A 55,300-nucleotide genomic window follows, 5' to 3' on the forward strand; every position below is an offset into this window, starting at 1 on the left:
GCTCGACGAGAAGGTCGTCGGCATCCTCGGCCTCGGCAAGATCGGCCAGCTCGTCGCGCAGCGCCTCGCGCCGTTCGGGGTGGAACTGATCGCGTACGACCCCTACCTCCCGGCGGCCCGCGCGGCGGCCATGGGCGTCCAGCTCGTCTCGCTCGACGAGGTGCTGGCCAAGGCCGACTTCATCACCGTCCACCTGCCGAAGTCCAAGGAGACCATCGGCCTGATCGGGGAGCGCGAGCTCCACATGGTCAAGCCGAACGTCCGCCTGATCAACGTCGCGCGCGGCGGCATCATCGACGAGAACGCCCTCTACTCCGCCATCAAGGAGGGCCGGGTCGCCGGCGCCGGCATCGACGTGTTCCCCAAGGAGCCCGTCACCGACAGCCCGCTGTTCGAGCTCGACCAGGTCGTCGTCACGCCCCACCTCGGCGCCTCCACCCATGAGGCCCAGGAGAAGGCCGGCACCCAGGTGGCCCGCAGCGTGAAGCTCGCCCTCGGCGGCGAGTTCGTGCCCGACGCGGTGAACGTCCAGGGCGGCGCGGTGGCCGAAGAGGTCAAGCCGGGCCTGCCGCTGACCGAGCGGCTCGGCCGGGTCTTCACCGCCCTCGCGGGCGAGGTCGCCACCCGCCTGGTCGTCGAGGTCCGGGGCGAGATCGCCTCGCAGGACGTGCGGGTGCTGGAGCTGGCCGCCCTCAAGGGCGTCTTCACCGACGTCGTGGAGAACGGCGTCACCTACGTGAACGCGCCGCTGCTGGCCCAGGACCGGGGCACCGTCGTCGAGCTGGTCACCAGCCCCGACAGCCCCGACTGGCGCAACGTGATCACCGTCCGCGGCGTGCTGGCCGACGGCCGCACCGTCTCGGTCTCGGGCACGCTCTCGGGCCCGCGCCAGATCACCAAGATCGTCGAGGTCAACGGCTTCACGATGGAGATCGAGCCGACCGACCACCTGGCGTTCTTCACCTACACCGACCGTCCCGGCATCGTCGGCATCGTCGGCCGCCTGCTCGGCGAGCAGAGCGTCAACATCGCCTCCATGCAGGTCGCCCGTGGCGCCAAGGGCGGCAAGGCCCTGATCGCGCTGACCCTCGACTCGGCGGCCCCGGCCGACGTGGTCGAGCAGATCGCCAGCGAGATCGGCGCCGACAGCGGCCGGGTCGTCGACCTGGAAGGCTGATCGTCCAACCCGGAGGCCGCGCCCGTTCCCAGAACGGGCGCGGCCTTTGCCGTCTCATGGGATGAGATGGTAGGTCGTCCTACGAGACGGCTGGGGTACTGTGACAGGGATGCGTCGGGTTCTCGTAATTACCTGCCGCGGCGGGGTCTGATCCAGCAGGCCGGCGACCCGCCGCGGAGTCGTGGCGTGCCGACCTCCCTTTCTCTTTCAGAGCTGGAGACCCTCATGTACGACATGTATCCGTGGAACCGTCCCGAAGACACCGACGACGAGGTCGCCGAGGCCCTGCAGACGGCCCTCGACCGGCGCGACAACGGCGGCTCGCCCGAGCGCTGACGCGACATTCCGTATGGTGAGATCGTTGTTCGATCTCCGAGACAGCCCGCTAAGGTACCCCCATGGATTCGAGCAACATCCGCCTGGCAGTGATCCCCGGCGACGGGATCGGCACCGAGGTCGTCGCGGAGGGCCTCAAAGTTCTCGACGCGGTCGGCGTCAAGGTGGAGTCCACCCACTACGACCTGGGTGCGGCGCGCTACCACGCCACGGGTGAGACCCTGCCCGACTCGGTGCTCGCCGAGCTGCGCGGCTTCGACGCGATCCTGCTTGGCGCGGTCGGCGACCCGAGCGTGCCGCCGGGGGTGCTGGAGCGCGACCTGCTGCTGCGCCTGCGCTTCGAGCTCGACCACTACGTCAACCTGCGCCCGGTGAAGCTCTTCCCGGGCGTGGAGACCCCGCTCGGCAAGGCCCGCCCCGAAGACATCGACATGATCGTCGTCCGCGAGGGCACCGAGGGCCCCTACGCGGGAGCGGGTGGCGTGCTCCGCAAGGGCACCCCCCACGAGATCGCCACGCAGGATTCGGTCAACACCGCCCACGGCGTCGAGCGGGTCGTGCGCTACGCCTTCGAGAAGGCCGCCGGCCGGGAGCGCCGTCACCTCACGCTGGTCCACAAGACCAACGTGCTGACCTTCGCCGGCGACCTGTGGTCGCGTACGGTCAAGCGGGTCGCCGAGGAATACCCGCAGGTCACCACCGACTACTGCCACGTCGACGCGGCCTCGATGTTCTTCGTCTCGCAGCCGCAGCGGTTCGACGTGATCGTCACCGACAACCTGTTCGGCGACATCATCACCGACATCGGCGCCGCCATCGCCGGTGGCATCGGCCTGTCGGCCAGCGGCAACGTCAACCCCGACCGCACCGCGCCGAGCATGTTCGAGCCGGTCCACGGCTCGGCCCCCGACATCGCCGGGCAGGGCAAGGCCGACCCGAGCGCCACCATCCTGTCGGTCGCCATGCTGCTCGACCACATCGGCCAGGCCGAGGCCGCCGCCCGCGTCGAGCAGGCGGTCGCCGACGACCTGGTCGAGCGCGCCGGCGCGTGGGCGGCCCGCACCACCCGGGAGATCGGCGACGACATCGCCGCCCGAGTAGCCGGCTGATCGCCGGCCACCTTCGTCGTTCAGTAGCGCACAGTGGCCCGTGTTGGGTCACTGTGCGCTTTTTTGTGCCCCGCGACATGCCCTAGGTTTTCATCAGTAGCGTAGAGAGGAACCCGCATGACCAGCCAGCTCAGCTTTGAGGTGCGCCCCAACCCCCAGGCGCGCAGCACGTCGGAAAGAGAGCGGGTGCTGGAGGCGCCCGGCTTCGGGCAGACGTTCACCGACCACATGGTGTCGATCGACTTCACCGAGGGCGAGGGCTGGCACGACGCCCGCCTTGAGCCCTACGGTCCGCTCGTCCTCGACCCGGCCACCTCGGTGTTCCACTACGCCCAGGAACTGTTCGAGGGTCTCAAGGCCTACCGGCAGGCCAACGGCTCGATCGTCGCGTTCCGCCCCTACGCGAACGCGGCCCGGTTCAACAGCTCGGCCGCCCGCATGGCGATGCCCGAGCTACCCGAGGACGTGTTCGTCGAGTCGCTCGAACTGCTCGTGCAGACCGACCGCGAGTGGGTGCCCACGACCGAGGGCCACAGCCTCTACCTGCGCCCCTTCATGATCGCCACGCAGGCCGGGCTGGGCGTCAACTACCCGTCGAAGACCTACCGCTACATGGTGATCGCCTCACCGGCGGCCTCCTACTTCGCGGGCGGCGTGAAGCCGGTCTCGGTGTGGCTCTCGACCGAATACACCCGCGCCGCCCCCGGCGGGACCGGCTTCGCCAAGTGCGGCGGCAACTACGCGGCCGCCTTCGTGGCCCAGCGCCAGGCCGTCGCCGAGGGCTGCGACCAGGTCGTCTGGCTCGACGCTGTGGAGCACCGCTACGTCGAGGAGATGGGCGGGATGAACCTGTTCTTCGTCTTCGGCGACCGCCTGCTCACCCCGGCGCTCACCGGCACCCTGCTGCCGGGCATCACCCGCGACTCGATCCTCACCTTCGCGGCCGACCTCGGCCTGACCGCCGAGGAGGGCCGCATCTCGATCGAGGAGTGGCAGGCCGGGTGTGAGTCGGGCGAGCTCACCGAGGTCTTCGCCTGCGGCACCGCCGCGGTCGTCACCCCGGTCGGCTCGGTGAAGGGCGCCGACCGCGCCTGGACGGTCGGCGACGGCACCCCCGGCCCGGTCACCCTGAAGATCAGGGATGAGCTCATGGGCATCCAGTACGGCACCCGTCCCGACCCCCACAACTGGGTGCACAAGATCGCCTAACGCTTGCGGACCAGCGTCAGACCGTCGGCCACCGGGAGCAGCACCGAATCGACCCGGGGGTCGGCGGTCACCATGTCGTTGAACTCGCGCAGCACCGGCACGTTGCCGCCCGCCTCCGGGTCGGTGATCCGGCCGCCCTGGATCGTGTTGTCGCACACGATCAGGCCGCCCGGGCGCATGCGGGGCAGCAGCGCCTCGTAGTAGGCCGGGTAGCCGCCCTTGTCGGCGTCGATGAACGCGAAGTCGATCTCCTCGTCGTCGGGCATCGCGCCCAGGGTCTCGACCGCGTCGCCGAGCCGCAGCTCGATGCGGTCGGTGAGCCCGGCGCGCTCCCAGTACTTGCGGGCCATCGACGTCCACTCCTCGCTGACGTCGCAGGCGATCAGCCGCCCGCCGGGAGCCAGGCCCCGGGCGATGCAGATCGAGGAGTAGCCGGTGAACGTGCCGACCTCGACCGCCAGCTTCGCGCCGGTGAGCTGCACCAGCATGGTCATGAACGTGCCCTGCTCGGGCGCGATCTGCATGCCGGCGAAGTCGGCGTGCAGAGCCGTCGTCTCGACCGCGAGATCACGAAGGACCTGGTCGGGCTGGGTGGCGTGGGCGGAGAGGTAGGCGGGCAGCGCTTCGCCCAAGTAGGAACCCTTCATGATCACTATCTTACTTGGTGAGATCGATGTGCCAGATGGTGGTTCCGGCGGGTAAGCTCGGCTTCACCATGTTCAACGGTCTGCTCATTATTGGCAGGCGCGCCGGCTGACGGATCATTCCAGCCAGGCGCGCAGACCTCTCACGCCCGTGAGGGGTCTTTTTGTTTGTCTCGCAATCACCCAAGGAACCGAGATGGCCGACGACCGCTTCCACGTGTACGACACCACGCTCCGCGACGGCGCCCAGCAGGAGGGGCTCAACCTCTCCGTTGCCGACAAGCTCGCCGTCGCCCGTCACCTGGACGCCCTGGGGGTCGGTTTCATCGAGGGCGGTTGGCCGGGCGCCAACCCCAAGGACACGGAGTTCTTCCGGCGCGCTCAAACAGAGCTCGACCTGAAGCACGCGCAACTCGCCGCGTTCGGCGCGACCCGCCGGGCCGGAGTGAAGGCCGCCGACGACCCATTGGTGGCCGCCCTGCGCGACTCCGGCGCGCCCGTCGTGACCCTTGTCGCCAAGAGCCACGACCGGCACGTCGAGCTGGCCCTCCGCACGACACTGGAGGAGAACCTCGCGATGATCCGCGACACGGTCTCCCACCTGCGTGCGGAGGGCCAGCGGGTGTTCCTCGACGCCGAACACTTCTTCGACGGCTACAAGTCCAACCCCGCCTACGCCCTGGAGGTGCTCCGCACGGCGGCCGAGGCCGGGGCGTCGGTGATCGCCCTGTGCGACACCAACGGCGGGATGTTGCCCGACGAACTGGCGGACGTCGTCCACAACGCGGTGCAGACCAGCGCCCGGATCGGCATCCACTGCCACGACGACACCGGCTGCGCGGTCGCCAACACCCTCGCCGCCGTGCGGGCCGGGGCGACCCATGTGCAGGGCTGCGCCAACGGCTACGGCGAGCGCTCCGGCAACGCCAACCTGTTCACCGTGGTGGCCAACCTCCAGCTCAAGCGGGGCTTCGACCTCGTGCCGCCGGAGGCGCTGCGCGACATGACCCGCATCGCCCATGCCATCACCGAGGTCACCAACGTGACCCCCAACTCCCACGCCCCCTACGTCGGCGCCTCGGCCTTCGCCCACAAGGCCGGCCTGCACGCCTCGGCGATCAAGGTCGACCCGAACCTCTACCAGCACATCGACCCCGCCGAGGTCGGCAACGACATGCGCATGCTGGTCTCCGACATGGCCGGCCGCGCCTCGGTCGAGCTGAAGGGCCGCGAGCTCGGCTACGACCTGAGCGGCGACCAGTCGCGTGAGCTGGTCGACCGGGTCAAGGACCTGGAGTCGCGCGGCCACACCTTCGAGGCCGCCGACGCGTCCTTCGAGCTTCTGCTCCGCGACACCCTCCACGGCGAGCGCCGCCGCCACTTCACGGTGGAGTCGTGGCGCGTGATCGTCGAACGCCGCCCGACGGGCGAGGTCGTCAGCGAGGCGACCGTGAAGGTCCACGCCAAGGGCGAACGCATCGTCGCGACCGGCGAGGGCAACGGCCCCGTGAACGCCCTCGACCGGGCGGTCCGGCTGGCGCTGGAGAAGCTCTACCCCGAGCTGGCGACCGTCGAGCTGATCGACTTCAAGGTCCGCATCCTGGAGGGCACCCACGGCACCGACGCGGTGACCCGCGTCCTGGTGACGTCAAGCGACCCGAAGGGCGACTGGAGCACGGTCGGCGTCGACGAGAACATCATCGAGGCGTCCTGGCAGGCCCTGGAGCAGGCCGTGACGTTCGGCCTGCTCCGCGCAGGTTATGAAATCTGACTGCCGCGCCTCCGGCACGGCTGCTCGGTCGCCTTGAGTCTGGGTCTTCCCTCGTCACTCCGGTTCGCTTCGCTCTCCTGCGTTCCTCAGTCCAGACCCAGACGCTCTCTCGCGATCTAGACGAGGTCCTTACCCGAGATCTTGAACGAGACGGGGCCGTTCGGGGTGTGCGCGATGACCGTGCGCCCCGAACAGGTCACCGAGCCCTCGGCGGTGCCCGGCACGACCACGGTGAGCAGGCCCTTGGCCGACGGCGACACGATCACCGGGGCGGCGGTCTTCTGCATGTAGGTCTGGGAGATCCAGCCCTGGAAGGGCTTCGGCTGTCCAGAGACGATCTTCTGGCCCTTCACCGGTTTGCAGCCCGGCAGCACGAACTGCACGACCGAGGCCCGCCAGTCGTTGTCCTTCACCACGACCCGGCCGCCGTCGTTCCCGACGACCGAGAACCGCGGGTCGAGGTGCCAGAGGTTGCGCACCTTCCCGGACGCGACCGTGTCGAGCACCGCCATGACGTCCTTCTTGTCGTGGTTGACCAGCACGGCCCGGGTCCGGCTGACGCCGTAGGCCCGGTCGGTCAGCGTGTACGACTGGCGGTCGTCCTTGACGGTCTTCTTGGTCAGCGACGACGGCGTGCCCGGCCGCAGCCTGCGGCCCTGCGGGATCGGGACGTTGTGGGCCTCGGGACTGAGGGTCCAGTTGCGGTAGGGGCTCGGCTCGTAGGAGTGGAACCCGGCCTCGGTCAGGATCGGCCGGCCCTGGGCGTAGTAGGTGACGCCGAGGTGGTCTTCGTGGCCGTGGAACTTCATGCCGGGGCCGTACCGGATCGAGTAGTAGGAGGCGTCCTTTGCATCCCAGGCGGACCGCCCGAAGACGTACCCGGCCTTGTAGATCTGGACCTTCGAGTCGGGCCGGGCGTAGGCCACCGGCTGCACGTCGGCCGCGCCGTCGCCGATCGGCACCAGGAAGCCGTTGGGCATCGTGGCGGCCGAGATGTGCTCGGGCATCAGGTCGAAACGCGAGGCCATCTCGGCGGGCACCTTCTGGCCGCACTCGCGGATCCGGTCCATGGCGACCTTGAGCCGCTCGTGGAAGTAGATCGCGTACCGGGGCGACTGCTCCAGGAGGGCGCCCTGGGAGTCGACGTCCATCTTGGTGGTCGTGGTCATCCGGCTCAGCGCCTTGGCCTTCCACGCCTTGTTGTCCATGCGGCACCCGACGCCCAGCAGGGCGATGTCGGCGTCGAGCCCGTGGTTGTGGCCCCACTTGTAGTGGGAGTTGTCGTTGAGGAACCGCGCGTGGCCGTGGAGGCTGTCGGTCAGCCACTTGGCCGAGACGTGCTTCGACAGGCACACCAGCACCGGCGTCCGCAACGAGACGGTGTGCTCGGCCCACGCCAGCTTCGGCGTGTTGCGCCCGTGGTAGGGGTTCTTCTCCACCCAGTCCTTGATCACGGCCGTGCCGCGGGCCAGGTAGGACGCCTTGCCGGTGGTCTCGTAGTCGGCCACCAGCCGCCCGGCCCAGCGCAGCGACTGGAACACCATGACCCAGGACCGGTTCTTGTACGGGTCGAGCTTCCAGTCGACCCTGTCACCGATCTTCACCGGGTCGAGATCGAGGAACCCCAGCTCGCCGTCCATGACCTCGGGGGAGGTCGGCGTCGAGGGCAACCACTCACCCTGACACTCGGGCGTCTTCGCCACGGCATGGGCGGGCCCGGCCTGGATCAGGCTCCCTAACACGACAAGAACGGCGAACACGCCGAATCGGATACGGCGCGTCACGCCTGTTCCTTCCATACGGGGGGCGCGGCTCATGCTGGCCGACGGTACGTCGCAGGTCAAGTCGGTCGGCAGAGCCTGGGAAACACCTGAGAAGCGGGGAACGTGCTAATCGACGATCTCGTCGAGAGCCGGCCGGAGTGCAAGATCACTGGACCACATATGTCTATGAGGCGGAACGCCTGGCCTCGATCGCCTCCCGCGCACGACGCATCTCGGCCTTGAGGGCGGGCGCCGCCTGTTCGGCCACCTCGCGAAGGACCGGAAAGCGCTCTTCCCAGGTCTCGACATATGCGGGCCCGAGCATCCGGTGCAGTCGAGGCCACGCCTCAAGCAGCCGGTCGAAGGCCAGGTAGTGCTCCACGTCGGCCCGCACGCCCTCCGTGATGACGATCTGGTACATCATCCGGCATTCGGTGGGGTCGCCCACGTCGAAGCTGCGCTGGCCCGACCAGCAGAGGTGCAACGGCAACTCGACCACGCCGTCGACCGGGCCGCGCAGCGCCGCCAGTGAGGTGGACGCGCGGTCCGGGACGTCCGCGTAGCGGCTCGGAAGGGCCATGTCCCCAGTATCCCCTCGCCCCTCCCGCCGCACAGCTCTTTGGTTCAGATCCCGTATAGGACTAGCTTGCCGCCGGTCCGGCGCTCTGGACCACGTCGAAGGTCCACACCTCCGCCTGGCCCTGCCCGTGCCCCTGCCCCGACCACCGCTGGAAGTCCTCCTCGCTGCGCCAGCGCGTGTAGACCAGGTATCTGTCCGTCCCCTCGACCGGGCGCAGGAGTTCGAACCACTCGAAGCCGTCGGCCGTCTCCACCGTTCCGGCGCGGCCGGCGAAGCGCCGTTCGAGGTCGTCGCGCATCTCCGCCGGGACGGTCAGGACGTTGATCTTCACTACCGATGCCATGGCGCCACCTTACGAGGCACTAGCCTGGGACGGTGCGTATCGCGAGGTTCTCCACTGGTGGCGGGGTCGCCTTCGGTGTGGTCGAAGAGGGCGAGCAGGTGCTCGCGAGGATCGACGGGCATCCCTTCGGCGGGGTGTCGCTGACGGGGGAGCGGTTCCCCGTCGCCGAGGTGCGCATGGTCGCGCCGATGTTGCCGTCCAAGGTCGTGGCGATCGGGCGCAACTACGCCGACCACGCCAGGGAGATGGGCAACGACGTGCCGGAAGAGCCGATGATCTTCCTGAAGCCGTCGACCTCGGTGATCGGGCACAACGAGCCGATCGCCTACCCCGAGCACCTCACCCAGCACGTCGACTACGAGGGCGAGCTCGCCGTCGTCATCGGGCGGCTCTGCCGCGACGTGCCGGTCGAGCGGGCCAATGACGTCATCCTCGGTTACACCTGCGCCAACGACGTGACCGCCCGCGACCTGCAGAAGAAGGACGTCCAGTTCACCCGGGCCAAGGGGTTCGACACGTTCTGCCCGCTCGGGCCGTGGATCGAGACCGACCTCGACGCGTCCGACCTCGCGCTCACCACGACGGTCAACGGCGAGTTGCGGCAGAGCGGGCGCACCTCCCAGCTGATCTTCGACATCCCGGCGCTCATCGCCCACGTGAGCGCCGTCATGACCCTCCTGCCGGGTGACGTCATCCTCACCGGCACCCCCGCCGGCGTCGGGCCGGTCAAGCCCGGTGACGAGGTCTCCGTGGGCATCGAAGGCATTGGAACTCTCACCAACAGGGTTGTCTCTCGTGACTGAGGTACGTGTTCGCTTCGCGCCGTCCCCGACCGGCATGTTCCACGTGGGCGGCGCCCGGTCGGCCCTCTTCAACTGGGCCGTCGCCGAGCAGACCGGCGGCAGGTTCGTGCTCCGGATCGAGGACACCGACGCCGCCCGCAACCGCCCCGAGTGGACCGAGGGCATCATCTCGGCGCTAGCGTGGATCGGCATCCACAGCGAGTCGCCGCTGTTCGAGGGGCCCTACTTCCAGTCGTCCTACGCCGACCAGCACCGCGAGACGGCCGCCCGCCTCTTCAAGGAGGGCCGCGCCTACCACTGCACGTGCACCCGCGACGACGTGAAGGCCCGCACGGGTTCGGAGCACAAGGGCTACGACGGTCACTGCCGCGACCGCGGCCTCACCGAGGGCGCGCTGCGCTTCCGCACCCCCGACACCGGCGTCACCGTGGTCGAAGACCTGGTCAGGGGCACGGTCGAGTTCCCCAACGACGCGATGGAAGACTTCGTGATCTCCCGCGCCGACGGCTCGCCGCTGTTCGTGCTGGCCAACGTGGTCGACGACGTCGAGATGCGCATCACCGAGGTCATCCGCGCCGAGGAGCACCTGTCGAACACGCCGAAGCAGCAGCTGCTGTGGGAGGCGCTCGGCCACACCCCGCCCGTGTGGGCGCACCTCCCGGTGATCGTCAACGAGAAGCGCCAGAAGTTGTCGAAGCGGCGCGACAAGGTGGCCCTGGAGTCCTACCGCGACGAGGGCTACCTGGCCGAGGCCATGGTCAACTACCTGATGCTGCTCGGCTGGGGCCCCGGCGACGACCGCGAGATCATGCCGTGGTCGGAGATGGCCCCCCTGTTCGACCTCCGCAACGTCAACCTGTCGTCGGCCTTCTTCGACGAGAAGAAGCTGCGCGCCTTCAACGGCGAGTACATCCGCAAGCTGACCCTCGACGAGTTCGTCGAGCGCTGCGACCCGTTCCTCGACCCGTCGTGGGACCGGGCGACCTTCCGTAAGGTCGCCGAACTGGCGCAAACCCGCGTGGCGGTCCTGTCGGAGATCGCCCCCAACGTCGACTTCCTGTTCCTCGACGAGCCCGTCCACGACCAGCAGTCGTGGGACAAGGCCATGAAGGCGGGCGCGACCGAGGTCCTGACCGGCTACGCCGCCCGCCTGGCCGGCGTCGACTGGACCCCCGACGCCCTGAAGACCGCCCTGGAGGAGGTCGGCGCCGAACACGGCCTCAAGCTGGGCAAGGCGCAGGCCCCGGTCCGCGTGGCGATCACCGGCCGCACGGTCGGCCTGCCGCTGTTCGAGTCGATCGAGGTCCTCGGCCGCGAGAAGTCGATCGAGCGCGTCAACGCGGCCCTGTCGAAGCTCTGACGTTCCATCGGCCGCCTGCCCCGGCAGGCGGCCGTTCTCAGAAGCCTTTCCCGTTACGGCTCCGCCCACCCCGGCCCCGCCCGCCGCCTCCGCCTCTCGCCGCGACCGGCGCCGACCACCGGTTCCCGGCTCGCGCCGCGACGCGTACACCCCAGGGTTGGGGCCGGAAAAGACCAGGGTCCACAGGGCGTCACACGGCCCCCACACTGAGCGCATGTCCCTAAGCGCGAAGATCTCCCGTGCGTTCATCGCCGTCACCGTCGCCGCCACGGTCGTGCTGGCCCCGGCCGGGCCGGCGTCCGCCGGGATCTGGCAACTCACCGACGGGTTCGAGCCCGGCACCAATCCGGAGTCCCGGTGGACGCCCACGGTCGTCAACCAGTGCTGGGGGCCCTACTACACCGGCGGTCTCGGGCCGCCCCGCTCCGGCACCGGCTTCGCCCACTGGCGGGTGCTCTACCGGCCCGACTGGTGCGCGATCGGGCGCACCATCAGCCTCACGCCGTTCATCACCCGCCCGGGGCCCATCAGGTGCACCGCGGGCGTCTGGGCGCGGCTGCGCGGCCAGGGTCCCCAACTGAACGTCGAAGTGATCGATCCCGACACCTGGACGTACATCGCCCTGAAGACGGTGCCGTATCCCGGCTGGAGGGCCGACTACACCCTCCACACGGTGAGCTGGACCGCGCAGCGCGCCGACGTCGTGCTGCGGTTCGCCATGGCGGCCACGGACAACGGGCCCTACGCCGCCGAGATCGAACTCGACGACGTCGTCGTGCAGTGCACCTACTGACGGTCAGAGGAGCCCGCGCCTTTCCAGCAGCGGTTCGATGCGCGGATCGCGGCCGCGGAAGGCGCGGAAGGCCTCCATCGGGTCGGCGCTGCCGCCCTTGGACAACAACCGCGACCGGAAGACGTCGCCGTTCTCCCGGGTCAGCCCGCCGTTCTCGGTGAACCAGTCGACCGTGTCGGCGTCGAGGACCTCGCTCCAGATGTAGGAGTAGTAGCCCGCCGCGTATCCGCTGGCCCAGATGTGCGCGAAGTAGGTGCTCCGGTAGCGCGGCGGCACCGCCGGCAGGTCGAGCCCCGCGCCGCGCAGGGCCGCCACCTCGAACGTCTCGGCGTCGCCGCCCTCGTAGTCGGTGTGCCAGGCCCAGTCGAGCAGGGTGGCGGCCAGGTATTCGACCGTCGCGAAGCCCTGGTTGAACTTCTGCGCCTCCAGCATCCGGTCGACCAGCTCGCCCGGCATCGGCTCGCCGGTCTCGTGGTGCCGGGCGTAGTTGGCCAGGATCTCCGGATGGGTCGCCCACATCTCGTTGACCTGGGACGGGTACTCGACGAAGTCGCGCGGCACCGACGTGCCGGAGAAGCGGGGGAAGCGCACGTCGGAGAACAGGCCGTGCAGGGCGTGACCGAACTCGTGGAACATCGTGTTGACCTCGTCGAAGGTCATCAGGGTCGGCTCGCCCTTGACGATGTTGAGGTTGTTGACCACGACCGGGCGGTGACCCGTCAGGCCCGACTGGTGGACGAGGCTGTTCATCCACGCCCCGCCGCGCTTGGACGCCCGCGCGTGGAAGTCGCCCAGGAACAGGCCCAGCGGGGAGCCGTCTTCGTTGGCGACCTCCCAGACCCGCACGTCGGGGTGGTAACCGATCAGGTCGGGGCGCTCGGTGAACGACAGGCCGTAGAGGCGGTGGGCGGCGTGGAAGACGCCGTCGACCAGGACGCGGTTGAGCTCGAAGTAGGGCCGCATGGCGGCGCTGTCGATGTCGTAGCGGGCCTGGCGCACCTTCTCGGCGTAGAACGCCCAGTCCCAGGCCTCGATCGGGAAGCCCGCCTGCTCCTCCAGGGCCTCCTGCTCGCGGCGGGCGTTGGCGACGGCGGGGGTGACGAGCTTGTCGAGCATCTCGGTCACCGCGCCGGTGGTGCCGGCGGTCTGGTCGGCCAGGACGAACTCGGCGTGGTTGCGGTAACCGAGCAGGTTGGCCCGTTCGCGGCGGAGCCGGGCGATGCGGGTGATCAGGTCGGCGTTGGCGGCGCCCCGGCCCGTGGAGGCGCGGTGGACGCGCTCGCGCAGCGACCGGTCGGTCAGCGACGACAACGCGGGCTGGCCGGTCGGCAGGACCAGGGTGATCAGGTACTTCCCGTCGAGCCCCCGCTGGCCGGCGGTCTCGCGCAGCCCGGCGATCTCGTCGGCGGAAAGGCCGTCGAGGGCCGACGCGTCGTCGACGGCGACCGCGCGCTCGTTGGTGTCGGCGAGCAGGTTCTGCTGGAAGGAGGTGGCCAGGCCGGACAGCTCCTCGTTGATCGCGCGGAGCCGGGCCTGCTGGCCCTCGTCGAGCTCGGCCCCGGCGCGTACGAAGTCGGTGAGGTAGCGCTGGAGCAGCCACTGCTCCTCCGGCACGTCGGTCCGCACGGCCTTGAGCCGCGCGTAGAGCGCCGCGTTGAGGTGGATGGAGTCGCCGTGGGCGGCCAGCTTGGGCGTGATCTCCTTCTGGATCTCCTGGATGCCGGGGGTGGTGTCGCTGCCCGCCTGGTTGAAGAAGACGATGGAGACCCGCTGGAGCGTCTCGCCGGCCCGTTCGAGCGCCTCGACCGTGTTCGCGAAGGTCGCGGGGGCCGGATCGGACGCGATGGCGTCGACTTCGGCGAGGTGCTCGGCCATGCCCCGTTCGAACGCCGGAACGTAGTGCTCCTCCCTGATCTCCGCGAACGGCGGCAGCCGATAGGGGAGGTTGCTGGGCGTGAGGAACGGGTTGGTCATCGGCCGGACTCCTTCGCGAATCGGGACTTTCAGCTTGTCACACCGGTCATCGGCGAGGCGATCGGCTTTCGTTTTGGCAGTGGGCCCGGAGCTGGGCTATTCTTTCGGAGTCGCGAGCGATAGCCCCCCGGGGAACAAGTTCGCTGATGGGGTATGGTGTAATTGGCAACACGACTGATTCTGGTTCAGTTATTCTAGGTTCGAGTCCTGGTACCCCAGCGCACGCAGTGCAGCTTTGCTCCCGTCGTCTAGTGGCCTAGGACGCCGCCCTCTCAAGGCGGTAACGGCGGTTCGAATCCGCTCGGGAGTACGAGAATTTCCCCTCTCACCAGCAGTTTGTATGGCTCCGTCGTCTAGTGGCCTAGGACGCCGCCCTCTCAAGGCGGTAGCGGCGGTTCGAATCCGCTCGGGGCTACCTTGAAGCGGGCTCCCTCCCCGGGAGTCCGCTTTTTTGTTGCCCTCAGATTGGATAGTGCTACTATCGATACATGAGCTATCTACTGGTTGACGGACGTGAAGAGATCATCGCCGGGGCCGTGGTGCCTCACGGCGTGCCACTGATGGGCTGGGAGCGCAAGCCCCATGGGTGGTGCCGGGGAGACGCCTGCATCCCGTCGTTCCGCGCCGCCGCGGCCGAATCGGCCGAGGGTGTCGACGTGGTCACGTTCGCCGAGCTGCTCGGACGTCCCGTGGTGACGGGCGAGGGGGTCATCGCGGTCGGCGAGCCCGTCGTGGCCGATCTGGGCGTCGCGCCCGACTTCACCCTCGACGGGTTCACCCTGTCGTCGCTGCGGGGGAGGAAGGTCGTCCTGGTCTTCTGGGCGTCGTGGTGCGGGTGCCGCTACGACCTGCCCGCCTGGCTGGCCCTCGGCGACGAGCTGCCCGTCGAGATCGTGCCGATCTCCCTCGACCGTGACCGCGCCGACGCCGCAGCCTGGCACGACGGGCCCGTCGACGCCGAGGGTGTCGTGGCCGAGCTCTACAACGTCGTCAACGTGCCCACCGTTGTCTGGATCGACGAGGAGGGCCGCGTCGCCCGCCCGCAGGACACCATGACCGCCACCGACACCTTCCGCTCCATGAACGGCCTCTCGTCGGAGGCCGCCGTCGCGGCGCTGCGCCACTGGGCGCTGACCGGCGAGTCGGGCGCCTCGGGCCAGAGCCTGCGCCGGGCCACCGACGAGGAGCGCGCCGCCCGCCTGCACGCCCGGATCGCCGCCTGGGCCTTCCGCGAGGGCCGCCCCGGCCAAGCCCGCCGCCATCTGGCGGTAGCGGCCGAGCTGGCCCCCCACGACGTGGCAATCAGGCGCGGTCTGATGCCGCTCGACGGGATCGACCCGTTCGGCGAGGCCTACTTCGCCCTCAAGGGTGAACTGGAGGGCGCGGGCATCGCGATCTACCGCCCGCTCCCCGACTGGTCGTGAGGATTTGCCTCCGGCCACGCCTGGGTTCCAAAATTAGACCCATGACGACCACGATGCAGAGCCGGACCCACTCCTGGGCGCCCCCGACCATCCCCGCCGACGTCGCTGAGATGTCCGGCCTGGAGTTCCTCCAGGCCATGCTCGACGGGAAGATCCCGGCGCCGCCCATCGCGGGGACCCTGGGCTTCACCATGCTCAAGGTGGAGAAGGGGCTGGCCCTGTTCGAGGGGGAGACGGGCGAGCATCAGTACAACCCGATGGGCACCGTCCACGGCGGCTACTTCGCCACCCTGCTCGACTCGGCGCTCGGGTGCGCGATCATGACCGCCCTGCCGGCGGGGCGGGCGTACACGACCGTGCAGCTCAACGTGAACATGATCAGGCCCGCGTTCGCGCACACCGGGCCGCTGCGGTGTGAGGCCAGGACCCTGCACGTCGGCCGGACCACCGCCACCGCCGAGGGGTCGCTCGTGGGCGTGAACGACGGCAAGCTCTACGCCCACGGCACCACGACCTGCGCGGTCTTCCCCCTGGGGTAGGTCAGCCGCCCGAGCGGGCCTTGAACAGGGCGCGCTTGGCGGCCTTGCCGACGTTGCGGTCGGGGTGGGCCTCGGCGATCGCCTCGAGGAGCTCGTCGAGGTGGGGGTGGCGGACCTTCCAGATCACGTCGAGCAGGCTGATCAGGTCGGTCGCCGGGCCGATGTCCTCAAGGCTGCTGACGAACTCGGCACGGCCCAGGCCCGCCGAGATGGTCCACATGTCGAGGATCAGCCAGTGGGTGTCGGCCTGGGTCGGCTCGGGGGCGCCCTCGACCTCGAGCTGGGTGAGGTGGGTGGCGGCGTAGGAGCGCAGCGACTCCTCGGCCAGGGCCTTCTTCCAGGCCGGGATCGCCACCTCGCCGAGCTGACCGACCAGGGAGGCGGCCTGGACGCGCACCAGCGCGTCGGACTCGTCTTCCACGGCGGCGCCGAGCAGTTCCTCGGCGGCCTGGGCGGGCTCGCGCAGGCGCATCCAGGCGGCGAACTCGGCGTCGGCCTCCTCTTCGGACATGTCGGCGCTGAGCGACAGCAGGTCGTGGGCCGTCATGGCGTCGATGGCCGGGCGGGCGTCGATGTCGAGGTCGGCCTCGTCGACCAGGTGGACGACGCCCTCGGTGCCCAGGGAGGTCAGCCTGACCGTCTGGCCGTCGACCTCGGCCATGCCGTAGCCGGTCAGCCAGTCGAGGACGGGGGCCAGCGGGTCGCCGGCCGCCTCCCACGCGGCGTCGCCCAGATCGTCGTAGTCGCGGACCGCCTCGGACAGCTCCTCGCGCAGCTCGTCGAGCGCCTTCTGGCCGCCGCTCAGCAGGACCCGGATCAGGGTCTCGCGGGTCAGGCCCGACAGGGCCAGGGTCAGGTCGTCGTCGTCGAGTTCGGGGTCGCCGTAGTCGATCGAGCCGAGGCCGAGCATCCAGGCGTCGAGGACGTCTTCGTCGTCGTCGAACGGCCAGGCGGCGGTGTCGGAGTCGATGCTCACGGTGTCCTCACCCGAGGGGGTGACGAACTCCAGGTCGATCGCGAGGTTCCACAGGTTCCACAACTTCTGCGGGCCGGACAGGCCCAGGGCCGTCACGGCCTCCTCGACCTCGGCGTCGGTCAGCAGCGTCGACTCGCCGACCTTGCGGTCGGTGCCGATCCAGACCGACAGGTCGCGGGCGGCGGCGATCAGCGGCACCCGGCGGGCGTCGGCGGCCAGCTCGGCGTCGGGGCGCAGCCGCAGGGTCGGCAGCTCGGCGAGCTCGTCGGCGAACGGCTCGAAGTCGCCGAGGCCCTCGTCCTCCTCGCCGTCGTCCTCCTCGTCCCACTCGGTCTCGCCGATGGCGTCCTCCATGCGGTCGACGAAGTCGTCCTCCAGCGCGTCGAGCTCGTTGAGCAGCAGCTCCAGGCGGTCGGAGGCGGGCGTCAGGCGGCCGGTCTCGTCGAGGAAGGTCAGGTAGGACCGCAACGACGGCACCATCGCGTCGGCGGCGGCGTCGGGGTCTTCGACCACCTGTGGAAGACGGTCGAGCATGAGGGGGCGCAGATCGTCGCGGCGCCAGTGGCCCACGTCGGAACGCTGGCTCAGGCGGTGCCACAGGGCGGCCGAGCCGACCAGGTCGGGGTCGCTTTCCGGGGCGTGGACGGGCACCCAGAGAAGGAATTCCTGGAGCAGGGGACGCAGTTCAGCCGCGGCTGCCTCAATGCGATCTGTCACCCCGCCAGCCTAGGGCCAACAAGCGAAGCCATCTAACCGGTTAGCCCCCTTCGGCCCACCGTTCAGGACCCGTTCGCGCCCGCCCTGCGCATGGCCTCGGTGATGCGGTCGGCGGCGCTCACGACGGGCGCGGCGTGGAGGCGGCCGGGGGTGCGGGTGAGGCGCTCTATGGGGCCCGAGACCGACACGGCGGCGATCACCTTGCCGCCCACGCCCCGGATGGGCGCCGACACCGAGGCGACGCCCTGTTCGCGCTCGCCGACGCTGTGGGCCCAGCCGCGCCGCCGGACGCTGGCCAGGGTCGCGGCGGTGAACTTGGCGCCGCGCAGGCCGCGGTGGAGCCGGTCGGGCTCCTCCCAGGCCAGCAGGATCTGGGCGGCCGACCCGGCGCTCATCGGCAGCGCCGACCCGACGGGAACGGTGTCGCGCAGGCCGCTGGCGCGTTCCGCCGCCGCGACGCACACCCGCTCGTCGCCCTGGCGGCGGTAGAGCTGGGCGCTCTCGCCGGTGAGGTCGCGCAACTGGGTCAGGACGGGACCCGCGACCGCGAGCAGGCGGTCTTCGCCCGCCGCAGTGGACAACTCGGACAACCGCGGCCCCAATATGAAACGGCCCTGCGTGTCGCGGGACACGATCCGGTGATGCTCCAGGGCCACCGCGAGGCGGTGGGCAGTGGGCCGGGCCAACCCGGTGGCCTGGACCAACTGCGCCAGCGACGCCGGTCCGGCCTCCAGGGCGTTGAGCACGAGGACGGCCTTGTCGAGTACGCCGACTCCGCTAGAGTTGTCCATACCCCGATACTGCCGTCTCGCTATCCGAGATGCAACCGCAGTAGTGGCGGTAAGAAGATACAGTGTCCATATCCCGATATATCAGTCTCATGATAAGAGACGGGACGATAACGCGAGGAGGCGTTGGAGACCATGGGACGCACACTGGCCGAGAAAGTATGGGAGCAGCACGTCGTCAGGCGCGCCGACGGTGAGCCCGACCTGCTCTTCATCGACCTCCACCTCATCCACGAGGTGACCAGCCCGCAGGCGTTCGACGGGCTCCGCATGGCCGGGCGGCCGGTGCGCCGCCCCGACCTGACCATCGCCACCGAGGACCACAACGTGCCGACGGTCCGCGGCCCGATCGCCGACCCGGTGTCCCGCACCCAGGTCGAGACGCTGCGCAAGAACGCCGCCGAGTTCGGCATCCGGCTCCACCCCATGGGCGACGCCGGCCAGGGCGTGGTGCACATCATCGGCCCGCAGTTCGGGCTCACCCAGCCGGGCATGACGATCGTCTGCGGCGACAGCCACACCTCGACCCACGGCGCCTTCGGCGGCATCGCGTTCGGCATCGGCACCTCCGAGGTGGAGCACGTGCTGGCCACGCAGACGCTGCCGGCCTACCGGCCGAAGACGATGGCGATCGAGGTCAAGGGCGCGCTGCCGTTCGGCGTCACGGCCAAGGACCTGATCCTGGCGATCATCGCCGAGATCGGCACCGGCGGCGGCCAGGGCTACATCGTCGAATACCGCGGCGAGGCGATCCGGAACCTCTCGATGGAGGGCCGGATGACCGTCTGCAACATGTCCATCGAGGCGGGCGCCCGCGCGGGCATGATCGCCCCCGACCAGACGACCTTCGACTACCTGAAGGGCCGTCCCCACGCCCCCGAGGGCGAGGCGTGGGACGCCGCGGTCGACTACTGGAAGACGCTGCGCACCGACGACGACGCCGTCTTCGACAAGGTCGTGGAGATCGACGCCGCGACGCTCACCCCGTTCGTCACGTGGGGCACCAACCCCGGCCAGGGCGCGCCGCTGAGCTCGGTCGTCCCGGCGCCGGAGCAGTTCGGCGACCCGATCGAGCGGTCGGCCGCCGAGCGGGCGCTGGAGTACATGGGGCTGACCGCCGGCACCCGGCTCACCGACGTCGAGGTCGACACGGTGTTCGTCGGCTCGTGCACCAACGGCCGGCTCGAAGACCTGCGGGCCGCCGCCGAGATCCTCCAGGGCCGTCAGGTCAAGACGCGCACGCTGATCGTGCCGGGCTCGATGATGGTCAAGCTCCAGGCCGAGGCCGAAGGGCTCCACGAGGTGTTCAAGGCCGCCGGGGCCGAGTGGCGGGAGGCCGGGTGCTCGATGTGCCTGGGCATGAACCCCGACACCCTCGCGCCGGGGGAGCGCAGCGCCTCCACGTCCAACCGCAACTTCGAGGGCCGGCAGGGCAAGGGTGGCCGCACCCACCTGGTGTCGCCGCAGGTCGCCGCGGCGACCGCCGTCACCGGCAAGCTGACCGCCCCCGCCGATCTCGTCTGACTCGGAGAGCTCTGATGGACGCCTTCGTCACCCACACCGGCACCGCCGTCCCGCTGCGGCGCAGCAACGTCGACACCGACCAGATCATCCCGGCCGTCTGGCTCAAGCAGGTCAGCCGCACCGGCTTCGAGAAGGGCCTGTTCGCCGCCTGGCGCGAGGACCCCTCGTTCGTGCTCAACGACCCGGCCTACACCGGCGCCTCGATCCTGGTCTCCGGTCCCGACTTCGGCACCGGCTCCTCCCGCGAGCACGCCGTCTGGGCCCTGCAGCAGTACGGCTTCCGCGTCGTCATCGCCGCCCGCTTCGGCGACATCTTCCGCAACAACTCCACCAAGATGGGCCTGCTCCCGGTGGTCCTGACGCCCGAGGCGGTGGAGACGCTCCAGAAGGCCGTCGAGGCCGACCCCGCGACCGAGATCACCGTCGACCTGGCCGAGCGCGAGGTGCGGGCGGCGGGTCAGACGTGGTCGTTCGAGATCGACGACTACACCCGCTGGCGGCTGATGGAGGGCCTCGACGACATCGGCCTGACCCTCCGGCACGCCGACGCCATCGCGGCGTACGAGAGCGAGCGGCAGCCGTGGCTGCCGAAGACCGCCTGACCGGGCCGGACGACGACCCCGAGGAATTTCTGGCGCGGCGGCTGCGCGACGCGCAACGCCGCGTTCGGGACCTACCCTTGACAGGGGAGGAGCGGGAACGTGTCGCTCGGAGGCTGCTCGCGATCTGCGATGCGGCAAAGCGCGACATTCCCCACGCAACCACCCGGCTGGAGGGCTTCATCGCCTTCCTGGACGGCGAATTCGACACGCCGAGTGGCGGTGAATTCACGTAAGGTGATTGAGTCGCGCGCGTTCCTCCCCTACTTTCAAAGCGCGTAAGGGGGAGGAACCACATGAACAAGAAGGAACTCGTCGACGCCATCGCCGACCGTGTCGGCGACAAGAAGACGGCGACCGAAGCGATCAACGCCGTCATCGACGCCATTCAGCACGCCGTGGCCAGCGGCGACAAGGTCTCGATCACCGGCTTCGGCGCTTTCGAAATGGCGCACAAGCCGGCCCGCACCGCGCGCAACCCTTCCACGGGTGAGCCGATCAAGGTCGCCGAGAGCTGGGCGCCGAAGTTCCGTCCGGGGGCCGATTTCAAGGAACTGGTCAACGCGGGCGGAAAGAAGGCGCAGAAGAAGAAGTAGCGAGAGACGCGGACGGCCGAAGGCCGGCCGTGGCTCGAGCCGGGAGAAAGCAATAAAACGCGGATAACGGCGCACCCGATGCAAACGATCGTTTCGGGGGCGCCGTTCCTGTTCACGGCACCGGAAATGTGCTGAGCGTAATGAACGAGATCACCCCGTCGGTCAGCACGATGTTGACCCGCTGGCCCGGCCGGAGCAGCCGCAGCGGGCCCGCGTCGAAGGCCGCGGCCGGGAACGGCACCTCGGTGCCGTCGTCGAGGTAGACCGACCCGGACCGGGTCTCGTCGTCGAAGGTCTTCACCGTCGCCTGCACGCCGTCAGGGTAGTCGATGTAGGACGCGAGGCCTCTGAGGATGACGTCGAGCCCGAGCTCGAACCGGTAGTCGTTGGTCTCGCCGGTCATGTAGGGCGCCATCGCCGTCAGGTTGGGGTATTCGTCGGCCGGCAGGTCGCGGAAGTAGCCCTCCAGCTGCTCCATGACCTCGGCCCACTCCTCGGGCGTGGAGGCCTGGAAACGCTGCTCCCAGGTGCTCTCCTCCAGGGTGAAGCCTTCGAGGAAGGTCGACAGCAGGTCGCCCGCGATGGCGGCGACCCGGTCGGGCAGGCCGCCGGAGCGCAGGATCGCCATCAGCTTCTCGACGTTGGGCATCAGCTCGGGCGTGAACGGCACGTGCTGCATCGAGATCCAGGCCAGGTCGCGATGGGCGCGCAGGCGTTCCCGGCCGGCCCGCGCGAAGTCCTTGATCTGCTCCATCCAGTTCGCCGGGTCGGGCTCGGGCAGGCCGCCGCCGACGAACATGCGTTCGTACATGAGCTTGAACAGCTCTTCTTTGTTCTGTACGTGGGCGTACAGGGCCGAGACCGCGACGCTCAGCTCGGCGGCGACCTGGCGCATGCTCATGCGGTGGTAGCCCTCGCGGTCGAGCACGACGTAGGCCGCGTCGACGATGCGGTCGCGGGTGAGCGGGACCTTCGCCGGACGCTTGGGCTCGTGCTCGTTCTTCTCCCATGGAGGCGTCGGCATGGTCATGGCGCCAAGCCTTTCAGATGAACAGTGTTCTTGCTTACTGAACACCGTTCATGCTAGAACAGTGTTCACTTCATTATGAACACTGTTCTCCTCCCGGGGGTAATCGCATGTCCCACACGACCGTCGCGGGGGTGACGGAGGGCTACCGGTGGCGCTGGCCCGCCCTCTTCGTCATCCTCGGCGCCGAGATCATGGACCTGATCGACGCCATGGTCACCAACATCGCCGGCCCGCACATCCAGGCCGAACTGGGCGGCTCCGAGACGCTGCTCCAGTGGCTCGGCGCCGCCTACACCCTGGCCATGGCCACCGGCCTGCTCACCGGCGGCCGGCTCGGCGACGTCTTCGGGCGGCGCCGCATGTTCCTCGTCGGCGCCGTCGGCTTCACCGTCAGCTCGCTGCTCTGCGGCCTGGCGATGTCGCCCGAGATGCTCGTCGCCTCACGCGCCCTCCAGGGCCTGTTCGCCGCCGTCATGCTGCCGCAGGGGCTCGGCATGCTGCGCGAGATGTTCCCGCCCGCGGAGATGGGCAAGGCGTTCGGCATGTTCGGGCCGGTCATGGGCCTGGCGTCGGTCGGGGGGCCGATCCTGGCCGGGTGGCTGGTCGACGCCGACTTCTTCGGCACCGGCTGGCGCATGATCTTCCTGATCAACCTGCCCGTCGGGCTGCTGGCCGTCGCGGGCGGCCTGCGCTACCTGCCCGAGTCGAAGTCGCCGACCCCGCCCTCGCTCGACCTGGTCGGTGTCGTGCTCGCCTCGGTCGCCGGGCTGCTCGTCGTGTTCCCGCTGGTCCAGGGCCGTGAGCACGACTGGCCCGCGTGGGCCTTCGTGATGCTGGCCGCCTCGCTCGCGGTGTTCGGGCTGTTCGGGTGGTACCAGGGCCGGCGCACCCGGGCAGGGCGCGACCCGCTGATCGAGGGCAGCCTGTTCCGCAAGCGCGCCTTCAACGGCGGCCTGGTCACCGGGCTCGTCTTCTTCTCCGGCATGTCAGGCTTCATGCTCGTCTTCAACCTCTACACCCAGATCGGGCTGCACTACTCGCCGCTGAAGGCGGGCCTGGCCGGCGTCCCGTGGTCGGTCGGCATGATCATCGGCTTCGGGCTGGTCCAGCCCCTCATGAAGCACGGCCGTGCCTGCCTCCAGGGCGGCACCCTGCTGATGACCCTCGGCGTCGTGCTCGTCTGGGTGACGCTCCAGCTCGCCGGGCTCGGCGTCACCCCCTGGCAGCTCACCCCCGCGCTGATCATCACGGGCGTCGGCATGGGCTTCCTGATGGCGCCCTTCTTCAACCTCGTGCTCGCCGGGGTGGAGCCCCACGAGACCGGCTCGGCCTCGGGCACGCTCACCGCGGTGCAGCAGCTCGGCGGCGCGTTCGGGGTGGCGCTGCTCGGCACGGTCTTCTTCGGCCTGCTCGGCGACGTGCCCAGCCCCGCCACGTTCGAGACCGCGATGGAGACCACGCTCTGGGTGGTCGCCGGGATGCTGCTGCTCACCTTCGTGGTGTCGTTCCTGCTCCCCAAGCACGTCCGCGAAGAGGATCTACAGCACTAGCCTCGCCACGGCGGCGGTGTGGGGGCCCAGGCCCAGCGCCGCCGCCTCGGCCAGGTCCTCGATCGTGTCGACGTCGCGGCGGACCGAGTCGACGTCGGGGAGGCAGAGCTCCTTGGCGCCGCCCGACAGGTGCCGGGCCCGCGACTCGCCGCCGAACCTCGGCCGGAAGGGCACGCCGGGGCGTACCGCGTAGAGGACGGTGCCGACGTCGGCGGCGTCAGGCAGGAACGCCTGGTCGAACTCGGCCGCGGCCGCCAGCACCCGGGCCAGCTCGCGGGGGCGCAGCGCGGGCAGGTCGGCCTGCAGGGCGGCCACCGCGCCGGTGGCGCTCGCCGCCCCGGCCCGCAGGGCCGCGTTCAGCCCGACGTCCGGGTCCGGTACGACATCCGCCCCCAGCCCCGCCAGCACGGCCGCGGGCCGCGGGTCGGCCGTCACCACGATCACCCGGGTGACCCCCTCGGCCGACGACGCGGCCGTCACCGTGTCGGCGGCCACCGCCACCGCCAGGTCCTCCCGGTGGGGCCCCGCGGCGGCGGCCAGCCGGGTCTTGGCCCTGATCAGAGTCTTGACGGGGACGATGATCGTCCATCCGAGCCGTTGCATGACACCAAGCATCGCGCCTCGACATCTCCTCGGGCCAACCGGGACACTGGGGGTCCTTTCCGTGACAGACCGAGGTGTTCGATGAGCCGCCGCCCCGGGCGACCGTCCCGTTTCTGGGAGACGGTCGCCGTCGTGATCATCAAGCCGCTTTCCCTGCTGCTCGTGAAGCACGACTGGCGCCGGATCGACCGCATCCCCCGGACCGGCGGCGTCATCATCGTCGCCAACCATCTGTCGTGGACCGACCCGGTGCTGCTCGGCCACCTCCTCTACGCCTCCGGGCGCTGGCCGGTCGTGCTGGCCAAGTCGGGCGTCTTCGCGGTGCCGGTTCTCGGCAAGGTGATCGCCGCGCTGCGCACCATCCCGGTCTACCGGGGCAGCGCCGAGGCCACCCGCTCGCTGCACGACGCCGAGGAACGCCTGGCCGAGGGCAGCTCGATCCTCTTCTACCCCGAGGGCACCATCACCCGCGACCCCGGCCTGTGGCCGATGGCCGGCAAGACCGGCGCGGCCCGCCTGGCCCTGGCGACGGGCACCCCGGTGATCCCGATCGCCCACTGGGGGGCGCAGGAACTGCTGCCGTACGGCGAGAAGAAGCCCCGGCTGTTCCCCCGCAAGACCTTCAAGGCGCTCGTCGGCGAACCGGTCGACCTGTCGGGCTTCGAGGGCCGCCCAGCCGAGGCGACGGCCGAGATCATGCGCGCCGTCACACTGCTCCTCGCGGAGCTGCGGGGTGAGAAGGCGCCTGACGCCTAATCACCGCGTACGGTGAGCACCATGACCAAGGCTGCCGTTTTCGGGTCCGGTTCGTGGGGCACCATGTTCGCGCTCATTCTCGCCGAGGCGGGCACGAAGACCACGCTGTGGGGCCGCCGGCCCGATCTCATCGAGGCGATCAACCAGCGCCACGAGAACCCCGACTACCTGCCCGGACTGCGGCTGCCCGACACGGTGCGCGCGACCACCGACCCGGCCGAGGCGATGGACGGCGCCGAGTACGTCGTGCTGGCCGTGCCCTCGCAGACGCTCCGCCAGAACCTGGAGGCGTGGCGGCCCTGGTTGCCGCCCCGGGCGGTGCTGGTCAGCCTGATGAAGGGCATCGAGTTGTCCACGACCAAGCGGATGAGCGAGGTCATCGAAGAGGTCGGCGGGGTGCCGAGAGAGCGGATCGCGGTCGTGTCCGGCCCCAACCTGGTGGGCGAGCTGGCCCAGCGGCAGCCGGGGTCGACGGTCGTGGCGTGCTCCGACGAGGCGGTGGCGGCCCGGTTGCAGGAGGCCATCCACCTGCCCTGGTTCCGGACCTACACCAACACCGACGTGGTCGGGGTCGAGGTCGGCGGCGCGGTCAAGAACGTGATCGCGCTCGCGGTGGGGGTGTCGGCGGGTATGGGCATGGGCGACAACCTGGCCGCGACGCTGATGACCCGGGGCCTGGCCGAGATCTCCCGGCTGGGCGTGGTGCTCGGCGCCGATCAGCACACCTTCGCCGGCCTCGCCGGGATGGGCGATCTCATCGCGACGTGTACGTCTCCATTGTCCCGTAACCGTACTTTCGGTGAGAATCTTGGGCGCGGAATGACCTTCGACGAGGTCGTCTCCGTGACCAAGCAGACCGCCGAGGGGGTCAAGTCGTGCGAGTCGGTGCTGGAACTCGCCAGGAAGCACGACGTCGAGATGCCGATCACCGAGGTGGTCGTCGGCGTCGTGCACGACGGGATGACCCCGGGCGAGGCGGCGATGCTGCTGATGTCCCGCACCCCCAAACCAGAGCGCTACGTGTGAGAGCGGGTGACGCCCGGTGAGCCGAGCCCGGCGCTCCCCAGAGCCCGAACCACGGCGCGAGCCGCAGCAGCCCTCCGGCCGCCGGCGTCCGGGGTTCGATCGGGCGGATTCACCGAGCGAGCCAGGGCCGGCTTCGGGCCGTCCGCTTCTTGCTCCCGGAGAGAACACCCGCTCCGTGCACCTGCCGAAGCCGTCGTCGCCCCGGCAGGAGGCGCTCGGGCAGCCCGTCTGGCGGTCGGCCTCGTGGGCGTTCGGCTCCTCGGGGGAGCACGCCGACGTGGTCGCCGGGCACCGGCCGGGATACACGTACGGCCGCGTCGACAACCCGACCGTCGACGCGTTCGCCGCGGCGGTGGCCGCCCTCGAAGGGGCCGCCGCGCCGGAGGACGTCGCCGGCCAGGCCTTCTGCTCGGGGATGGCGGCGATCACCGGGACCCTGCTCACCTTCCTGGGCAACGGCTCCCACGTCGTCGCCCCGGCGCAGGTGAGCGGCGCCACCTACACGCTGCTCGCCGGCGTGTTGTCCCGCTTCGGGGTGTCGGCCGACTTCGTCGACCACTCCGACCTGCGCGGGGTGCGGGCCGCGATCCGGCCCACCACCAAGATCCTGTACGCCGAGACGCTCGCCGCCCCCGCCATGGCGGTGGCCGACATCCGGGGCCTCTACCAGGTCGCCCGGGAGGCGGGCGCGCTGCTGGTGGTCGACTCGACGTTCGCCACCCCGGTCGTCTGCCGCCCGCTCGAACACGGCGCCGACCTGGTCATCCACTCGGCGACCACATACATGGGCGGCCACGACGACTGCGTCGGCGGCGTCGTGGTCGGCCGTCCCGACCTGGTCGCCAAGGTCCGCCAGACCCGCATCGACACCGGTTCGGCGCTCTCGCCCGACGACGCCTTCCTGCTGCGCCGGGGCCTGGAGACGCTGACGCTGCGGGTCCGCCGCATGTGCTCCACCGCCATGGTCTTCGCCGCGGCGCTGGCCAGGCATCCGCACGTCCGGCGGGTCGACTACCCGGGCCTGCCCACCCATCCGGGCCACCAGACCGCCCGGAACCTGTTCGACTCCGGCCCCGAGGGCACCCGGTTCGGCGCGGTCGTCACCCTCACCCCCCACGGCGGCTTCGAGGCCGGGGTGGCGCTGGCCGACCGGCTGCGCACCGCCGCCATCGCGCCGTCGGCGGGCGGCACCCACACCAGGGCCGTCCACCTGGCCTCGGTGGCGCGCTCCGACGAGAGCGTGCCGGGGGTCGACGCCGGGGCCGTGCGGTTCGCCATCGGGCTCGAAGACGCCGAAGATCTGATCGCCGACGTCACCCAGGCACTCGACGCATTGGGCTCTTTGCCCCGAGCTCGGACCTGACGAGGCGTTTTTCCACCTCGACAGGATAGATTCGGACCTCATGAACCGGATTCGAGTCGCCGTCGTCTTCGGCGGACGCAACTCCGAGCACGCGGTGTCGCTGATGGGTGCCGGAAGCGTCCTGTCGGTGATCGACCGTGCGCGATATGAGGTCGTGCCGATCGGCATCGCACCGGACGGCCGCTGGGTCATCGCGGCCGACACCCAGAGCTTCGCGATCGAGGACGGCGCCCTGCCGGTCGTCGACACCAGCGGATCGGCGCTGGCCATCCCGCCCGGCGACGGCTCCCTGGTCGCCCTCGACCCGGGCGACGTCCCGCGCTCGCTCGGCACGGTCGACGTCGTCTTCCCGGTCATGCACGGCCCCTTCGCGGAGGACGGCACCATCCAGGGCCTGCTGGAGATGGCCGGGGTCCGGTACGTCGGCTCCGGGGTCCTCGCGAGTGCCGTTGGTATGGACAAGGCGTACATGAAGGCCGTCCTGAATTCGGCCGGGCTGCCGGTGGGGCCGTACGTCGTGGTGCCCGACCGGACCTGGCGCACCGACCGCCACCGCGTGCTCAAGGAGATCGAGGAGCTCGGCTGGCCGGTCTTCGTGAAGCCCGCGCGGGCCGGGTCGTCGCAGGGCATCTCCAAGGCCTCGACGCCCGAGGAGCTGGAGACCGCGATCGAGTTCGCCCGCGAGCACGACCCGAAGGTCCTGGTCGAGGCGGCCATCCCCGGCCGAGAGATCGAGTGTGCGGTGCTCCAGGGCCTCGGCGACGAGCCGCCGGCCGCGAGCGTGCCCGGCGAGGTGCTGGTCACGGGCGGGCAGGAGTTCTTCGACTTCGAGGCCAAGTACTACCCCGACCAGATGGCCCTTCAGGTCCCCGCCGACCTCCCCGAGGAGGTGGCCGAGGAGATCAGGGCCATGGCGGTGCGGGCGTACGAGGCCCTCGGCTGCGAGGGGCTGTCACGGGTCGACTTCTTCTACACACCCGACGGGCGGCTGATCCTCAACGAGATCAACACGATGCCCGGGTTCACGTCGCTCTCGGTGGCGCCCCAGCTCTGGGCGGCGACCGGGCTGCCCTATCCGGAACTCGTCGACCGGCTGATCCAGCTGGCCCTGCAGCGCCCGCTGGGCCTGCGCTAGGGGATCGTCGCCTTGATCGGGTCGGCCAGATCGACCAGGACGCTGCCCGGCTGATGGTTCGCGGAGATCGTCACCTCGACGTAGGCCTCGCGGTTGACCGAGGTGAACAGGGTCGGACGGGCCGGATCGGCGAACCAGCCGACCCCGTTGACGTCGCTCACCTCGGCGGTCGGCTCCATCGAGGCCGGGCGGCCGACGCCGCAGCGCAGGGCGATCTCCCCGGCCCCCCACACGGCCGTGTAGGGGGACACCGGATCGGTTTCGGTGCGGGCCAGGCCCTCGATGGTGGCCGGCAGTTTCGCGGACAAGGCCTGGCAGGCGGTCGCGGCGGCCCCCTCGGGGGCCGGCGGGTCGAGGCTCACCGCCTGGGCGCACCCCGCCGCCAGCACCACCACGATCAACCAGCCACGCTTCATATGTGGACGATAGGGCAGGTCAGCGTACGCGTGATGCCCTTGACGGACTGGATCTGGGCGACCACCAGCTTGCCGAGCTCGTCGACGTTGTTGGCCTCGGCCCGGACGATCACGTCGTAGGGGCCGGTCACGTCTTCGGCTTGGGTGACCCCAGGGATCTTCGAGATGGCCTCGGCCACAGCCGCCGCCTTGCCGACCTCGGTCTGGATAAGGATGTAGGCCTGCACCATCAGGTCCTCCCGGGATTGATCACCACCGAAAGGTCAAGGTACCCCGAACACCAGGAGGTGTGACATCACAGTCGGAGAACTCGGCGAATTCGGTGTTGTTAGCCGGATATCGGGGCGTCTGCCCCAAGGAGCGACAGTCCTCCTCGGCCCAGGCGACGACGCGGCGATCCTGCGCGCTCCGGACGGCAGGGTCGTCGTCACGACGGACATGCTTCTTGAGGGTAGACACTTTCGCCGCGATTGGTCCAGCCCGTACGAAATAGGTCGAAAAGCCGCAGCGCAGAATCTTTCCGACATTTCGGCCATGGGGGCGGTCGGGACGGGGCTTTTCGTGGGCCTCGGCATACCCGCCGACCTGCCGGTGGCCTGGCTCGACGGGCTGGTCGACGGGCTCCGCGACGAGTGCGCCCTCGTCGGGGCGAGCCTGGCCGGGGGAGATGTGACGCGGTCGGCGTCCGTGGTGCTGGGCGTGACCGCCCTGGGGGATCTGGAGGGCCGCTCGGCCGTCTTGCGGTCGGGGGCCCGGCCGGGCGACGTCGTGGCCGTGACGGGCTCTCTCGGGCGTTCTGAGGCCGGTTTGCGACTGCTTCTGGCGGGATTGTCAGGTTTTGACGATCTGGTGGAGGCGCACCGGCGGCCCCGGCCGCCCTACCCGGAGGGCCCGCGCGCCGCCGCGCTCGGCGCCACGGCCATGCTCGACGTCAGCGACGGCCTCCTGCAGGATCTCGGCCACATCTGCGCGGCCAGCGGCGTGGCGATCGTGCTCGACCCCGTCGAGGTGCCCGACGATCTCGCGGCGGCGGCCAAGGCGCTCGGGGCCGATCCCGTCGACTGGATCCTCGCCGGAGGAGAGGATCACGCGCTGGCGGCGACCTTCCCATCAGGGGTTTCCCTGCCTTCCGAGTGGCGGATTGTAGGAAATGTGGCCGAAGGGGATGGAGTACAGGCCGGAGGGCGCGAGAATGTCCCGGGGGGTTGGGATCACTTCCGAGGATGACGGGAACTTTGTGACAGCGGCAGCGTGACCTTGTAAGAAGGTTGGCGGGTGCAGATCAGGAAGGACCAGGAATGGGGCGCCACCGGGCCGGACGGACGGCCACGACCCCGGTCAAGAAAACCAAGCAGAAGGTCGACGAGACCGGCGACCCCCTGACGGGCCCGGTTCCACCTGCACCGATCCCGAGTTCCGGCGATCCCCAGCCCGCCGGCCCCCTGGCCGCCCCGGTCCAGGCCCCGGCCGACCCCTCGACGCAGCGGATCGAACCTCCTTCGACGGGCGCATTCGCGGCGCCCGTCCAGGCGCCCGGCAGGTCGATGCCCGACCAACCGCCCCCCGGCGCGGCCCCGCCTCCCGGCGGCCCGCCCTCGACGGGCGCCTTCACGGCCCAGGGCGGCCCCACGACCGGCCCGTTCACGGGCCCCGTCTTCGGCGGTCCCACAAGCGACCCCCACGCGGGTCCCGGACCGGCCGGTCCGTCGACGGGCCCCTTCACGGGCCCGATCCCCGGCGGTCCTTTCCCCGGTTCTTCAAGCGGTCCGGTCGAGCCGCCTTCGGGTGGTCCTGCCACGGGTCCCTTCACGGGTCCGGTCGGGACGCCGCCCGGAGGTCCTTCCACCGGGCCGTTCACGGGTCCAGTCGGGATGCCCTCGGGTGGTCCTGCCACGGGTCCCTTCACGGGACCGGTCGGGATGCCGCCCGGAGGTCCTTCGACCGGGCCGTTCACCGGTCCGGTCGGGCCGCCTTTCGGGAATGACGGCGTTCAGAACCAGGGAGCGGGGTCTGACGATCCGGCCACCGGGCCGATCACGGCTCCCGTGCGGGCGGCTCTCGGGACGGCCGAGGCCGCGGCGGGGCAGCAGGCGCAGGGGACGGCGCAGCTGAGCTATCGGTGGCCCGACGACGAGGCGAGCACCGGGGAGATGCCCGGGAGCACCACCGAGGCGCCGCTTCCCGGCGGGGCGAGGTCCGGTCGCCGGCGGCGGAACCGGGAGGCGGTGCCGATCGCGCGGTCGCGGCGGATGGCGGTGATCTCCGGGGTGGCCGTGGTCGCGGCGGTGTGTCTGACGCTGCTGGGCATCCGGCTGGCGTCCGGCGGGACCGAGCTGGTGGTGGTGCCCACGCCCAGCGAGACCGCGCCGCCTTCGCCGTCGCCGACGCCCCGGAAGGCCTCGCCCAGCCCGACCCCGAAGTCCTCCCAGTCGGCGCAGGCGACCTCGCGGCCGCATCCGCAGCCGGTGGTCACCAAGCCCAAGCCGAGCCCGAAGCCCAAGCCCACCACGCCCACGCCCGAGCCGCCTCCCGTCGAGGTCGACCTCGACACCGGGCCGACGCAGAACCAGCCGGGGTTCGAGTTCTAGCCGGGAAGGCAACTGATTGGATGTCAGCATGACCCCACCGCGTGTGCTGACGATCGCGGGCTCGGATTCCGGCGGCGGCGCCGGCATCCAGGCCGACCTGAAGACCATGCTGGCCAACGGCGTCCACGGCATGAGCGTGATAGCCGCGGTGACCGCGCAGAACTCCCTGGGAGTGCAGGGCTACTGGGAGCTGCCGCCCGAGGCGGTGCGGGCCCAGCTCGACTCGGTGCTGGGCGACATCGGCGTCGACGCGGTGAAGACCGGCATGCTGGCCTCGCCGATCCTGGTCCAGACCGTCGCCGAGCGGCTCGCGGGCGTCGACGCACCGATCGTGATCGACCCCGTCGGGGTGTCGAAACACGGCGATCCGCTGCTCGAACCGGCGGCGGTCGACGTCGTCAAGACCCGGTTGCTGCCGCTGGCCACCGTCGTGACGCCCAACCTGTGGGAGGTCGAGCAGCTCACCGGCGTGAAGGTCGAGGCCGAGGAGCAGATGATGACCGCGGCCGAGGCCGTGCTCGCGCTCGGCCCGGAATGGGTGCTGATCAAGGGCGGCCACCTGCCGGGCGAGCCGGTCGACCTGCTGACCGACGGCCAGACGGAATATCGCTACAGCGCCGAACGCCACGACAACCACCACACCCACGGCACCGGCTGCACCCTCGCCTCGGCCATCGCCTCCCACCTGGCCCACGGCGAAGACGTGCCCGACGCGGTCAGGATCGCGAAAGACTACGTGACCGGCGCCATCGCCCACGGGTTCGGCCTGGGGGCGGGCATCGGCCCGGTCGACCACGCCTGGCAGTGGCGGCCCCTCGACGTCGTGCAGTGAGGGCGTACACGGGAGAACACGAAAAGGCCCGCCTCGTGAGGCGGGCCTTTTCGGAACAGTGCTAGCGGGTGACCTTCCCGGCCTTGATGCAGGAGGTGCACACGTTCAGCCGCTTCGGCGTCCCGTTGACCGTCGCGCGCACGGTCTGGATGTTGGGCTTCCAGTTACGGCGGGTTCGGCGGTGCGAGTGGGAGACGTTGTTGCCGAAAATCGGCTTCTTAGCGCAGACGTCGCAGACGGAAGCCACGGTCATCGCTCCTTCGGAGAATCAGGGAGCCCGGGTCGTATCGGGCAGAAAGGCCAGGCCGAACGGCTGGCCATATGAGGATAGCCGATGTCGGCCAATGCATGTTAAACGAAGGGATCACCCATGCTGGACGTCCTCGATCCTCCCGCGGTGCGGGAGTGGGCCCGGCGGTCGGCGCAGGCGCTCGGCGCGGCGCGCGCCCAGATCGACGCGCTCAACGTCTACCCGGTCCCCGACGGCGACACCGGCACCAACCTCCACCTGACGCTCCTCGCGGCGGCCGACGCCCTCGACGCGCTGCCCGACACCGCCGATCACGACGCGACCTGGCGGGCCCTGGCCCACGGCGCGCTCCTCGGGGCCCGGGGGAACTCGGGCGTGATCGTCAGCCAGGCGCTGCGCGGGCTGGCCGAGGTCCTCCGCACGGCCGAAGGCCGCGCCGCCGACCTGCGAACCGGCCTGGTCAGGGCGGCCGAACTCGCCACGGCGGCGGTGTCGCGGCCGGTCGAGGGGACCGTGCTGAGCGTGCTGGCCACGGCCGCCTCGGCGGTCCGCGATCTGCCGGGCGACCTCGCGGCCATCGCGGCGAAGGCGGCCGAGGAGGCCCGCAAGGCGCTCGCGCGCACGACCGTCCAGCTCGACGTGCTGGCCAGGAACGGGGTCGTCGACGCCGGCGCGGCCGGGCTGGTGATCATCCTTGAGACGCTCGTGGACGTCGTCACGGGCGTGCACGGCCGCCACGAGGTGCCCGCGCCGACCCGGCCGGTGCTCCGCGAGGACGACGAGGACGTCCACGGCTACGAGGTCATGTACCTGCTGGAGGCCCCCTCGGTCGACCGCCTGCGGGAGCAGCTCGACGCCCTGGGCGACTCGCTGGTGATCGTGGGCGGCGACGGGCTCTGGAACGTGCACGTACACGTCGCCGACGCCGGGGCCGCGATCGAGGCCGGGCTGGCGGCCGGGCGGCCCTACCGGATCAGGATCACCTACCTCGGCGGGCGGCCCCATGTCGGGGGCGGGCGCGGGGTCGTCGCGGTCGCCGCCGGAGACGGGCTCGCGGCCCTCTTCCGCGAGTCGGGGGCCGTGGTGGTCACCCGGGAACCGGGCTCGTCGCCGCCGCTGGCGGCGGTGCTCGCGGCGATCAGGGAGGCCGGGTCGGAGGTCGCGGTGCTGCCCAACGACGCCGCGGTGCGCTCGGTCGCCGCCGCAGCGGCGGAGATCGCCCGCGAGGAGGGCACGGTGGTCGGGGTGCTGCCGACGCTCGCCTCGGTGCAGGGGCTGGCGGCCCTGGCGGTGCACGACCCGGCCCGGCGGTTCGACGACGACGTGCTGGCCATGGCCGAGGCCGCCGCCCACACCCGGCACGGGCACGTCTGGGTGGCCAACCGGGAGGCGATGACGTCGGCGGGGGTGTGCCGGCCGGGCGACGTCCTGGGGGTGGTCGACGGGGACGTCGCGCTCATCGGGGCCGACCTGCGGGAGGTGACCGAGGACGTGGTGCGGCGGCTGGTGTCGGCCTCCAGCGAGCTGGTGACCCTGGTGACCGGGGGCGAGACGGGGGAGGGGCTGGCGAAGGCCGTCCAGGACCTGCTGGCCGTCGAGCGGCCCGACGTCGAGGTGGTCGTCCACGCGGGCGGGCAGGGCGGCTATCCGCTGCTCATCGGTGTCGAGTGATTTCTGTCGCCCGGGCGCGGTAGAACTGGGTGTCGTGACCAGGTTCGACGAGCCGTTGAAGCGGGTGGTCGGCGCCAAGACCGCCGCGCCGCTCGAAAACGCCCTCGGCATCGCCACCGTCGGCGAGCTGCTGCGCCACTACCCGCGCCGCTACGCCGAGCGGGGTGAGCTGACCTCGATCGCCTCGCTGGAACACGACGAGATCGCCACCGTCCGGGGGCGCGTGTCGGCGGTGCAGCGGCGGCCGATGAAGAACCGCCAGGGCACCTGGCTCGACGTCGAGGTCACCGACGGCAAAGACCGCATCCACCTGGCCTTCTTCGGCAAGGGCGCGTTCGTGGCCGAGCAGCGGCTGCCGCCGGGCACCGAAGCGACGTTCTCCGGCAAGGTCAACGTCTTCGTCTCCCCGAAGGGCGCCAAACGCCGCTCGCTCACCCACCCCGACTACGTCACCGACGACGAGGAGACCAGCGAGGAGTTCGCCACCGCGCCGGTGCCGATCTACCCGTCGGCGCAGAACCTGGCCAGCTGGAAGATCGGGCGCGCGGTCCGGCTGATCCTCGACACCCTGTCCCTCGACGACCCGCTCCCGGCCCCGATGCGCGAGCGCCACGGGCTGATCGGGCTGGCCGAGGCGCTGACCCTGATCCACCGCCCGCGCGACCAGGGCGACATCGCCCGCGCGAGGAAGCGGCTCAAGTTCGACGAGGCGTTCAACCTCCAGGCCGTGCTGGTCCGCCGCCGCATGGCCGCCGACGCCCTGCCCGCCAGGCCCCGGCCCGGCAGCGCCGACGGCCTGCTGGCCGGGTTCGACGGGCGGCTGCCGTTCCAGCTGACCGAGGGGCAGCGCGCGGTGGGCGACGAGATCGCCGCCGACCTCGGGCGCGACCATCCGATGCACCGCCTGCTCCAGGGCGAGGTGGGCGCGGGCAAGACCGTGGTGGCCCTGCGCGCGATGTTGCAGGTCGCCGACTCGGGCGGCCAGGCGGCCCTGCTGGCCCCGACCGAGGTGCTGGCCCAGCAGCACCACCGCTCGATCACCGCCATGCTCGGCGACCTCGCGGGCGGCGGCATGTTCGGCGGCACGTCGGTGGCCCTGCTGACGGGCTCGATGGGCGCCGCCGCGCGGCGGCAGAACCTCCTCGACGCCGCCTCGGGCGCGGCCGGCATCGTCGTCGGCACCCACGCGCTGCTCCAGGACAAGGTCCAGTTCGCCGACCTGGGGCTGGTCGTGGTCGACGAGCAGCACCGCTTCGGCGTCGAGCAGCGCGACGCGCTGCGGGAGAAGTCGGCGTCCGGGCGTCCCCACGTGCTGGTGATGACGGCGACCCCGATCCCCCGAACGGTCGCCATGACGGTGTTCGGCGACCTGGAGGTCTCGACCCTCTCCCAGCTCCCCTCGGGCCGCGCGCCGATCACCACCCACGTGGTGCCCGCCGCCGAGAAGCCCCACTACCTGGAGCGCACGTGGGAACGGGTGCGCGAGGAGGTCGGCCTCGGCCGGCAGGCCTACATCGTGTGCCCCCGCATCGGCGACCTGGAGGGCGACGAGGGCGACCTGACCAAAGACGCCGACGAGCGGCGTCCGCCGCTGGCGGTCCTCGACGTGGCCGAGATGCTGGCCTCCGGCCCGCTGGCCGGGCTGCGGGTCGAGGTGCTCCACGGGAAGCTGCCGCCCGAGGAGAAGGACGCGATCATGCGGGCCTTCACCCGGGGCGAGATCGACGTGCTGGTGGCCACCACGGTCATCGAGGTCGGCGTCGACGTGCCGAACTCCTCGGTGATGATCATCATGGACGCCGACCGTTTCGGCGTCTCCCAGCTCCACCAGCTGCGCGGCCGGGTCGGCCGAGGCGGCCTGCCGGGCCTGTGCCTGCTGGTCAGCGAGACCATGCCCGGCACCCCCGCCCGCGAGAGGCTCGACGCGGTGGCGAGCACGCTCGACGGCTTCGAGTTGTCGCGGGTCGACCTGGAACAGCGGCGGGAGGGCGACGTGCTCGGCGCGGCCCAGTCGGGGCGCAAGTCGTCGCTGCGCATGCTCCAGCTGCTGCGCGACGAAGACGTCATCGCCGACGCCCGCGAGGAGGCGCAGAACCTGCTGGCCCGCGACCCGGAACTGGCCGACCACCCGGCGCTCAGGGCCGAACTCGACGCCCTGGCGGCGGGGGAGCGCGCGGAGTACCTGGAGAAGACCTGATCCGGCGTGGCGGTGCGGGGCGGGAGCGGGGGTCGGCGCCGGTTGCGGCGAGGCGCGGGGGCGGCGATCGGGGTTGCCCAGGCGGGAGCCGTAACCGAAGAAGAGTTTCGAAAAGGGAGCGATCCGGGCAGAAGGCTGCCGGATGGAGGGCCCTGGGTCATAGAAATGACCCAGGGCCCAGCCATGGGACGGCCTCCCCCCGAATGCCGTCCCCGGCTGGGCCCACCCTCGGGTCAGGTGCCGAGGGCGCCGGCGTGCGGAAGGGCTCACGATCACGCCGGCCGGCCTTCCCCTGGGTCACCTTGAAGGCCGCACGTTCATAGTGCAGGGCTCCCGGCCCGAACGGAACGACCCTGGCCGTTCCTTCGCCAGGCATTACCGAGCTTTTCCATTCCGGCTCTCCGGGACAATGGGCCGGTGACGCGTCTCATCGCCGGAACCGCCGGTGGCAGGCGGATCGAGGTCCCGCCCGGCAAGGGGACCCGGCCCACCAGCGACCGCGCCCGTGAGGGCATCTTCTCGACCGTGGGGTCGCTCGTCGGCGTGCCGGAGCGGGTGGCCGACCTCTACGCCGGGTCGGGCGCCATCGGGCTGGAGTCGCTCAGCCGGGGGTCCGCCCACGCGCTGCTCGTCGAGTCGGACGCCAAGGCCCTGCGCACGATCAGGGCCAACGTCGCCTCGCTGAACCTCCCCGGGGCCGTGGTGCGGGCCGAGAAGGTCGAGCGGCTCGTCGCGCGCCCGTGCGAGGGCGAGCCCTACGACTTCGTCTTCGCCGACCCGCCCTATGCCGTCTCCGACGACGTGGTCCACAAGGTGCTGGTCCAGCTGCTGGAGAACGGCTGGCTCGCCGACGGGGCGCTGGTGGCGGTCGAACGCGAGACCAGAGGGAATGATCTGCGATGGCCCCCCGGCTTCGAGGAGGCCAGGGCGCGCCGTTACGGTGAAGCGACCGTTTGGTACGGTCACGCCAACCGGGCCGAGTAGGGGGTTGTTGTGCGCAGAGTCGTCTGCCCCGGATCGTTCGATCCCGTGACGAACGGCCATCTCGACATCATTGGCCGGACGTCACGCCTGTATGACGAGGTCGTCGTCGCGGTGTTGATCAACATCGAGAAGACGAGCCTGTTCACCGTCGAGGAGCGCATCGACATGCTCCAGGCGGTCACCAAGGAGTACGGCAACGTCCGGGTCGAGAAGTTCCACGGCCTCCTGGTCGACTTCGCCCGCGAGCAGGGCATCCCGACGATCGTCAAGGGGCTGCGCGCGGTCAGCGACTTCGACTACGAGCTCCAGATGGCCCAGCTCAACTACCGCATGTCGGGGGTGGAGACGTTGTTCATGTCGACCAACCCCGAATACTCGTTCCTGTCCTCCAGCCGGCTGAAGGAGATCGCCCGCTACGGCGGCGACGTGTCGGGCCTGGTGCCCGATCTCGTGCTGGAGCTGCTGGTGGAACGCGTGCGCGGCTGAGGTCCCCGGCGGGCTGGTATTCTTGCGTTTCGGCCTTGCACGACGGCGGTGATTCGCCATGCCTAAGAGACCAGGATGAAAGTGCACACCCTCGACCCTCGCGCTCCATGGGTAATCTCGACCCATGACCTCGGGCGCCGCCCGGGGTCGATGCGCACGATGAAACCCGTTCTCCCGGCACCGGCGGACGTCGCGGTCGGCTTGATCGGCGTCCCCAAAGACGCCGACGTCGAGCTGGATCTCCGGCTCGAAGCAGTGATGGAGGGCGTGCTCGTCACGGGCACGGCGCTGGCGCCTCTCACGGGAGAGTGCTCGCGCTGCCTGGAACCCCTGACCTCGGATGTCGAGGTCGACTTCCAGGAGCTCTTCTTCTACACGGCGGAAGACGCCGGAGAGGACGACCAGATCCTCGACGGCGAGCTACTGGATCTTGAGCCGACATTCCGTGACGCGGTGGTGCTCGCGCTGCCGCTGAGCCCGGTGTGCAGCGACGACTGCGCCGGTCTCTGCGCGGAGTGCGGGGTCAGGCTGGCCGAGGCCGGTCCCGACCACCGTCACGAGACGCTCGATCCCCGCTGGGCATCACTGCGGGGCCTGGTTTCCAACAACGACGAAGACGATCAGGAGGCCTGACGTGGCCGTTCCCAAGAGGAAGATGTCGCGGGCCAACACGCGCGCCCGCAGGTCCCAGTGGAAGACCAGTGCGGTCGCGCTCGTGAGCTGCCCCCAGTGCCGCTCCCCCAAGCGCCCCCACATGGCCTGTGGCGAGTGCGGCACCTACAACCGCCGCCAGGTCATCGAGCCCAACGCCTGACCGCCCCGGCGGCTCAAGCGACCGCCGACCGGGATCGTCAAACGACCCCGGTCGGCGTTATTTTGCTCCACAGACGCGTCACAAGGCGCGGCTCCACTGCGTGCGGCGGCGGTCGTGCCCGCGGTCGTGGTGGACGCCGGGTTCAACCCGGCGTCCACCACGCCTTCGGGGCTTCGCCAGAAGTTCACTCCTGCCACCGTGCCGGCGGTTCGTCATGCACGAGGAGGAAAACTTCATGATCGGTAAGCCCGTCGCCGTCGAGGTCGTCCGCGACGAGCTGGAGGGCGTCCTCCAGGTCCGGCTCGACACCGCGATCCTGGAACGCGCCCTGACCCACCGCTCCTATGCGTACGAGAACGGCGGGCTGCCCACCAACGAGCGCCTGGAGTTCCTGGGCGACTCGGTGCTGGGGCTCGTGGTCACCGACACGCTCTACCGCGACCACCCCGACCTGCCCGAGGGCCAGCTCGCCAAGCTGCGCGCGGCCGTGGTCAACATGCGCGCCCTGGCCGACGTCGCCCGTTCGCTCGGCATGGGCCGCTACCTGCGGCTGGGCCGGGGCGAGGAGGGCACCGGCGGGCGCGACAAGTCGTCGATCCTGGCCGACACGCTGGAGGCCCTGATCGGCACCGTGTACGTCGACAAGGGCCTCGACGAGGCGTTCCGGGTCGTCCACACGCTGTTCGACCCGCTGATCAAGCGGTCGGCGTCGCTGGGCGCCGGGCTCGACTGGAAGACCTCCTTGCAGGAGCTGACCGCGTCCGAGGTGCTCGGGGTGCCCGAATACCACGTCGAGGAGTCGGGGCCCGACCACGCCAAGTCGTTCGTGGCGACGGTCCGCGTCGGAGGCCAGGACTACGGCACCGGCGCCGGACGGTCGAAGAAGGAGGCCGAGCAGCAGGCCGCCGAGGCCGCCTGGACGGCCATCCGCGCGATGCGCGACGCCCGTGAGGCCGCCGCCGCGGCGGGCCCGGTGGCCTGATGCCGGAACTGCCGGAGGTCGAGGTCGTCCGGCGCGGCCTCGACGTCTGGGTGTCGGGCCGGACGATCGAGTCGGCCGAGGTGCTCCACACCCGGTCGGTCCGCCGGCACGAGGGCGTGCTGCCCGACCAGCTCAAGGGCCGCCGCGTCGAGTCGGCCGACCGGCGCGGCAAGTACCTGTGGTTGCCGCTCGACGACGGCGCCGCCCTGATGGCCCATCTGGGCATGAGCGGCCAGGTGCTGATGGTTCCGAAGGGCTCGCCAGACGAGAAGCACCTGCGGGTCCGGGTGACCTTCGCCGACGACGGGCCCGAGATGCGCTTCGTCGACCAGCGGACGTTCGGCCACCTCATGATCGCCCCGCTGACGGCGAGCGGGGGGCGTACCGTCCCGCTGCCGATCGTGCACATCGCCCCTGATCCGCTGGAGGACGCCTTCGACGAGGACGCCTTTACGGCAGCTCTGCGAAAGCGAAAAACCGGTATAAAGCGGGCGCTTCTTGACCAGAGTTTGATCAGCGGCGTGGGAAACATCTACGCCGACGAGGCCCTCTGGCGGGCCCGGCTCCACTGGGCCCGCGCGACCGAGACCCTGACCAGGCCGAAGATCTCCGAACTCCTTGCCGCCGCCCGTGCGGTCATGACCGAAGCGCTCGGCCAGGGGGGTACATCGTTCGACAGCCTGTATGTGAACGTGAACGGCGAGTCGGGCTACTTCGACCGGTCACTCAACGTGTACGGCCGCCGCGACGAACCCTGCCCGAGATGTGGTACGCCGATCCGGAGAGACGCCTTCATGAACCGCAGCAGCTACTCCTGCCCCACCTGCCAGCCGCGCCCGAGGAACGGGCGATGGTGAGGCTCACCGCGTGGGTGCGCGGGCGGGTGCAGGGTGTGGGTTTCCGCTGGTGGACGCGGGCGCGGGCGCTGGAGCTCGGTCTCACCGGCTGGGCGCTCAACCTGGGCGACGGACGGGTCGAAGTGGTGGCCGAGGGCCCCAGGGAGGCCTGTGAGCGCCTCCTGGAGCGCCTGAGAGGCTCTGACGCGCCCGGACAGGTCTTAGGAGTGTCCGAGCGCTGGTCGGACGTCAAGGGCGGTTTGGTGGGGTTCGTGGAGCGGTAGCTCTTCCCTTAAACCGCCCAAATGAGGTATATTTACATGTCGACAGTGTCCAACGGCTGATCCTTACGAGGCGTTCAACTTGACCGACTTCGCAGCCGGTGCGACTCTTGGACAAGAACCACGCGCACCCCTCCCGCGGCTTGAAGTGCGCGAACCAGTCTGGTCACTCAGCGTGGAGGACCCTTAACCATGGCTAAGGCTCTACTCGGCCACGTCGGCGGTCCTGATCCTCGGATGGTCTCGGAAATGCGTCGCCTCCAGCAGCGCATCCGTGATCTGGAGGCAGAACTCACCCGACTCCAGGAACAGAACGAGGCCCTTGCGGCGCAGACTCGTGACGACGACCTGGTCCGGCTGCAGGATCGCGAGCCGGCTCTCACCTGAGAGACCGGGTTTTCTCGAAACAATTGCAAGGGGCGCCTCGCAGGGGCGTCCCTCGTCATTTGCAGCCCTGACCGCCTACCCGGGAAGCAGGCGATAGTCTTCCCCGGTACTGTCGGCGCAGGGAGGGACTCCTGAGGTGTACCTGAAGACCCTCACCCTGCGCGGCTTCAAGTCCTTCGCGTCGGCGACGAAGCTCCAGTTCGAGCCCGGCATCACCTGCGTCGTCGGGCCCAACGGATCGGGCAAGTCCAACGTCGTCGACGCCCTCGCCTGGGTGATGGGCGAGCACAGCGCCAAGTCGCTGCGCGGCGGCAAGATGGAAGACGTCATCTTCGCCGGCACCTCCTCGCGTCCCCCGCTCGGGCGCGCCGAGGTCACCCTCACCATCGACAACACCGACGGCGCGCTGCCCATCGAATACTCCGAGGTGACGATCAGCCGCCTCATGTTCCGGTCGGGCCAGAGCGAATACGCCATCAACGGCGACACCTGCCGCCTGCTCGACATCCAGGAGCTGCTGTCCGACTCCGGCATCGGCCGGGAGATGCACGTCATCGTCGGCCAGGGCCAGCTCGACCAGGTGCTGCACGCCGGTCCCGAGGAGCGCCGGGCGTTCATCGAGGAGGCCGCGGGCGTCCTCAAGCACCGCAAACGCAAGGAGAAGGCGCTCCGCAAGCTCGACGCGATGCAGGCCAACCTCACCCGCGTCCAAGACCTCGCCACCGAACTGCGGCGTCAGCTCAAGCCGCTGGGCCGCCAGGCCGAGATCGCCCGCAAGGCCGCCGTCATCCAGGCCGACCTGCGCGACGCCCGCCTGCGGCTGCTCGCCGACGACGTGGTCTCCCTGCGCGACACGCTGGAGCGCGAGGCGGCCGACGAGGCGGCCGTCCAGGCCCGGCGTTCGCAGGTCGAGCAGGGGCTCAACGAGAACCAGGAGCGCGAGGCCGCGCTCGAGGCCGCCGCGGCCGAGGCCCAGCCCCGGCTGACCGTCGCCCAGGAGACCTTCTACGCCCTGTCGGCCCTGCGGGAGCGGCTGCGTTCGGTCGAGAACCTGGCGGCCGAGCGGGAGCGCCACGCGACCGACGCGGCGGCGATCGAGCGGCGGGGGCGCGACCCCGAGGAGTTCGAGCGCGAGGCCGCCGAGATCCGCGAGAAGGAGCGGGTGCTCCAGGAGGCGCTCGACGAGGCCCAGATGCGCCTCGAAGCGGCCGTCGACGCGCGTAGTGAGGCAGAAGAGGCGCTGGCCGCCGAGGAGCGGCGGTTGTCGATCGCCGCCCGCGCCGCCGCCGACCGCCGTGAGGCCCTCGCGCGGCTGCGCGGCCAGGCCGAGTCGGCCCGGGGGCGGGTACGCGCCGCCGACGACGAGATCGGCCGGCTGGAGGCCGCCGTCCGGCAGGCCAGGGAACGCGCCGCCCAGGCGCAGGGCGACCTGGAGGCCCAGGCGGTCGCCGAACCCGCCACCGACCCCGAGGTCGCCGCCGAGCTGGCCGTCGCGGAAGAAGGCGTCGAGCTGGCCCGCGCCGAGGTCGAGGTGGCTCGTGAGGCCGCCGAGGAGGCCAAGGCCGCCGTCGAGGAGGCCCGCGCCGCGCTGGCGGGCCCCCGCGCGGCCCTGTCGGCCGCGTCTTCGGGGGTCTCCGCCGCCCGTACGGCCGATCAGGAGGCCCAGAAGGCCGTCACCGCGCTGGAGGCCCGGCGGGAGGCGCTCGGGCTGAGCCTGGCCGGAGGGGCCGACGGCACCGCCCTGCTGGCCGACGGCGGCCACGCGCCGCTGGCCGCCGTGATGAGCGTGCGGGCCGGGGCCGAGACGGCCATCGCGGCGGTGCTCGGGCCGCTGGCCGAGTCGGTGACGGTGGCCTCGCTCGAGACCGCCCTCGACTCCCTGGAACTGCTCCGGGCCAAGGAGACCGGCCGGACCTCCCTGGTCATCGGCGCGGCCCCGGCGGTCACGCGGCCCCCGGGAGCGTTCGAGTGGGCCGCCGACCTGGTCGAGGTCCCCTCGGAGCTGCGGCCCGCCCTCGAACACCTCCTGTACGGCGTCGTCGTCGCCCCCGACCTCGACGCCGCCCGCACGATCGTCGATTCGCGCCCCGACCTGCGGGCGGTCACCCGCGACGGCGACCTCCTCGGGGCCCACACCGCCCAGGGCGGCTCCGGCGGCGGTTCGATCCTCCAGGTCCGCGCCGCGCTCGACCAGGCGGGCCTCGACCTCGACCAGGCCCGCGCGGCGGCGGAGGCGACCGCCTTCGCCCTCGACGAGGCACTGGAGACCGAGGCCGCCGCCCAGGAGGCGCTCGAAGCGGCCCAGGGGGCGGTGGCCGAGGCGCAGGCCCAGCAGTCGGCCGCCCAGAACGGCGTCAACGCCGCCCGCTCCCGGCTCGACCAGGCGCAGGCGGCCCTCGACCAGGCCCGGGGCCGGCAGCGTGCGGCCGACCAGCGCCTCGCCGACGCCGCCAAGCAGCTCGCCCGCCTGGAGGCCAACGTCAAGGCCGCCCTCGACGAGGCCGAGCGCCTCCAGGGCTCGGTGACCTTCGCCGAAGAGGGCCGTGAACTGGCCCGCGAGGAGTCCCTCACGTTGGAGGAGCGTCTCGCCGAGGCCGAGTTCGCCGCCGAGCTGGAGGCGGAGCCCACCACCGAGGAACGCGACCGCCTGGCCGCCGCGGTCGGCGTCACCCGCCAGGCCGAGATGGAGGCCCGCCTGACGGTCCGCACCGCCGAGGAGCGGGTCCGCGGCATCGCCGGCCGGGCCGACGGCCTGATGCGCGCCGCCCAGCGCGAACGCGACGACCGGGCCAAGGCCGCCGCCCAGCGGGCCCGCCGCCGCCGTCAGGCCACCGTCGCCGCCAGCGTGGCCAGGGCCGCCCGGATCGCCCTCCACTCCCTGGAGGCCTCGATCATGCGCGCCGCCGCCGAACGCGACGAGCTCGCCGTGGCCCGGGAGGCCGTCGACGCCGAACTGAAGACGGTCCGGATCAGGGTGCGCGAGCTCGGCTCCGAGCTCGACAAGCTGGTCAACCGCGCCCACGGCAGCGAGATGGCCCGGACCGAGCAGCGCCTGCGCCTCGAACAGCTCGAAGAGCGCGCGGTCGAGGAGTACGGCGTCGAGTCCGAGGCGCTGATCGCCGAATACGGCCCGAAGGCGCTCGTCCCGGGCGACCCTCCGGTGCCCTACGTGCGCGAGGAGCAGGAGAAGCGGGCCCGCGTCGCCGACAAGCAGATGCAGCAGCTCGGCAAGGTCAACCCGCTGGCCCTGGAGGAGTTCGCCGCCCTGGAGGAGCGCCACACGTTCCTCACCTCCCAGCTCGAAGACCTCAAGAAGACCCGCCGCGACCTGCTCCTTGTGGTCAAGGAGGTCGACGACCGGGTCGAGCAGGTGTTCGCGGCGGCGTACGAAGACGTCCAGCGCGAGTTCGCGACGATCTTCGAACGGGTCTTCCCCGGCGGCGAGGGCCGCCTGCTGCTGACCGACCCCACTGACATGCTGACCACCGGCGTCGAGGTCGAGGCCCGCCCGCCCGGCAAGAAGGTCAAGCGCCTGTCGTTGTTGTCGGGCGGCGAACGCTCGCTGACGGCGGTGGCGTTCCTGGTGGCCATCTTCAAGGCCCGCCCGTCGCCCTTCTACGTGATGGACGAGGTCGAGGCCGCCCTCGACGACACCAACACCCAGCGCCTGCTGACCCTCTTCGAGGAGCTGCGGCAGAACTCCCAGCTGATCGTCATCACTCACCAGAAGCGCACGATGGAGATCGCCGACGCGCTCTACGGGGTGTCGATGCGCGGCGACGGCGTCACCCAGGTCGTCAGCCAGCGGCTCCGCGAACACGCCTGACCGGCCTGCCGTGCCGGTGACCTGACCCTCTCTGACCTATGTGCGAGGCCGGACCGTGATCCCGCGTGCTGCCTGGTGCACGAGTCCGGGCCTGGGCCACGGTGGCATCGGGGTGGCATCGGGCTGGGAGCAAGGCACGGGCGTGCCGGACCTGCTGGGGGGTAATCGGGGGTGGGCGGCGGCCAGGCCGGCCTCCCGATCGAGAGGATCGCATGATGTCCCATCTGGTGACCCCGTTCCGCCTGGAGGTCCCCGAGGCCGAGTTGCGCGACCTGCGTGAGCGCCTGGCGCGTACCAGGTGGCCGGACAAGGAGACCGTGGACGACTGGTCCCAGGGCGTCCCGCTCGCCTACCTGCGGGAGCTGTGCCGCTACTGGGCCGAGGAGTATGACTGGCGGGCCACGGAGCGGCGGCTGAACACGCTGCCGCAGTTCCGCACCACCCTCGACGGGCTCGGCATCCACTTCGTCCACGTGCGCTCACCGCACCAGGACGCGCTGCCGCTCGTCCTCACGCACGGCTGGCCTGGCTCGATAGTGGAGTTCCTGAAGGTGATCGGCCCGTTGACCGACCCGCCGGCCCACGGCGGCGACGCGGCCGACGCCTTCCACGTCGTGTGCCCGTCGCTCCCCGGCTACGGGTTCAGCGACAAGCCGGCCGGCACCGGCTGGGGCGTCGAGCGGATCGCCGCCGCATGGATCCGGCTCATGGCCCGGCTGGGATACGACCGCTACGGCGCCCAGGGCGGCGACTGGGGAACCAGCATCACGACGATCATCGGCCAGCAGGACCCCGGGCACGTGGCGGGCATCCACCTCATGCCACCCCTCGCCGCCCCCGACCCGGCGACCATGGACGACCTCACCGACGCCGAACGGGCCGCGCTGGCCGCGCTGGAGCGGGCGGGGGAGTGGGAGGACGGCTACTCGCTGGAGCAGTCCACCCGGCCGCAGACCATCGGCTACGGCCTCGTGGACTCCCCGGCGCTGCTGTGCGCGTGGATCGTGGAGAAGTTCCGCTCCTGGACGGACTGCGACGGGCACCCGGAGAACGCCCTCAGCCGTGACGAGCTGCTGGACAACCTCATGCTCTACTGGCTGCCGGGTACCGGCGCGTCGGCCGCCCGGCTGTACTGGGAGAGCTTCAAGCAGGTCCAGCGGCGCTTCACGGGCGCGACGACCGACGTGGTGACGGTGCCAGCGGGATGCTCGATCTTCCCCAAGGAGAACCCGCGCCCCTCCCGCCGGTGGGCCGCCAAGCGCTTCACCGATATCCGGCACTGGAACGAGCTGGACCGGGGCGGCCACTTCGCCGCTTTCGAGCAGCCCGAGGCGTTCGTCGACGAGGTGCGGACCTTCTTCCGCCTGGTCCGCTGAGCCGCGGGCGGACGTGGCGTGCGGCGATGGTCTGGCGGCTTCCGCTATGCCTCCTCCGGTTGGTGGTAGAGGGTGGTGAGGCGCGGCAGGCGTCGGCGCATCTCGGCCTCGTCGTCGAAGTCGAAGTCCCAGTCGGGGTCGAGTGGCGGATATCGAATGGTGAAGGCATCGGCCGGTAGCTGTTCCCCGGTTGCCGCCAGGTGCGCGTCCCAGGCGACGCCGGGCATGTCCTCGCACCACAGGTCCTCGCCGGCTGCGGCGGCTTGGACGACGACGGGGTTGCCGGCAAGGCTGTCCGGGTCGGCGAGCGCTTGGTGGAACACGGTTCGTCCCTGAGCGATCAGCCAGCCGCGGAAGTAGTCGAAGCCGGAGCGCGGCGACCAGAGTGGAGGAGGGAAGACGCCGGACAAGAGCGGCAAGCCCGCCGTGCCGGAGGCGCGGCCATGGACGCGGCTCTGCGAGACTGACGTTTTGTGGATGGGTACATCGGCATCATCGCGATCATCATCGTCGTCATTCTCCTGGGCATAGGCACCACCGCCCTGCTCGTACGGCCGAGGTCGAAGACGACCCTGCCGCCGCCCCCTGCCCCGACCCCGCAGGCGCCCGCGCCGCCGGTCGAGGAGGAGGTGGCCGAGACGGTGGCGCCTCCGGCCGTTCCGGTGGAGGAGCTGGTCAAGCCGCCGGAGGTCGAGGTCCCGCCGCCGTCGGCGGGGCGTATGGTCCGGCTGCGCGCCCGGCTGGCCCGCTCTCAGACCACGCTCGGCCGGGGCCTGCTCGAACTGCTGTCGCGCGACCGGCTCGACGACGACGTGTGGGACGAGATCGAGGAGACCCTGATCACGGCCGACGTCGGGGTCGCCCCGACGCGCGCCATGGTCGAAGACCTGAAGACCAAGGTGAAGGTCCTCGGCAGCCGTACGCCCAGCGAGGTCCGCGCACTGCTCCGCGCCGAGCTGCTCACCCAGATCGACCCCGGCCTCGACCGGACCCTCCACACCTCCGCCCCCGGCGAGCGCCCCGCGGTCCTCCTGGTCGTCGGCGTCAACGGCACCGGCAAGACCACCACCACCGGCAAGCTGGCCCGCTCCCTGATCGGCGACGGCAAGTCGGTCGTCCTGGGCGCGGCCGACACCTTCCGCGCGGCGGCGGCCGACCAGCTCCAGACCTGGGGCGACCGGGTCGGGGCCCCCGTGGTCCGCGGACCGGAGGCCGGCGACCCGGCGTCGGTGGCCTTCGACGCCGTGGCGCGGGGCATCGCCGACAAGGCCGACGTGGTGATCGTCGACACCGCCGGCCGCCTCCACACCAAGACCGGCCTGATGGACGAGCTCGGCAAGGTCAAGCGGGTCATCGAGAAGAAGGCCCAGGTCGACGAGGTGCTGCTGGTCCTCGACGCGACGACCGGGCAGAACGGCATGCGGCAGGCGCAGGTGTTCGGCGAGGTCGTGAACATCACGGGCATCGCGCTGACCAAGCTCGACGGCACGGCCAAGGGCGGCATCGTGATCTCGGTGCAGCGGGAGCTGGGGGTGCCGGTGAAGCTGGTCGGCCTGGGCGAGGGGCCTGACGACCTCGCGCCGTTCGACCCCGAGGTCTTCGTCGACGCCCTGCTGGGCGACTGACCGTCCCGGTGGTCCAAGACCAATCCAAGCTTTCGGAGGATGCCTCCCGAGTCTGAGAGACACGGGAGGCATTTTCATGCTCAACGGCAAGATCACCTCGGTCCTGCTGCGGGACCTACCCGCCGTTCCACGGCAAGGGCCAGACCTCAGGCGTTCCGGTCGCGGGGCAGCCGGACCCCCGTCGCCCGGTCGGCCAGTGCCAGCGCTCGGGCCGCGTGGTCGGCGGGGAAGTCGACCGAATCGCCCGTGACGTGGAGGCGCAGGTCTTCGACCTCGGCCCGGAACCGGTCGGGGTCGAGGCCCTCGCGGGTGTCGTAGGTGAACAGGTTGAACGCCGTGATCAGGCGGCCGTCTTCGTAGTAGGCGAACCGGTCGTCGTCGACGGTCACCTCGACCAGGGCCGCCGCCGTCCCGGCGGACAGCAGCGGGGTCAGGTCGCGGGGGTGCTTGCTGAGGCCGCCGAAGAAGACCACCGTGCCGCCCTCGGCCGGGGTGGCGTAGAGCTCCTTCTCCGGGGTGAGCCGGGCGAGCGCCTCGTCGGCGGACAGGCCGCGCACGAACGCGACCTCCAGCCACGTGTCGCCGGCGTCGTCGGTGGAGTCGCGGTAGAGCCACGTGTAGGTGCGGGCGCTCGCCTTCCTCATCGGGCGATCATGGCAGACCTCACCGGCGGAAGAGACTCCGGAACTCCTCCAGGGCCGGGGTGATGTCGATGCCGTTCTTCCTCAGCCACGAGTCCTTTTCGTACGTCCCCTTGTAGCGGCTGGAGCTGTCGCAGATCAGCGTCACGACGCTGCCCCTGATGCCGTGGCTGCGCATCTCGCGGATGATCTCCATGGCCGCCGCCACGCTGGTGCCCGTCGAGGCGCCCACCTGGTGGTGGGTGACCTCGTTGACCCAGCGCATCGCGGCGATCGAGGTGGCGTCGGGCACCGAGGTCATGCGGTCGATGACCATCGGCAGGAACGACGGCTCCACGCGGGGACGGCCGATGCCCTCGATGCGGGACGGCTGCCCGGGGTGGGCGGCGCCGGTCACCCACGACGGGTAGAACGAGGAGCCCTCGGGGTCGGCCACGCAGAGCCGCGTCGCGTGGCGGCGGTAGCGGATGTAGCGGCCGATCGTGGCGGAGGTGCCGCCGGTGCCCGCGCCGACCACGATCCAGGCCGGGACGGGGAACCTCTCCATCGCCATCTGCTCGTAAATGCTTTCGGCGATGTTGTTGTTGCCGCGCCAGTCGGTCGCGCGTTCGGCGTAGGTGAACTGATCCATGTAGTGGCCGCCGGTCTCCAGGGCCAGGCGGGCGGACTCTTCGTAGATCTTCCCCGGGTCGTCGACCAGGTGGCACTTGCCGCCGTAGAACTCGATGATCTCCCGTTTCTCGGGAGAAGTGGTGGCTGGGATCACCGCGATGAAGGGCAGACCCAGGAGCCGGGCGAAGTACGCCTCGCTGACCGCGGTCGAACCGGAGGAGGCCTCGATGATCGTGGTGCTGGGGCCGATCCAGCCGTTGGACAGGCCGTAAAGGAAGAGGGAGCGGGCCAGCCGGTGTTTGAGTGAACCGGTCGGGTGGACCGACTCGTCTTTCAGGTAGAGGTCCACGCCACACGAGGGCGGGAGGGGAAAGACGTGGAGATGGGTGTCGCAACTGCGGTTGGCGTCGGCCTCGACGGCGCGGATGGCGTCGTTCACCCAGGTCCGCGTAGCGGGATCGTGCCGGTCCACGTGTTTCATGTGGCCCACTGTAGTGAGTGTGGTTTGACACATTTTACGCCGGTTAGGGGGTTCGGTGTTACGATAATGAGACCTGTCCGGCTTGCGTGTGACCGATGCCACGCCCGCCGATGTGCCGCCTAACGCCCGACTTACGGGCCGGTTGAAACGATGACGACGGGATCCGCCCAACCCGCATGGATCACCATCGGACGGGTAACGGGGGAGAGTTCAGCAGGGGGGATGACATGATCTCGATGACCGACGAGCAGCGTCAGGCCTGGTTCGAGCGCGACGTCGTGCCGGTGACCAGCCAGCTCTACGCGTCAGCCATGCGACTCACCCGCAACCCGGCCGACGCCGAAGACCTCGTTCAGGAGACCGTGACCAAGGCGTTCACGTCCTACCACCAGTTCCGCGAGGGCACCAACCTCAAGGCCTGGCTCCACCGGATCCTCACCAACAACTTCATCAACGACTACCGCAAGAAGCAGCGCTCACCCAAGCTGTCGGCCGCCGAGGAGATCGAGGACTGGCAGCTCGCCGCCGCCGAGTCCCACACTTCGACGGGCCTGCGCTCGGCCGAGAACGAGGCGCTCGACTCCCTGCCGGACAACGTCGTGATGAACGCTCTCCGTTCGCTGCCCGAGGAGTTCCGGGTGGCCGTGTACCTCGCCGACGTCGAGGGATTCGCCTACAAGGAGATCGCCGACCGGATGGGGACCCCCATCGGGACCGTGATGTCCCGGCTGCACCGGGGGCGGCGTCAGCTGCGGGGCATGCTGGAGGGGTACGCGCGCGAGGAGGGCGTCGTGCGAGAGGCGATCGCGGCCTGATCCGAGGCCGCCCACCTGCGATGGGCCCCCTGCACTCGGAACACCCCTGATTTCCGGATCAGGGGTGTTCCGCGTTTCAGGCGAGCGGGTCGTACTGGAACGCGCGGACCTCCTGGGGGCAGCGGCAGGATTTCGCGATCTTCTGCGCCCACTCCAGCGCCGCCTCGCGGGAGGGCAGGTCGAGGACGGTGTATCCGCCGTCGAACTCTTTGGTCTGCGGATAGGTGCCCTCGGTCACCGTTCCGTCGGCGGCCACGAGGACGGGGGCGACGTCCTCGTCTATTCCGCCGCCGAAGACGTAGACGCCCGCATCCTTGGCCTCCTGGATGACGGCGTGGGAGTCGCGCACCACGTCGGGAAAGTCTTCGGGCGAGAGGACCATGGCGGCGCTGGGGAACGAGATGAGGTAATGCGTCATCCCCCGATGATGCCGCGCGCCCCCGACATTTTTGGAGATCATCGCCCGGTATAGCCTGCCGGGCGTGCGGCGATTACTCACGCCCCGGGCGTTGATCCTCTTTTCGGCCACGGTCGCGGCGACCGTGGCCGTGGTGTTCTTCCTGCGGCGTCCCAGGCCGGCGTCCCTCGTGGCGCCGGAGCCCAAGGAGCAAACGGCTGCTCCCTGGCCGCCCGAGCCGATTCTGGGGCGGCCCACCGAAGAGGACCTCGTACGGATGCGGGGGGAGTACGTGCCGCCCAAACCGCGCCGACCGCTGCCGCGCTGGGCGGTCGGGGGGATCGTGCTCGCCGTCGTGGCCGGGCTCGGGCAGCTGTTCGTGTACGCCGTCTTCGACGAGCCCCGCATCCCGGCCGCGCCCGGACACGCGTGCGCACCCCCCGGCTGCGATACCGAGACGGTGGACGAGTTCACGTGGAGCGTCCTGTCTGAGGCCGATCCCGGGCTGGTCTACGAGTCGGTCCCGGACGACGGCTTCGAGCCGCCGCCCCCGCTCGTCGTCGGCCCCGACGCCGACTGCGTCCCCTCCCGGGGCGCGCCCGTGGTGGCCGCCCCCGCGAAGCGGACGACGAGGCTGGTGAACCGCCAGTGGCGGCGGATCGAGGCGTGGCTCGGCAAGAACGCGCCCGAGTCCCGTGCCGCCCTGGGTGCGCCCGCCCGCCCGCGGGCGATCGCCGAAGCGGAGGCCGTGATGGGCCTGCGGTTCCCGGACGACCTGAAGGCCTCGCTGCTGCGGCATGACGGAGGGCTCGGCATCATGCTCGACCACCTCATGCCGGTCGCCAGGATCGCCGAGACCTGGCGGTCGTTGTGTGACATCGACGCCGAGGACGTCGCCGATGCACGCGACGACTGGTGGGATGGGCGCATGATCCCCATCGGCGAGGACGGAATGGGCAACCACCTGATCGTGGACTCGGTCGTCGGGGACGTCGGCGACAGCGACCACGAAGGGACGCTCACCTTCGAGCCGGGTGGTGTCCGGATCGGGTCGCACCTGGAACTGCTCGAAAAGGTCGCCGACGCGCTGGAGCGGAACGAACCGCTCGGCTGGTGGCGGCCCCGGGTGGTCGGCGGCGTCCTCGCCTGGGAACCCTAGGCCATCGCCATGTGCAGGCGGACGCGCGACTCCCGTCCCGTCGTCTGGACCTCCATCAGGTCGCAGAGCTGGCGGCTGATCCACAGGCCGTAGCCCCGGGGCGACTCCTGTTCCGGCGGGATGTATCCCGGGAACTCGACCTCGATCCCGCCCCCGTCGGGGTTGGTGATCTCGCACACCAGGTCGGTGCCGGCCGTCCAGATCGTCACCGTGCCGTGCCCCGCGCCGTGTTCGACCGCGTTGGCGGCGATCTCCGCCGCCGCCAGGACCAGCGAGCCGGCCGCGTCGTCGCTCAGGCCCGCCTCGGTGGCGGTGGTGCGGACGAAGGACCGCATGTCGCGTACGGTCGGCAGGTCGAACTCCATCACGCGGGCGCTCTCCGGCGGGGCCGGAAAGGGCGGCGGATCCCAGTTCATGCGCTGTGGCGGGACGTATCCGCGGCTGCGGTGCTCCCCGGCCGTGTCGAGGTAGCGGGGGTGGGTGCGCAGGGCGTCTTCGGCGGGGCGCCGGTAGACGCACAACGCGGCGCCCTTCAGAGAGGCGCAGACGAGGTTGACGATCGCCTCCACCCTGGCCCATTCGGCCGCGTCGCGGGGCGAGCGCCACGTGGGCTCCCCGACGAACAGGGACGGCCCGCCCCGGCGCGCGTAGTCGACGTACTCGGCCAGGACGCGGGCCGGATGGCCGTACCAGTCCCGGCTCTCGACGCAGCGGATGCGGGAGGTGTCGGCGCCCAGATGGGCGCGGATCAGGTCGAGGTTCTCCTCCGGAGCCACGAACAGGATGCGGTCGCCCCGCCGCAACCCGTCGATGAGGGCCGGCAGCACCAGCCGGAGGTATTCCTCACTCGTCCCATATGGCACAGCAAGGTGCGTGAAGGCCACCGCACCGCGACTTCCCCGTTCGGCCTGCACGGGGATGAACGTAACAAGCGTCTTGCGTCGTGACAATGCGTCAGGAAGCGACAATAAACCGAATACAGCAGGAACTTCCCGAGACGCGAAACCTTGGGGGGAATACGCCTGCGCGATGACGGGATGGAGTCCCATGATTACTCCATGACGCCGCACCGCGATGTCCCAAATTTGGGTACATCCACCAATGTGCGCGTCTCGTCCTGGAGGTTGCCCCGGTGAGTGAGTCCCGCGCAGCTATACAAAAACTGCATTCGGACTTGATCGAACTCGGCGTGAACGGCGCCTACGAGCTGGGTGACGACGCTACGCTCTGTGTGTGGATCGGCCTGGTGGTCGTCTATCGCGATGGCTGTTTCCGCTGGTGGGAAGGTGCCTCCCGATGTCGGCATCCGGGAGACGATCCGCGCGGGTGCGCCGTCCGGGTGGCCCGGCGGCACGCCGGGTTGATCAAGGAAGTGCCGCCCTGGTGGGAGGACCAGAACGAGGTCCTGCGGGGGGAGACCGTGGACGATCATCCATAACCCCCTTGAACGTCTGGGGGGACGAAATATGCGGGGATTTCTGCGGCTGCTGGCGGTCACCGTCTGTGTCATGGTGAACACGCCTCCGGTACACGCGGAGACCCCCGATCCCGATCTGCTGAACCGCAAGCTGACGCTCGCGCAACCCGACTTCCCCCGGGTGCCGTTCCCGCCGGTCCGGCGGGTCGACTGCGCCAAGGCCAAGTGCGTCGCGCTGACCTTCGACGACGGGCCGGGCGCCGAGACCGGCAAGGTGCTCAACCACCTGGCCCGCCACCAGGCCAAGGCGACCTTCTACGTGCTCGGCAAGCTGGTCACGCCCGAGTCGGCGCCCGTGCTGAAGCGCATGGTGGCCGAGGGCCACGAGCTGGGCAACCACTCGTGGGACCACGCCATGCTCTCGGGCCTGTCCCGCCAGGGCGTCGACCGGCAGCTCTCCCGCACCCAGCAGGTCGTCCGCAAGATCACCGGAGTGCGCATGCGCACCATGCGCCCGCCCTACGGCGCGACCAGCAAGATGGTCGGCGAGGTCAGCAAGCTCCACGGGCTGGCCCAGATCATCTGGAGCGTCGACACCCAGGACTGGCTGGTCCGCAAGCCCGACCGCATCGTCCGGCGCTCGGCCTCGGCCAAGCCCGGCGAGGTGATCCTGCTGCACGACATCCACGAGTCGACCGTCCGGTCGGTGCCCCGCCTGCTCGACGCGCTCGACAAGAAGGGGTACGTGTACGTCACCGTCAGCGAGCTCTTCGGCGAGATGGCCCCGGGCAAGAAGTACTTCGACAACCGGGGCAAATAAAGTGGGTCAATGGCATTCACCGGGTTCCCCGACGAGGCGCTGCTGTTCTACGAAGGCCTGATCGCCGACAACAGCAAGGCCTACTGGACCGCCAACAAGCACCTTTACGACAGCGCCGTCAAAGCCCCCATGCAGGAGCTGATGGCCGAGCTGGCGGACGAGTTCGGCGAGCCCCACGTGTTCCGCCCCTACCGCGACGTCCGGTTCGCCAAGGACAAGACGCCCTACAAAGACCACCAGGGCGCCTATGTGGCCAAGCTCGACGGCGTCGGCTACTACGTCCAGGTCGACGCCGAGGGCCTTTATGTGGCCGGCGGCTGGTGGGCCTCGGGTGAGATGACCCACCGCTTCCGCGAGGCCGTCGACCACGACGACCACGGCGCCGAGCTGGAGAAGATCGTGGCCGAGCTGCCCGGCCGGTTCGCGATCGAGGGTGACCGAGTGAAGACGCGCCCCCGCGGCGTCTCCCTCGACCACCCCCGGATCGAACTGATGAAGCACCGGACTCTCTACGCGGGTCACCGCTTCGAGCCCGACCCCTGGTTCCACACCGCCGAGGTGACCCAGCGGGTGCGCGCCGCGTGGCGCGAGCTCACCCCGCTGGTCGACTGGCTGCGAGTACGGCTGAGCTAGCCGATCACGATGACGAGTAGGGCGATCAACGCCCAGGCGCCCAGGAGCGCCGCGTAGGTTCCCCCGCTGACGATTCTCATGCTCCGAGGATCCGGCCGGCGGCTTGTGACTGACTTGCAGTTCAATCAGCGAGTTCGGTCAGCGAAGGACGCCGCAGGCCACTCGTCCGCCCGCGTCGCCGGTGCGCAGAGTCGCGGCGTCGGCCGCGCCGTAGCGCTCGGGGATGTGGGCCAGGTTGTCGGGCAGCGCGTGGACGACGAACGCGGCGCCGTCGGCGTCGGTCAGC

The 55,300-nt window shown here is 70.5% G+C and carries 58 protein-coding genes and 3 tRNA genes (2 of these 61 only partly in view); 43 read left to right on the top strand and 18 right to left on the bottom strand.

From position 1 onward, the window contains the following. The 4 genes from serA to GT755_RS23660 form a co-directional block, all read left to right on the top strand. Positions 1–1,177, top strand: partial view of a phosphoglycerate dehydrogenase gene (gene serA / locus GT755_RS23650; protein ID WP_161481844.1) — the 3' portion only. The gene continues 413 nt to the left of window position 1, outside the view; the window shows 1,177 of its 1,590 coding nt (coding positions 414–1,590); its start codon lies off the left edge, out of view; its stop codon occupies positions 1,175–1,177. Positions 1,178–1,363: 186 nt separating this feature from the next. Then, positions 1,364–1,513 carry a hypothetical protein gene (locus GT755_RS38680; protein ID WP_202610445.1) on the top strand — a complete coding sequence of 50 codons (150 nt, stop codon included), beginning with the start codon at positions 1,364–1,366 and terminating at the stop codon, positions 1,511–1,513. 62 nt (positions 1,514–1,575) lie between these two features. Then, on the top strand, positions 1,576–2,622 hold the full coding sequence (locus tag GT755_RS23655; protein WP_161481845.1) for a 3-isopropylmalate dehydrogenase: 1,047 nt from the start codon (positions 1,576–1,578) through the stop codon (positions 2,620–2,622). Positions 2,623–2,739: 117 nt separating this feature from the next. Next, entirely contained in the window at positions 2,740–3,831 is a 1,092-nt protein-coding gene (locus GT755_RS23660; RefSeq protein ID WP_161481846.1) for a branched-chain amino acid aminotransferase, read from the top strand. On the opposite strand, the gene GT755_RS23665 is transcribed toward GT755_RS23660, so the two are convergent. Next, complete coding sequence (locus tag GT755_RS23665; RefSeq protein ID WP_161481847.1) at positions 3,828–4,478, bottom strand: O-methyltransferase; 651 nt, start codon at positions 4,476–4,478, stop codon at positions 3,828–3,830. The genes GT755_RS23660 and GT755_RS23665 overlap by 4 nt on opposite strands. Before the next feature lie 193 nt (positions 4,479–4,671). Between GT755_RS23665 and cimA the strand changes: the two genes are divergently transcribed. Beyond that, positions 4,672–6,246: a citramalate synthase gene (gene cimA, locus GT755_RS23670; protein WP_161481848.1), complete on the top strand. Its 1,575-nt coding sequence runs from the start codon at positions 4,672–4,674 to the stop codon at positions 6,244–6,246. A 116-nt stretch (positions 6,247–6,362) separates the two neighbouring features. On the opposite strand, the gene GT755_RS23675 is transcribed toward cimA, so the two are convergent. The 3 genes from GT755_RS23675 to GT755_RS23685 all read right to left on the bottom strand — a co-directional run bounded on the left by GT755_RS23675 (position 6,363) and on the right by GT755_RS23685 (position 8,932). Beyond that, positions 6,363–8,030 carry a heparinase II/III domain-containing protein gene (locus GT755_RS23675; RefSeq protein ID WP_328794477.1) on the bottom strand — a complete coding sequence of 556 codons (1,668 nt, stop codon included), beginning with the start codon at positions 8,028–8,030 and terminating at the stop codon, positions 6,363–6,365. 163 nt (positions 8,031–8,193) lie between these two features. Then, complete coding sequence (locus tag GT755_RS23680) at positions 8,194–8,589, bottom strand: hypothetical protein (RefSeq protein ID WP_202610446.1); 396 nt, start codon at positions 8,587–8,589, stop codon at positions 8,194–8,196. Positions 8,590–8,650: 61 nt separating this feature from the next. Then, entirely contained in the window at positions 8,651–8,932 is a 282-nt protein-coding gene (locus tag GT755_RS23685) for an antibiotic biosynthesis monooxygenase family protein (protein ID WP_161481849.1), read from the bottom strand. 32 nt (positions 8,933–8,964) lie between these two features. Between GT755_RS23685 and GT755_RS23690 the strand changes: the two genes are divergently transcribed. The 3 genes from GT755_RS23690 to GT755_RS23700 all read left to right on the top strand — a co-directional run bounded on the left by GT755_RS23690 (position 8,965) and on the right by GT755_RS23700 (position 11,888). Next, a complete protein-coding gene (locus GT755_RS23690) occupies positions 8,965–9,735 on the top strand; it encodes a fumarylacetoacetate hydrolase family protein (RefSeq protein ID WP_161481850.1) in 771 nt (256 codons plus the stop codon). Then, complete coding sequence (gene gltX / locus GT755_RS23695) at positions 9,728–11,095, top strand: glutamate--tRNA ligase (protein WP_161481851.1); 1,368 nt, start codon at positions 9,728–9,730, stop codon at positions 11,093–11,095. The genes GT755_RS23690 and gltX overlap by 8 nt, the downstream gene beginning before the upstream one ends. 214 nt (positions 11,096–11,309) lie before the next feature. Beyond that, positions 11,310–11,888 (top strand): hypothetical protein, encoded by a 579-nt coding sequence (locus tag GT755_RS23700; protein ID WP_161481852.1) that lies wholly within the window; start codon positions 11,310–11,312, stop codon positions 11,886–11,888. 3 nt (positions 11,889–11,891) lie between these two features. On the opposite strand, the gene GT755_RS23705 is transcribed toward GT755_RS23700, so the two are convergent. Continuing rightward, positions 11,892–13,862 carry a M3 family metallopeptidase gene (locus GT755_RS23705; protein ID WP_161481853.1) on the bottom strand — a complete coding sequence of 657 codons (1,971 nt, stop codon included), beginning with the start codon at positions 13,860–13,862 and terminating at the stop codon, positions 11,892–11,894. Between the two features lie 147 nt (positions 13,863–14,009). Between GT755_RS23705 and GT755_RS23710 the strand changes: the two genes are divergently transcribed. From GT755_RS23710 to GT755_RS23730, 5 genes are all read left to right on the top strand, one after another. Then, positions 14,010–14,081 (top strand) — tRNA-Gln (locus tag GT755_RS23710). Between the two features lie 18 nt (positions 14,082–14,099). Then, positions 14,100–14,172, top strand: a tRNA-Glu gene (locus tag GT755_RS23715). A gap of 32 nt (positions 14,173–14,204) precedes the next feature. Beyond that, positions 14,205–14,277, top strand: a tRNA-Glu gene (locus GT755_RS23720). 73 nt (positions 14,278–14,350) lie between these two features. Then, positions 14,351–15,286 carry a redoxin domain-containing protein gene (locus tag GT755_RS23725; RefSeq protein ID WP_161481854.1) on the top strand — a complete coding sequence of 312 codons (936 nt, stop codon included), beginning with the start codon at positions 14,351–14,353 and terminating at the stop codon, positions 15,284–15,286. Positions 15,287–15,327: 41 nt separating this feature from the next. After that, entirely contained in the window at positions 15,328–15,825 is a 498-nt protein-coding gene (locus GT755_RS23730) for a PaaI family thioesterase (protein ID WP_161481855.1), read from the top strand. A 1-nt stretch (position 15,826) separates the two neighbouring features. Here the strand turns inward: GT755_RS23730 and GT755_RS23735 are convergent, their stop codons facing one another. Both GT755_RS23735 and GT755_RS23740 read right to left on the bottom strand, forming a co-directional pair. Next, positions 15,827–17,518, bottom strand: a complete 1,692-nt coding sequence (locus tag GT755_RS23735; protein WP_161481856.1) for a hypothetical protein — start codon at positions 17,516–17,518, stop codon at positions 15,827–15,829. 62 nt (positions 17,519–17,580) lie between these two features. Then, positions 17,581–18,309: an IclR family transcriptional regulator gene (locus GT755_RS23740; protein ID WP_062349501.1), complete on the bottom strand. Its 729-nt coding sequence runs from the start codon at positions 18,307–18,309 to the stop codon at positions 17,581–17,583. Positions 18,310–18,441: 132 nt separating this feature from the next. Between GT755_RS23740 and leuC the strand changes: the two genes are divergently transcribed. Genes leuC through GT755_RS23760 form a run of 4 tightly spaced genes read left to right on the top strand, consistent with a single transcriptional unit; the run spans position 18,442 to position 21,025 of the window. After that, positions 18,442–19,830: a 3-isopropylmalate dehydratase large subunit gene (gene leuC / locus GT755_RS23745; protein WP_161481857.1), complete on the top strand. Its 1,389-nt coding sequence runs from the start codon at positions 18,442–18,444 to the stop codon at positions 19,828–19,830. Positions 19,831–19,844: 14 nt separating this feature from the next. Next, positions 19,845–20,432: a 3-isopropylmalate dehydratase small subunit gene (gene leuD / locus GT755_RS23750; protein WP_161481858.1), complete on the top strand. Its 588-nt coding sequence runs from the start codon at positions 19,845–19,847 to the stop codon at positions 20,430–20,432. Continuing rightward, on the top strand, positions 20,411–20,665 hold the full coding sequence (locus GT755_RS23755; protein ID WP_161481859.1) for an SCO5555 family protein: 255 nt from the start codon (positions 20,411–20,413) through the stop codon (positions 20,663–20,665). The genes leuD and GT755_RS23755 overlap by 22 nt, the downstream gene beginning before the upstream one ends. 60 nt (positions 20,666–20,725) lie before the next feature. Then, positions 20,726–21,025, top strand: coding sequence for an HU family DNA-binding protein (locus GT755_RS23760; RefSeq protein WP_030456592.1), 300 nt, complete (start codon positions 20,726–20,728; stop codon positions 21,023–21,025). Between the two features lie 112 nt (positions 21,026–21,137). On the opposite strand, the gene GT755_RS23765 is transcribed toward GT755_RS23760, so the two are convergent. After that, positions 21,138–22,055 carry a TetR/AcrR family transcriptional regulator gene (locus GT755_RS23765; protein WP_202610447.1) on the bottom strand — a complete coding sequence of 306 codons (918 nt, stop codon included), beginning with the start codon at positions 22,053–22,055 and terminating at the stop codon, positions 21,138–21,140. A gap of 107 nt (positions 22,056–22,162) precedes the next feature. Here GT755_RS23765 and GT755_RS23770 point away from each other — a divergent pair, with 107 nt between their 5' ends. Then, positions 22,163–23,605 carry an MFS transporter gene (locus GT755_RS23770; RefSeq protein ID WP_161481860.1) on the top strand — a complete coding sequence of 481 codons (1,443 nt, stop codon included), beginning with the start codon at positions 22,163–22,165 and terminating at the stop codon, positions 23,603–23,605. On the opposite strand, the gene cofC is transcribed toward GT755_RS23770, so the two are convergent. After that, on the bottom strand, positions 23,594–24,208 hold the full coding sequence (cofC, locus tag GT755_RS23775) for a 2-phospho-L-lactate guanylyltransferase (protein ID WP_161481861.1): 615 nt from the start codon (positions 24,206–24,208) through the stop codon (positions 23,594–23,596). The two genes, GT755_RS23770 and cofC, sit on opposite strands and share 12 nt — an antisense overlap. Positions 24,209–24,289: 81 nt before the next feature. Between cofC and GT755_RS23780 the strand changes: the two genes are divergently transcribed. The 4 genes from GT755_RS23780 to GT755_RS23795 all read left to right on the top strand — a co-directional run bounded on the left by GT755_RS23780 (position 24,290) and on the right by GT755_RS23795 (position 28,488). Then, positions 24,290–24,964 (top strand): lysophospholipid acyltransferase family protein, encoded by a 675-nt coding sequence (locus GT755_RS23780; RefSeq protein ID WP_161481862.1) that lies wholly within the window; start codon positions 24,290–24,292, stop codon positions 24,962–24,964. Positions 24,965–24,985: 21 nt separating this feature from the next. Next, on the top strand, positions 24,986–25,990 hold the full coding sequence (locus GT755_RS23785) for an NAD(P)H-dependent glycerol-3-phosphate dehydrogenase (protein WP_030456597.1): 1,005 nt from the start codon (positions 24,986–24,988) through the stop codon (positions 25,988–25,990). A 175-nt stretch (positions 25,991–26,165) separates the two neighbouring features. Beyond that, positions 26,166–27,353, top strand: coding sequence for a trans-sulfuration enzyme family protein (locus GT755_RS23790; RefSeq protein WP_161481863.1), 1,188 nt, complete (start codon positions 26,166–26,168; stop codon positions 27,351–27,353). Between the two features lie 40 nt (positions 27,354–27,393). Next, positions 27,394–28,488 (top strand): D-alanine--D-alanine ligase family protein, encoded by a 1,095-nt coding sequence (locus GT755_RS23795; RefSeq protein WP_161481864.1) that lies wholly within the window; start codon positions 27,394–27,396, stop codon positions 28,486–28,488. Here GT755_RS23795 and GT755_RS23800 read toward each other — a convergent pair. After that, entirely contained in the window at positions 28,485–28,904 is a 420-nt protein-coding gene (locus GT755_RS23800; protein WP_161481865.1) for a DUF3515 domain-containing protein, read from the bottom strand. The genes GT755_RS23795 and GT755_RS23800 overlap by 4 nt on opposite strands. Further along, positions 28,901–29,134 (bottom strand): Lrp/AsnC family transcriptional regulator, encoded by a 234-nt coding sequence (locus tag GT755_RS23805; protein ID WP_061297054.1) that lies wholly within the window; start codon positions 29,132–29,134, stop codon positions 28,901–28,903. The genes GT755_RS23800 and GT755_RS23805 overlap by 4 nt, the downstream gene beginning before the upstream one ends. Positions 29,135–29,198: 64 nt before the next feature. Between GT755_RS23805 and GT755_RS23810 the strand changes: the two genes are divergently transcribed. The 3 genes from GT755_RS23810 (at position 29,199) to thiD (ending at position 32,324) form a co-directional block, all read left to right on the top strand. Further along, positions 29,199–30,131, top strand: coding sequence for a thiamine-phosphate kinase (locus tag GT755_RS23810; RefSeq protein WP_161482202.1), 933 nt, complete (start codon positions 29,199–29,201; stop codon positions 30,129–30,131). A gap of 818 nt (positions 30,132–30,949) precedes the next feature. Beyond that, positions 30,950–31,492, top strand: coding sequence for a hypothetical protein (locus GT755_RS23815; RefSeq protein WP_161481866.1), 543 nt, complete (start codon positions 30,950–30,952; stop codon positions 31,490–31,492). A gap of 28 nt (positions 31,493–31,520) precedes the next feature. After that, positions 31,521–32,324 (top strand): bifunctional hydroxymethylpyrimidine kinase/phosphomethylpyrimidine kinase, encoded by an 804-nt coding sequence (gene thiD, locus GT755_RS23820; protein ID WP_161481867.1) that lies wholly within the window; start codon positions 31,521–31,523, stop codon positions 32,322–32,324. 61 nt (positions 32,325–32,385) lie between these two features. Here the strand turns inward: thiD and rpmB are convergent, their stop codons facing one another. Continuing rightward, entirely contained in the window at positions 32,386–32,571 is a 186-nt protein-coding gene (rpmB, locus tag GT755_RS23825; protein ID WP_030456605.1) for a 50S ribosomal protein L28, read from the bottom strand. Between the two features lie 123 nt (positions 32,572–32,694). Here rpmB and GT755_RS23830 point away from each other — a divergent pair, with 123 nt between their 5' ends. From GT755_RS23830 to GT755_RS23885, 12 genes are all read left to right on the top strand, one after another. Next, positions 32,695–34,245 (top strand): DAK2 domain-containing protein, encoded by a 1,551-nt coding sequence (locus GT755_RS23830; protein WP_161481868.1) that lies wholly within the window; start codon positions 32,695–32,697, stop codon positions 34,243–34,245. A 34-nt stretch (positions 34,246–34,279) separates the two neighbouring features. Then, on the top strand, positions 34,280–36,442 hold the full coding sequence (recG, locus tag GT755_RS23835; protein ID WP_161481869.1) for an ATP-dependent DNA helicase RecG: 2,163 nt from the start codon (positions 34,280–34,282) through the stop codon (positions 36,440–36,442). A 417-nt stretch (positions 36,443–36,859) separates the two neighbouring features. Then, positions 36,860–37,426, top strand: a complete 567-nt coding sequence (gene rsmD / locus GT755_RS23840) for a 16S rRNA (guanine(966)-N(2))-methyltransferase RsmD (RefSeq protein WP_161481870.1) — start codon at positions 36,860–36,862, stop codon at positions 37,424–37,426. Positions 37,427–37,435: 9 nt separating this feature from the next. After that, positions 37,436–37,912 carry a pantetheine-phosphate adenylyltransferase gene (coaD, locus tag GT755_RS23845; protein ID WP_161481871.1) on the top strand — a complete coding sequence of 159 codons (477 nt, stop codon included), beginning with the start codon at positions 37,436–37,438 and terminating at the stop codon, positions 37,910–37,912. Between the two features lie 75 nt (positions 37,913–37,987). Next, positions 37,988–38,545, top strand: coding sequence for a YceD family protein (locus tag GT755_RS23850; protein WP_062349517.1), 558 nt, complete (start codon positions 37,988–37,990; stop codon positions 38,543–38,545). 1 nt (position 38,546) lies between these two features. Further along, positions 38,547–38,726 (top strand): 50S ribosomal protein L32, encoded by a 180-nt coding sequence (rpmF, locus tag GT755_RS23855; protein ID WP_030456611.1) that lies wholly within the window; start codon positions 38,547–38,549, stop codon positions 38,724–38,726. 235 nt (positions 38,727–38,961) lie between these two features. Beyond that, positions 38,962–39,708 (top strand): ribonuclease III, encoded by a 747-nt coding sequence (gene rnc / locus GT755_RS23860; RefSeq protein ID WP_161481872.1) that lies wholly within the window; start codon positions 38,962–38,964, stop codon positions 39,706–39,708. After that, positions 39,708–40,565, top strand: coding sequence for a bifunctional DNA-formamidopyrimidine glycosylase/DNA-(apurinic or apyrimidinic site) lyase (mutM, locus tag GT755_RS23865; protein ID WP_161481873.1), 858 nt, complete (start codon positions 39,708–39,710; stop codon positions 40,563–40,565). Before rnc ends, mutM begins: the two co-directional genes overlap by 1 nt. Beyond that, positions 40,559–40,828 carry an acylphosphatase gene (locus GT755_RS23870; RefSeq protein ID WP_030456614.1) on the top strand — a complete coding sequence of 90 codons (270 nt, stop codon included), beginning with the start codon at positions 40,559–40,561 and terminating at the stop codon, positions 40,826–40,828. Before mutM ends, GT755_RS23870 begins: the two co-directional genes overlap by 7 nt. Positions 40,829–41,017: 189 nt before the next feature. Then, positions 41,018–41,212, top strand: a complete 195-nt coding sequence (locus GT755_RS23875; protein WP_062349521.1) for a hypothetical protein — start codon at positions 41,018–41,020, stop codon at positions 41,210–41,212. Between the two features lie 136 nt (positions 41,213–41,348). Then, positions 41,349–45,038 carry an AAA family ATPase gene (locus GT755_RS23880; RefSeq protein WP_161481874.1) on the top strand — a complete coding sequence of 1,230 codons (3,690 nt, stop codon included), beginning with the start codon at positions 41,349–41,351 and terminating at the stop codon, positions 45,036–45,038. 215 nt (positions 45,039–45,253) lie between these two features. Further along, complete coding sequence (locus tag GT755_RS23885) at positions 45,254–46,414, top strand: epoxide hydrolase family protein (RefSeq protein ID WP_161481875.1); 1,161 nt, start codon at positions 45,254–45,256, stop codon at positions 46,412–46,414. 44 nt (positions 46,415–46,458) lie between these two features. On the opposite strand, the gene GT755_RS23890 is transcribed toward GT755_RS23885, so the two are convergent. Further along, positions 46,459–46,833, bottom strand: coding sequence for a DUF4240 domain-containing protein (locus GT755_RS23890; protein ID WP_202610450.1), 375 nt, complete (start codon positions 46,831–46,833; stop codon positions 46,459–46,461). Between the two features lie 54 nt (positions 46,834–46,887). Between GT755_RS23890 and ftsY the strand changes: the two genes are divergently transcribed. Beyond that, positions 46,888–48,039: a signal recognition particle-docking protein FtsY gene (gene ftsY, locus GT755_RS23895; protein ID WP_285588112.1), complete on the top strand. Its 1,152-nt coding sequence runs from the start codon at positions 46,888–46,890 to the stop codon at positions 48,037–48,039. A gap of 146 nt (positions 48,040–48,185) precedes the next feature. On the opposite strand, the gene GT755_RS23900 is transcribed toward ftsY, so the two are convergent. Continuing rightward, a complete protein-coding gene (locus GT755_RS23900; RefSeq protein ID WP_161481876.1) occupies positions 48,186–48,683 on the bottom strand; it encodes a DUF6461 domain-containing protein in 498 nt (165 codons plus the stop codon). Between the two features lie 19 nt (positions 48,684–48,702). Next, positions 48,703–49,773, bottom strand: a complete 1,071-nt coding sequence (locus GT755_RS23905; protein WP_161481877.1) for a PLP-dependent cysteine synthase family protein — start codon at positions 49,771–49,773, stop codon at positions 48,703–48,705. Between the two features lie 227 nt (positions 49,774–50,000). Between GT755_RS23905 and GT755_RS23910 the strand changes: the two genes are divergently transcribed. Further along, entirely contained in the window at positions 50,001–50,588 is a 588-nt protein-coding gene (locus GT755_RS23910; protein ID WP_062435782.1) for a sigma-70 family RNA polymerase sigma factor, read from the top strand. A gap of 76 nt (positions 50,589–50,664) precedes the next feature. On the opposite strand, the gene GT755_RS23915 is transcribed toward GT755_RS23910, so the two are convergent. Continuing rightward, entirely contained in the window at positions 50,665–51,006 is a 342-nt protein-coding gene (locus GT755_RS23915) for a YciI family protein (protein ID WP_161481878.1), read from the bottom strand. Positions 51,007–51,070: 64 nt separating this feature from the next. Between GT755_RS23915 and GT755_RS40680 the strand changes: the two genes are divergently transcribed. After that, positions 51,071–52,144 (top strand): SMI1/KNR4 family protein, encoded by a 1,074-nt coding sequence (locus tag GT755_RS40680; RefSeq protein WP_161481879.1) that lies wholly within the window; start codon positions 51,071–51,073, stop codon positions 52,142–52,144. Here GT755_RS40680 and GT755_RS23925 read toward each other — a convergent pair. Further along, complete coding sequence (locus GT755_RS23925) at positions 52,141–53,193, bottom strand: anti-sigma factor RsbA family regulatory protein (protein ID WP_268903487.1); 1,053 nt, start codon at positions 53,191–53,193, stop codon at positions 52,141–52,143. The two genes, GT755_RS40680 and GT755_RS23925, sit on opposite strands and share 4 nt — an antisense overlap. An 83-nt stretch (positions 53,194–53,276) precedes the next feature. Between GT755_RS23925 and GT755_RS23930 the strand changes: the two genes are divergently transcribed. From GT755_RS23930 to GT755_RS23940, 3 genes are read left to right on the top strand one after another with little or no spacing between them, the layout of a single operon-like run. Next, positions 53,277–53,582 (top strand): hypothetical protein, encoded by a 306-nt coding sequence (locus GT755_RS23930; RefSeq protein ID WP_081898921.1) that lies wholly within the window; start codon positions 53,277–53,279, stop codon positions 53,580–53,582. 28 nt (positions 53,583–53,610) lie between these two features. After that, complete coding sequence (locus GT755_RS23935; RefSeq protein ID WP_235967220.1) at positions 53,611–54,381, top strand: polysaccharide deacetylase family protein; 771 nt, start codon at positions 53,611–53,613, stop codon at positions 54,379–54,381. A gap of 9 nt (positions 54,382–54,390) precedes the next feature. Then, entirely contained in the window at positions 54,391–55,014 is a 624-nt protein-coding gene (locus GT755_RS23940; protein ID WP_161481881.1) for a DUF2461 domain-containing protein, read from the top strand. Between the two features lie 138 nt (positions 55,015–55,152). Here GT755_RS23940 and GT755_RS23945 read toward each other — a convergent pair whose 3' ends face one another. Next, positions 55,153–55,300, bottom strand: partial view of a superoxide dismutase family protein gene (locus GT755_RS23945; protein ID WP_161481882.1) — the 3' end only. 479 nt of this gene lie beyond the right edge of the window; only the last 148 of its 627 coding nucleotides appear in the window; its start codon lies off the right edge, out of view — the gene reads right to left on this strand; the stop codon is at positions 55,153–55,155.

Origin of the sequence: Herbidospora solisilvae (genome assembly GCF_009901565.1) — a bacterium.
Lineage (GTDB): Bacteria > Actinomycetota > Actinomycetes > Streptosporangiales > Streptosporangiaceae > Herbidospora > Herbidospora solisilvae.

Bases quoted from the DNA above. Each gene is read 5' to 3' on its own strand.
- GT755_RS23925 (WP_268903487.1), bottom strand. From the start codon at position 53,193: ATGGGACTCCATCCCGTCATCGCGCAGGCGTATTCCCCCCAAGGTTTC.
- GT755_RS23760 (WP_030456592.1), top strand. From the start codon at position 20,726: ATGAACAAGAAGGAACTCGTCGACGCCATCGCCGACCGTGTCGGCGAC.
- GT755_RS23910 (WP_062435782.1), top strand. From the start codon at position 50,001: ATGATCTCGATGACCGACGAGCAGCGTCAGGCCTGGTTCGAGCGCGAC.
- GT755_RS23915 (WP_161481878.1), bottom strand. From the start codon at position 51,006: ATGACGCATTACCTCATCTCGTTCCCCAGCGCCGCCATGGTCCTCTCG.
- GT755_RS23800 (WP_161481865.1), bottom strand. From the start codon at position 28,904: ATGAAGCGTGGCTGGTTGATCGTGGTGGTGCTGGCGGCGGGGTGCGCC.
- GT755_RS23665 (WP_161481847.1), bottom strand. From the start codon at position 4,478: ATGAAGGGTTCCTACTTGGGCGAAGCGCTGCCCGCCTACCTCTCCGCC.
- GT755_RS23660 (WP_161481846.1), top strand. From the start codon at position 2,740: ATGACCAGCCAGCTCAGCTTTGAGGTGCGCCCCAACCCCCAGGCGCGC.
- GT755_RS23935 (WP_235967220.1), top strand. From the start codon at position 53,611: ATGCGGGGATTTCTGCGGCTGCTGGCGGTCACCGTCTGTGTCATGGTG.
- leuD (WP_161481858.1), top strand. From the start codon at position 19,845: ATGGACGCCTTCGTCACCCACACCGGCACCGCCGTCCCGCTGCGGCGC.
- thiD (WP_161481867.1), top strand. From the start codon at position 31,521: ATGACCCCACCGCGTGTGCTGACGATCGCGGGCTCGGATTCCGGCGGC.
- GT755_RS23805 (WP_061297054.1), bottom strand. From the start codon at position 29,134: ATGGTGCAGGCCTACATCCTTATCCAGACCGAGGTCGGCAAGGCGGCG.
- GT755_RS23730 (WP_161481855.1), top strand. From the start codon at position 15,328: ATGACGACCACGATGCAGAGCCGGACCCACTCCTGGGCGCCCCCGACC.
- GT755_RS23680 (WP_202610446.1), bottom strand. From the start codon at position 8,589: ATGGCCCTTCCGAGCCGCTACGCGGACGTCCCGGACCGCGCGTCCACC.
- GT755_RS23795 (WP_161481864.1), top strand. From the start codon at position 27,394: ATGAACCGGATTCGAGTCGCCGTCGTCTTCGGCGGACGCAACTCCGAG.
- leuC (WP_161481857.1), top strand. From the start codon at position 18,442: ATGGGACGCACACTGGCCGAGAAAGTATGGGAGCAGCACGTCGTCAGG.
- GT755_RS23785 (WP_030456597.1), top strand. From the start codon at position 24,986: ATGACCAAGGCTGCCGTTTTCGGGTCCGGTTCGTGGGGCACCATGTTC.
- GT755_RS23780 (WP_161481862.1), top strand. From the start codon at position 24,290: ATGAGCCGCCGCCCCGGGCGACCGTCCCGTTTCTGGGAGACGGTCGCC.
- cimA (WP_161481848.1), top strand. From the start codon at position 4,672: ATGGCCGACGACCGCTTCCACGTGTACGACACCACGCTCCGCGACGGC.
- GT755_RS23740 (WP_062349501.1), bottom strand. From the start codon at position 18,309: ATGGACAACTCTAGCGGAGTCGGCGTACTCGACAAGGCCGTCCTCGTG.
- GT755_RS23655 (WP_161481845.1), top strand. From the start codon at position 1,576: ATGGATTCGAGCAACATCCGCCTGGCAGTGATCCCCGGCGACGGGATC.
- GT755_RS23700 (WP_161481852.1), top strand. From the start codon at position 11,310: ATGTCCCTAAGCGCGAAGATCTCCCGTGCGTTCATCGCCGTCACCGTC.
- GT755_RS23685 (WP_161481849.1), bottom strand. From the start codon at position 8,932: ATGGCATCGGTAGTGAAGATCAACGTCCTGACCGTCCCGGCGGAGATG.
- GT755_RS23875 (WP_062349521.1), top strand. From the start codon at position 41,018: ATGGCTAAGGCTCTACTCGGCCACGTCGGCGGTCCTGATCCTCGGATG.
- GT755_RS23770 (WP_161481860.1), top strand. From the start codon at position 22,163: ATGTCCCACACGACCGTCGCGGGGGTGACGGAGGGCTACCGGTGGCGC.
- GT755_RS23725 (WP_161481854.1), top strand. From the start codon at position 14,351: ATGAGCTATCTACTGGTTGACGGACGTGAAGAGATCATCGCCGGGGCC.
- mutM (WP_161481873.1), top strand. From the start codon at position 39,708: ATGCCGGAACTGCCGGAGGTCGAGGTCGTCCGGCGCGGCCTCGACGTC.
- GT755_RS23885 (WP_161481875.1), top strand. From the start codon at position 45,254: ATGTCCCATCTGGTGACCCCGTTCCGCCTGGAGGTCCCCGAGGCCGAG.
- cofC (WP_161481861.1), bottom strand. From the start codon at position 24,208: ATGCAACGGCTCGGATGGACGATCATCGTCCCCGTCAAGACTCTGATC.
- GT755_RS23830 (WP_161481868.1), top strand. From the start codon at position 32,695: ATGCTGGACGTCCTCGATCCTCCCGCGGTGCGGGAGTGGGCCCGGCGG.
- GT755_RS23905 (WP_161481877.1), bottom strand. From the start codon at position 49,773: ATGAAACACGTGGACCGGCACGATCCCGCTACGCGGACCTGGGTGAAC.
- GT755_RS23850 (WP_062349517.1), top strand. From the start codon at position 37,988: ATGAAAGTGCACACCCTCGACCCTCGCGCTCCATGGGTAATCTCGACC.
- rnc (WP_161481872.1), top strand. From the start codon at position 38,962: ATGATCGGTAAGCCCGTCGCCGTCGAGGTCGTCCGCGACGAGCTGGAG.
- GT755_RS23765 (WP_202610447.1), bottom strand. From the start codon at position 22,055: ATGACCATGCCGACGCCTCCATGGGAGAAGAACGAGCACGAGCCCAAG.
- GT755_RS23870 (WP_030456614.1), top strand. From the start codon at position 40,559: ATGGTGAGGCTCACCGCGTGGGTGCGCGGGCGGGTGCAGGGTGTGGGT.
- GT755_RS23900 (WP_161481876.1), bottom strand. From the start codon at position 48,683: ATGAGGAAGGCGAGCGCCCGCACCTACACGTGGCTCTACCGCGACTCC.
- GT755_RS23705 (WP_161481853.1), bottom strand. From the start codon at position 13,862: ATGACCAACCCGTTCCTCACGCCCAGCAACCTCCCCTATCGGCTGCCG.
- GT755_RS23940 (WP_161481881.1), top strand. From the start codon at position 54,391: ATGGCATTCACCGGGTTCCCCGACGAGGCGCTGCTGTTCTACGAAGGC.